The following is a 44,398-nucleotide window of genomic DNA, read 5'->3' as shown; positions in this document are numbered from 1 at the left end:
CACCCCGCCGCGGGGGGTGGGGCGGGGGGGGGCGGGGGGGCCCCCGGTGCCCGGCGGCGCCGGGTTTCCGGGGGCGCCGCCCCAGACCCCGCGCCTCAAACGCCGGCGAGGCTGGAGGTGGCCAGCGGGGCTGAATGGCGCGGCCAGGGCTACGGTTGGGGCTCGAAGTCCCAGTACGGGCGGGTGCGTTGTTTGGCGGACACCGTGTGGACGTGTTGCGGGCCCAGCGTGCGGGTCAGGGCCTTGATGCCGGCGTCCTCGTGCTGCGCGGCCTCCTCGTCCTCCCGGACCGACCTCAGATCCGCCGCCAGCGCGATCCGCGCGCTCAGCGTCATCGGATGGTCCGGCCCCAGCACCCGCTCGGCCCCCCGCAGCGTCTCCCGGCCCAGGGCGAGCGCGTCGTCCAGCCGCCCGGTGATGTTGCGGTGCCCGGTCGCGTTGAGCGCGCACCCCAGGGTCCACGGGTGCCGGTCCCCCAGCGCGCCCCGCATCCCGACCAGCGCCTGTTCCGCCAGGCTCAGGCCCTCCGCCCGCTCGCCCTGGGCCCTCAGCACCAGCCCCAGGTTGCCGACCGTACCGATGCTGTACGGGTGGGCCAGGCCCAGCTGCGACTGGTAGCCGCGGATCACGTGCTCGGAGATCCGGCGGGCCTCGCCGACGTCCCCGTACTCGCGCAGATAGGTGGCGTAGTCGGAGGCGACCATCAGCGTCCACGGGTAGTCGGCCCCGAGCACCCGGGTGGCCCGCTCCCACACGCCCCGCAGCCGTAGCCCCGCCCCCGGGATGTCCCCGGAACGGCGCAGGCACATCCCGAGGTTGTGCTCGGCGCGCAGCGTCTGCGGGTGGTCCGGCCCGAGCACCTGGGTGTTGAGCTTGACCCCCTGTTCCTGCCGGGTCTGCGCCTCCCGGTAGCGGCCCATCAGCCGCAGCCCCATCGCGCAGGCGATCCCCGAGGACAGGGTGGAGATGTGGTGGGCGCGCAGCACCCGCTCGCGCCGTCGCAGGGTGTCTAGGTCCAGGTCGTACGCGTCCTGGTAGCGGCCCAGCAGCCGGTAGGTGGCGGCCAGGTTGTTCTGGGCGTTCAGCGTCGTGGAGTCGTCCTCCCCCAGCAGTTCCCGGTACGTCTCCAGCCCGCGCTCGAACAGCTCCCGTGCGGGTTCGAACTGGGCGACGCACAGCAGTACGCCCCCGTACGCGGCGCTCGCGCGCAGCGTCTCCAGGTCCCGCTCGCCCCGTTCCTCCCGGAGCCGGTCTGCGACCGCCCTGGTCAGCGTCTCGGCACGGCGGAACAGCCCGAGGTTGCGCAGGGCTCCCCCGTACTGGTAGCCGAGCTCGCGGACGTTGGGGTGGTCGTCGCCGAGCAGGGACCGCCAGACGTGGTCGGTCTCCTCGCACAGCCGCAGGCAGGTGCGGTACTCCCCGGCGAGGGCCAGGTAGCGCAGGCATTGCAGCAGGAAGCCCTGGATGCGGGGGTTGGTGCTGGTGAGGACCCCGGCGGTCTCCAGGTGGGGGATCAGCTCGGCGTACTGCGGCCACAGCCGGGAGTCGGAGGGGCGTCCGGGGTCGGCGGCCGCGAGGACCTGGCGGACCGCGCGGGACAGCTGCGCGGACTCCTCCTCGGAGAGGTTCTCGCGGACGATGTTGTGGACCATGCTGTGCAGCTGGACGGTCTCCAGCCCGCCGCCGCCCTCCTCCACGGACAGGTCGGAGTACTCCAGGCGGACGACGGAGAACTGCACGAGCTTGTTGAGGGCCGCGTTCCACCTGATCCGGTCGTTGATGAGGCCGGCGAGGTGCTCGGGCACGTCGTCGGCGGGGAACTCGCGCAGCAGCCGCAGCGGGACCCGGCCGGGCGCGAAGAACACGAACAGCCGCAGCAGCGCGAGGGCGTCGGGGAAGTTCTCCCGCACGTTGTTGAGCAGTATGGCCAGCGCGGTGGGGAAGGGCAGCGGGTAGTCGTCGGAGAGGGTGACGGCCTCGTGGGAGTCCAGCCGCCGCCGGAGCAGGGACAGGTAGTCGCCGACGCTCAGCGGCGAGTCGGCGAGCCAGCCGGCGGTCTGGTCGAGGGCGAGCGGGTAGTCCTCCAGCGCCTCGGCGAGCTGGTCGGCCTCCCCGCCGGTCAGGCGCTGGGCCCGGCGGCGGATGAAGGTGACCGACTCGGGCCGTGCGTAGAGCGGGACTTCGACCAGGCTGGTGTGCCGGGAGGCCCATTCGCGGTTGCGGGAGGTGATGATCACATCGCCCGCGCCGGAGGGCAGCAGGTCGGCGAGGTCGTCCGGGTTGTCGCAGCCGTCGAAGACCAGCAGCCAGCGGTTGTACGGGGATCCGCGCCGCAGCGCCTCCAGGACGGCCCGGATCAGCTCGCCGTAGCTGCCCGCCCCGCGCGGCAGGCCGAGCGCGGGGGCCAGGTCGGCGAGGCGCTCGCGCAGGGTGGGCCGGTCCTCGGCGGGGACCCACCACACCACGTCGTACTCGGAGGAGAACCGGTACGCGTACTCGGTGGCGACCTGGGTCTTGCCCACCCCGGACAGGCCGAGGAGGGTGACGACCGAGGCGCCGGGCGGAGCCTCGGTGAGCGCGGCGCGCAGCCTCCCGATGACGTCGTTGCGGCCGGTGAACCGCGGGTTGCGGCGCGGGACCCGGCCCCAGATCTCGGGCGGGTCGTTGGGGAAGCGGGGCCCGCGCCGGCCGCTCTCGCTGCCGATCCGGTCGGTGGGCAGCTCCAGCCGGCGCAGCACGCGGTACTCGGCCTCGTACGCGTCCAGGCCCCACAGGTCGGTCTTCTCCAGCACGGCGACGGCGCTGGGCAGCGGCGCGTCGGTGAGGCAGACGGCGGCGAACCGGTCGGGGTGGCGGTCGGTGACGGCGCGCAGGGCGGTGTTCCACTCCTCGTCCGTGTGGGTGCCGACGGAGAAGTAGCGTTCGCTGAGGACGAGCAGGACCCGACCGCCGCCACGGGCGAGGTCCTCCAGGGCCTGGGCGACTCCGGGGCTGTTCTGCGGGTCCCAGCGCTGGAGGGTGGCGCGGTGGCCGTGTTCCTCCAGGCGGTGGGCGATCCACACGGCCCAGGGGCGGTTGAAGCCCGCGAAGCTGATGACGAACCGCTGCGGCCGCGCGGCTCCGTCGCGGTCCTGACGACTACCGGTACCGGTCATGCGGCCGTCTCCCTGGGCTCCGGGCGGTGGTGGACGGGGTGGAAAAGGTATCGCAGCGGCGGGGTCGTCAACCCTCTGCGGCCCCTCGACCTTCTACGAACGTGGCGAGTTCGGGGTGTGCCGCGCACCAGGCGCGGCGTTCCCGCTCCAGGGTCCGGCGGGCGGTGGTGTACTGGTCGCCGGGCGGTGGGAGTTCGTCCATGGCCCGTTCGGCGGCTGCCATGGCGTCGGTGAACTCCCGCCCGGCGGAGGTGAGTTCGGGCCGTGACCGGAGGGTGGGGAGGGCGGCGGCCACCTGCGCCCTGATCCGGGCGTGCTGGGCCCAGGCTCCCCGGGCCCCGTAGAGGGCGGCGCGCTGCCAGTAGCCGGCCAGGGCCAGGTGGGCGTACGCGCCCTGTAGCAGCCCCTCCAGGGGGCGGGGGTCGGTGCGCCAGGGGGCCCAGTACTTGGGGGTCCGGTCGGCGGTGTGCAGGGTGAGGATGTCCGCGAGGGCGGCCAGCTTCCCGTGCTGGACCTCGTGGACGAGGGTGGCGGCCAGCGCGGGCGGCGCCTGCGCCCGGGCCAGCAGGGAGCCGGCGGCGGCGGGCAGGGTGGCGCCGCTGGAGCGGGAGCCGCCGGCGAGCGGGACGACGGAGCGCAGCAGGCGCCCGATCTCCTCGGCGCGGGCGGTGTCGTAGCGCTCCAGCAGGGTGAGGGCGCCGGACCACTGGGTGTCCCAGCGCTTGTGCCCCTTGGGGGTCAGCCGCCGCGCGGGCCGCACGGGGGCGGGGCGGCCGGGGGCGGGGGCCCGGTACGGGTCGAGGTCGTCGAGGGCGGTGCGCCCGTCGGGGAGGCCGTGCAGGGGCAGGGCGTCGAGGGCGTCCCAGGACCGTTCGTCGAGGGCGAGCGGGCCGGGGCGGGGCGGGCGCAGCAGCCCGAGGGTGGGCAGGACGAGCCGGCCGTGCACGGGCCGCAGGGTGGCCTTGAAGCCGATCCCGGCGCGCAGCGCGGCGGCCACGGCGAGCGCCCCGAGGTGGCCGAGGTCGGGCGCGGGCCCGTACGGGGCGTGCAGGCGGCGCAGGGTCTCCTCGGCCCACACCCCGGTGGCCGGGTAGTGCAGTACGTCGCGCACCGCGTCGGGGTCGTGCCGTTCGGCCTCCTCCAGCAGGGCCCAGTGCTCGGCGGTCTCGCCGCCGCAGCGCTGCGCGCCGGGGGCGGCGTCGAGGACGGCACGCAGCAGGACGAGCCGCTTCGAGCGGCGTACGTCGCGGACGAGGCGGGTGCCTTCGGCCGACGGCTCGGTGGAGGCGAGGGCGCGGAGGGTGTGGTGGGTGACGCTGAACCCGGTGAGCGTGTCGGGGCGGGCGGGGTCGGGGCGCGCGGGGTCGGGGCGCTCGGGCGGCGCGGTGCGGTCGGGACGGTCGGGGTGCTCAGTGCGATCAGTGCGATCAGTACGGTCGGTGCGGTCGGTGCGGTCGGTGCGGTCGGTCATGAGGCGGCCTGCCGGGGCTGATGGGCGGCTTCGTGCAGTGCCTGGCCGATGTGCCTGATCAGGACCTGGAGGTCGGCGCAGTACACGGACGGCTGGCGGAATCCCTCTCCGGCGCGGTAGCGGTGCGGGTAGTGCCCGCCGCCGCAGACCTCGACGAGTTCGCAGGAGCGGCAGCCGGCGGCCAGCGCCTCCCGCCCGAGCTGCCGGGCGGCGAGTCCCGGGTGGTCGAGGAGGTCGTCGAAGGTGTGCCGGTCGAGGGTGAGGCCGGTGACGGCGGCGCCCTCGTAGGCGGATTTCAGCGAGTCGGCCTGCTCGATGCTGCCGTCGGTCTCGATCACGGCCGTGGTGGCGGGGGCGAGCCCGAGGGTCTCGGTGGCGGCGGGCAGGCCGAGCAGCAGGGCGATGATCTCCTCGAAGACGCGGACCCGGGTGCGCCGCGTCCCGTCGTGCCACCAGCGTTCGAAGACGGCCACGAGCCAGTCGGCGTACGGGGTGTCACTGCCCTCCGGATGGCCGGGCGGCGGGTCGCTCCAGTTCGCCAGCGGCAGCAGCAGCCCGAGCGAGGGCGGCCGGAACGCCAGCAGGCTCTCGTACGTCTCCACCGGGTCCTGCGCGAGGTCGATGACGCAGAGCACCCCGGCGTAGCTCGCGGGATGCCGCGCGAGCAGCCGCAGTCCGCGCGCGGCGGCCGCGAACCCGGGCTGCCCGGCGTGGTCCACGCGGCGGGCGTTATGCGCGGGGAGCCCGCCGTCGAGGCTGACGCCGACCCGGATCCCGGCGGCGGCGAGGGCGGCGAGGCGGCCCCGGGTGAGCAGGGTGCCGTTGGTCTGGACGGTGGCGGTGACCCTGGTCCGGGGGGACGAGGCGCGCAGGGCGTCCCGTACGGCCTCGACGGGCGCGGCGAGCCCGGCGGGGGCGGTGAGCAGGGGCTCGCCGCCGTGCAGGACGAGGTCTACGCGGGCCAGCTCGTGCGCGGCGGCGTGCTCGGCGATCCGCCGGGCGGCGCGGGCGACGGTGGCCGGGGTCATGGCGGGGGGCTGGTCGCGCCAGCCCTGGTCGGCCATGGCGTAGACGTAACAGTAGGTGCAGGCGAGGTTGCAGCGGCTGCGGGTCTTCAGCACGAACTGCCGGACGGGGTAAGGCCGGTGTCCGGCGGCCCGGAGGGCGGGCACGTCGAGGCGGGCGTACGGCCACGGCGCGTGGAGCCGATGGGCGGGCAGCGCGACACCGCTCGTGTTCGTCTGCCTCATCGCCTGTGCCTCCCTCCCCCGGCCAGGGCTGGGAGTCGGCCCCACCGGACGGCCCATCCCTGCCCGTCGGAGGGGCGCGGCTAACGGCGGAAAGCGGTCAACTCCGACCCGTCCGGGGTCAGTCGACTCCGGAATCGAAGGCGTTGAGAATCTCGGCGGGGTGCGTGACCCGCTCCACCATGCCCTCGATGACCTGGGCGAGCACGGGATGGTCGATCCCGCGCAACGCGGCCAGATCGAGCCCGGAAAGATCCGGCAACTTCCCAGCACACCCCACCCCACCGCCCGCCTTGTCCTGCTGCCGAGTCACCATGCCTCCTGTCGTCGCTTTCGCATTCCCATCCCCGCCAACTCCAGCCCCGCGAACTCCAGCCCCGCCGGGCAAATCCAGCCCCGCCGGCGTTTGAGGCGCGGGGTCTGGGGCGGAGCCCCAGGAAGCCCGGGCGCAGCCCGGGGCCGGGCAACTCCAGCCCCGCCGGCGTTTGAGGCGCGGAGGGGGCCGGGGGCGGAGCTCCTGGGGTGCCGGGCGGCATCAGAGGTCCGCCTCCAGCGACCGCACCCGGGCCAGCAGCGCAGCGCCCACCGCATCGCCGACCCGCGCCCGCAACTCCACCGCCGAGCGGTACGCGTCCAGCGCCGCCCGCGGCCGCGCCATCCGCTCCAGCACCTCCCCCCGCAGCTCCTGCACCACCGCCCCCAGCCGCACCGCCGCCTCCCCACACTCCCCGCACTCCCCGCTCCCACCCCCACCGCACCCCGCCTCGTCCGCCTCCATCGCCGCCCGCCACGCCCGCCGGTACGAGTCCGCCGCCCGGTCCAGCCGCTCCCCCGCCCCCGTGTGCCCGTGGATCTCCCGCTGGACGTCCCCGTGCTCCCGCCACCCCCGCGCCCGCTCCAGCGGCCTGCGGCTCTGCCGGACCGCGAGTTCCAGCAGGTGCTCCGCCTCCCGGAGGTCCACCAGGTCCCCCTCGTACGCGTGGCGCAGCCGCAGCCCCTCCGCCAGCCGCAGCAGCCGGGACGCCGCCCGGGGGTCCGACCTCGGCACCGCCGCCCGGCTCTCGCGCAGCACCCGTACGGCCGTTGACGCGAACCGCCGCCCGTCGGCCGCCCGGGCCCGCGCCCGTTCCAGGAGTACGTCGCCCCACTCGGGCAGCAGCTCCCCGTACGCGTCCCCGTCCCGGGGGATCAGCCGCCGCGCCCGCCCGTACGCCTCGGCCGAGTCCTCCAGGGCCGCCGGATCCGCGTCCCGCGCGTACCGGGCGCGGTGGACCCGGGCCAGGCACACCAGCGCGGCCACCCGCAGCTCCGGATCCCCGGCGGGCTCCTCCAGAGCAACGGCCAGCTGCCCGGCCGCCTCCTCCAGCCGCCCGGGCAGGTAACGCAGGGCCGTCGCCAGCTCCACCCGCACCCGCCGGCGGCCGTCCGGCCCGTCCGGACCGCCCAGTGCGTCCGCTCTGTCCGCCCAGTCCGACGCGTCCGCCCCCTCCGCCCCGTTCCCCTCCGGCAGCTCCGCCAGGGCCCGCGCCAGCCGGCCCGCGGCCAGCCCGGCCAGGTCGCCGCGGACCGCCGGATCGGCCGCCCGGGCCACGAGCGCCAGCAGCACCCGCCCGAGCGCCAGGTGCAGTTCGGGCTCCGGGCCGCCCTCCGGGGCGGAGCCCGCCAGGGCCTCCAGCGCGGCCCGCGCCTCCCGCAGTGCCGCCGGGTCGTCGCGGAGCCCGCTCAGCCGGATCAGGGTCTCCGCCCGGCGTACCGCGCTGTCCAGCCGCAGCCCCCGGTCCGCCTCCACATCGGCGCCCACCGCCGCGAACTCCCGTTCCGCGGCCGCCAGCAGACCGGCGTCCGGCTCCGCACCGCCCGCCAGCGCCCGCTCGTGCAGCACCCGGCCCAGCACCAGCCTCGCCGGCAGCCCGGCGGCGGCCCGCGCCGCGCGTTCCGCCTCGGCCAGCAGCTCCGGGTCCCGCCGCACCGCCCACAGCCGCAGCAGCGCGCCCGCCAGTTCCAACTCCGCCTCGCCCGGCGGATCGCCGGGCCCCGGCGGCGCGGTCACCGCCCGCCGCAGGACCGTGACGGCCTCGTACAGACCCCGCTGGTCCCCATCCGCCAGCCGGGTCCGGGCCGTCCGCACCGCCCACTCCCGCGCGGGCGCGGCGGGCCGGTGCGAGGCCTCCGGGTCCGCCGTCGGCGGCTCCGGCAGATAGCGCCGTACGACCTGCGCCGAGACCTGCGCGAAGGCCTGCGGAACCCGAGCCTCCGAAACAGCCTCCTCCCGAACCTCCACGTCGGCCGCCGAGGCGCTCACCCCCGGCCCGCTCACCCCCGGCCCGCCCGCCCCCGCTTCCGGCTCCGCCCCCACCGGCACCCCGGTCAGCTGTGTGACCGCGAGCGCGGGAAAGTTCCGTACGCCCCGCCCGAAGTGGGCCAGCACGTACTCCGAGGAGTGCTTCAGCACCAGCGCCGCCTCGTCCCGCCCCAGCGGCCCCAGCAGCACCTCCCGCACCCCGGGTACGAACTCGTACCAGCCGGGGTCCGCACTCCGCCTCAGCAGCCCGCTCAGCAGGACCTCCGCCAGATCGGAGGGCTCCGAGTCCGGCAGCATCGTGCGCTGCACCAGCCGCATCACCGGCAGCGTGAGCGGCGCCGCCGACAGGTACACCGCCAGCTGTACGGCCCGGGGCGCGGCCGAGGAACGGAAGCGCCGCACCAGCTCGCGCGGCGGCCGCAGGGCCTGCGGCGGCGGGAGCGGCGCCGCCGGATGATCGGCGAGCACCCGGCCCACCTCGGCCGGGACCGGCCCGGTGCCCAGCCCGGCGACGAGCCGGGCCCACGCCCCGAGTGCGATCGCGCTCGGCGGCAGCACGGGCACGGTCAGCCCGCCGGTCGGCCATCCCGGCCTCGGCGGCCGGTCCGACCTGAACCTCAGCTTCCCCCCGGCGCCCTCGACCCGGCAGAGGCCGCCCCGTTCGGTCGGCAGCCAGCTGCGGCCCCACAGCCGCTGCGGCAGCGGCTGTACGACCACGCACGGCGCGCACTCGGCCCACCGGTACAGCAGCCGCTGCGCCTCGCCCTCCCGCCACACCGGGCCGGCGCAGTCGGACACCACCATGGTCAGCGCCCGCCCGGTCGGGTCCCGCAGCTGCTCCCCGGACCGCGCCCCGAGCCCCGCGACCGGGCCGCGCCCGAGGACGGCCGTGCCGTCCGACCCTCGGTGCAGATAGGAGACCCGCACGTCCCGGAAGGCCCCCAACCGCTCGCACACGGCCCGCAGTTCCTCGAACATGTCCTGCCACACCGCCATCGAGGGCGACGCGTCCATCACGAGCCGTACGGTCGCCTCGCGCCGGATCTCCGGGCGGAACACCGGGATGACCAGCCCGAGAGCCCGGGCGGCGGCCTCGGCGGTGGCCTGTTCGTCGAGTACGGTCCGCGTCGGCGGGGCGCTCGGCCGGTGCCGCTGGAGGGCGCGCAGGGCCCGCTGGATGGCCAGGATCCGCGGCAGCGCGGCCGCCCCGGGCACCCGTACGGGCACTCCGCCCTCGACCGGGATGCCAGCTTCCGCCTGCGCGCCCTCGGCCCGGCGCGCCCGGGGCACGTAGAGGCTGACCGGATCCTCAGGCGCCGCTCCCTCCCCTACGGGTGCCGGCTCGCGCGGCGTCCGCTCCTCCTCCGGCGGGCCGTCCGGGGGCGGGTCGTCGGCGACCGCCTCGGGCGGCGCCCCGGAAGCCACCGCCCTGGCCCTCGCGGTGGCCGTGGCCGTGGCCGTCCGCCCGGCGAGCCACAGCGCGTCGGCGAGCTCCTCGGCCGACGGATCGAGCCCGGCGGCGCGCAGCAGGGCGATCAGCTCCCGCACGACGTCACCTCGGCCGGTCGAGGCGCTGGATGAGCAGGTCCGCGAGATCCTCCCGGCTGGGCGGGGCGGCGTAGTGGGTCAGGTAGATGGCGTTGAGCAGCTGATCGGCGGCGACCAGCTCGGACCGGGAGCGGCTGAGGAACTCCCGGATCAGGTCGGCCCCCAACCGGGCCGCCTCCTCGCCCAGATGGGCCCGCACCATGGTGGCCAGCCGCTTCTCCCCGGGCTGCCCGAGCTTGAGCTGGATGCACCTGCGCAGCAGCGCGGCCGGGAAGTCCCGCTCGCCGTTGCTGGTCAGGACGATGAAGGGGAAGGCCCGGCACCGCACCCGGCCGTCCCGGACGGTCACCTTGGCCCCGTCGTCCGTGAGCACCCGCACCTCGGGTTCGGTGTCCGCGACCCGCTCCAGCTCGGGCAGCGCGAACTCCCCTTCCTCCAGCACGTTCAGGAGGTCGTTGGGCAGGTCGATGTCGCTCTTGTCCAGCTCGTCGATGAGCAGCACGCGCGGCCGGGTGGTGGGCAGCAGCGCCGTCCCCAGCGGCCCGAGCCGGATGTACTTCCCGATCCCGGGCGCCCTCCCCGGGCCCCCGCCGACCGCCCCGCCGCTCGCGGCGATCTGCACGTCCTGCAACCGCGCGATGGCGTCGTACCGGTACAGGCCTTCCTGGAGCACGGTCCGCGAGACCACGGGCCAGCGCAGCACGCGCCCGAGCTTCAGCTCGTGCGCGACGGCGTGCGCCAGGGTGGACTTGCCGGTTCCCGGATAGCCGGTGACGAGCAGTGGGCGGCGCAGGTAGAGGGCGGCGTTGATCGCCTCCAGTTCCTCGGGCTCGGGCCGGTGCGCCTCGGCGGCCTGCCGGTGCGCCCCGAGCCGCCGCGCCACGCCCCCATCACCACCCGCCCCCCTGCCGGGCACCCCGCCGACGCCGGACGCTCCGCCCGGCCCCCCACCCGCACCCGTACCCGGCGCCCCGCCCATACCCGCGCCGGGCGCCCCGCCCGCACCCGCGCCGGGAACTCCGCCCGCACCCATGCCCGGCGCACCGCCGTCACCCGCGCCGGGACCACCGCCCGGCCCACCGCCCGTACCCGTACCCGGCGCTCCGCCCGCACCCGCGCCGGACGCTCCGCCGGCACCCGTGCCGGGACCACCGCCCGGCCCACCGCCCGTACCCGTGCCAGGGCCCGCGCCCGTCGCTCCGCCGGCCTCGCCGGCCCCTCCGGCCGTGCCCCCGCCAGCGCCCTCGGTCGCACCCTCGCCGGCCCCAGCGCCCTCGGTCGCGCCCCCGCCGGCCCCGGCCCCGGCGGCCGGCGCCTCTTCGGGCTCCGGCGGCTCGCCGTCGAAGTCCCGCCAGGGCGGCGGACCGGGCAGGGCGTCGATCCCGTCGTGGGGCTCGCCGACCCCCCGGTAGATGAGCCACTCGTCATTCATCGAGACTCCTCGCAGCGCACGCACGTCACAGGTCTCCCCGCAACGGCTCGTCCTCCGGCAGCGGCCGGCCCGGGTCGTCCCAGACCAGCCCCACCCCCACCGCCCAGTACGCATCCGGGTCCGCCCCGTACGCCCGCGCCCGCAGCGCCCGCAGCCGGAGCGGCAGCGCCGCGCCCCGCCCCGCCTCGGCCAGTTCCTCCCGCAACCCCCGGTGGAACGGCGCGCACGACACCGACGGGTCCTCCGGAGGCCTCCGGCACACGGCCACCCCGTATCCGGCCTCCCGCACCGCGTGCAGCGCGCCGAGCGTGGGCTCCCGCTCCGCCGCCCGGCACAGCACCGGCACGGTGGTGTCCGCCAGCCCGGCCAGCCACTGCGGCGACGGGCTCCGCGGCCGTCCCCGCGCGCAGTCGGCCCGCTGGTCGGCCGGCGACCCCGCCTGTACGCGCGCCCACCGCCCGGCTGCCGTCGCGGCCGCCGTCGCCATCGCGGTCGCGGTCGTCGACCCGGCCGCCGTCCCCGTCGCGGCCGCCGTCCCGGTCGCGGCCGCCGTCCCGGTCGCGGCCGCCGTCCCGGTCGCGGCCGCCGTCCCGGTCGCGGCCGCGGCCGCCGCCGCCGCCGCGGCAGCGCTCGGCCCCGCGTACCGGAACACCACCGGCCGCTGCGCCCCCAACGGGACCCCGCCCGCCACCACCCACGTGTCCACGGCGAGCCCGAACAGCTCCGGCGCCACCGCCACTTCCAGCAGCGCGGCCGCCTCGTGCGTGTCGCACCGCCGGAACCCCTCCGCCAGCGGCGCCCGCACCGCCTCCGGCAGCCGCGCCAGGCTGACCCGTACACCCGAATCCACCGGTGTCACCCGCGCGGGCCGCGCCGGCCGCGCCGGCCCCGCGAGGACGGAGACCCGCCAGTCGTAGACGTCCTCCCAGCCGTGCGCCCACGCCTCCAGCAGGACCGACGGCCCGGGCGACAGCCCGTCGGGCGCCCGGGCCGGTCCGTGCACCGACCGCCCGGCCGCGGCCCGGCGCCGCCGCGCCCGCTCGGCCAGCCCGCGCTCGTGCCGCTCGGCCAATTCCCGCCGCAGCGGCCGCCACAGCCGCTCCGCGGTGGCCCGTACCCAGTCCCAGAGTTCCTCGTCGGCGCCGGGGGACGGTGGCTCGCGGTAGTCCGCCACGCTCACGTCGGTGGCGTACCGCAGCATCGCGGCGGCCTCCCCGGACCCGCCCGGCGGATCGTGCAGCAGCCCCAGCCCGTCGCGCCAGCTCAGCGGCGCGGGCGCGGCCGGGTCCGGCTCCTCCCCGCGGGCCGCCTCGGCCAGCGCCCGGACCGCCTCGGAGGAACCCGGCGGGGGCAGTTCCGCGAGCAGCCCGCACAGGGTGGTGCGCTCGCCGGGCGTGAGGCGGCGGCCGCCGTACGGATCGGCGGCGTCGGCGGCGGCGGCGGCGGCGAGCTCGTCGTGGACGTCGGTCCAGGTGCGCCGGGTGTCCAGATCGCTGAGGTGGCGGTCGTAGTGGTGGAGGTCGTGGGCCTGCATGACCCGGCGGTAGAGCCCGATCTGCCCGGTGGCGGCCATCGGCAGCGTCCGTAACTGGGCCACCGACACGGCGAGTCCGCCACCGCCCGTGTGCCGGCGGGCCTTGACCACGCCGACGACCTCGCCGCGGGCCAGGTCCACCACCGGCCCGCCGGACATGCCGGGCTCGATCTCGTCGTCGTCGCCGAGCCGGATGGCGGCGCCGTTCGCGGCGGTGCCGCGCAGCCGGGTGGTGCGGCCGGTGATCTCGGGTGTGCCGAGGTCCTCGGTGCAGCCGAAGTACGCGGCCTCGTCGAGCCGGGGTCTGGCCCGGTCGGTCAGCCAGACGCAGGCGTGCGTGATGGGCGCGAGCACCCGGACGAGCGCCAGGTCGGGCAGGTCCCACAGGGCGCGCCGGCCGGGCCGCTGCCACTCCAGCCGCTCGGGCAGTACGCATTCCACGCGCCCGGCGACGGTCCCGGTGGCCCCTTCGGCTCCGGAGGAGAAGGTGATGCCGATCTCACGTCCCGCCAGACGCATCGCGGCACCCCCTTCGCCGACCACGTGCGCGCACGTCAGGACCCAGCCGGGGGCGATGAAGAACCCACTGCCCCACGTGGGTGCGGTGCCATGGGATCCATACCCGCCGGGCGGGGCGTGGACGCGTACCGTCGCCGCCTGAACGAGGGGCTCAAGGAGCTCGAAGGCGCGTGCGGAGCTGCCCGTGCGCCCGTCCGGCATCCGCTGGCCCCCGCCTCCCACGTGCCCCACTGAGGCATTCCAGGCTAGCTGCGGGAAAGGGGAGGGAGGGAGATCTCTTCCGGTACTCGGATTATCCTGGCGGGAAACACCCCTTCACCCTCATCACGGCACGGAGCCCGACTTGTACTTCACCGATCGCGGCATCGAGGAGCTGGAGAAGCGGCGCGGCGAGGAGGAGGTCACCTTCGAGTGGCTCGCCGAGCAGCTCCGGACCTTCGTCGACCTGAACCCGGACTTCGAGGTCCCGGTGGAACGCCTGGCCACCTGGCTGGCCCGCCTGGACGACGACGAAGCCGAGGACGAGTAGACGTCACACCACGCGAAGGGGCCCGACCGGCGAACGGTCGGGCCCCTTCGCGCACCGCGAGCGCGGCGGTGAGCCGTGGCTGCCGGGTCAGGCGGCCTTCGTCTCCTTGAAGATGCGGTCGTTCCCCTCGGAGGAGGCGCGGAGCAGCGCCGGGGGAAGCGGTCATGCCCTCCGGGGTCCGTGATCACACCGCGTTCCCGCTGGGTGGGAAAGGGCCCCCAGGCGGGGCGCGTACGCACCGCCTGGGGGCCGCAGGGAGCTCTTACCAGACCGTCGCGATCACGTTGCTCGGTTCGCCGCGCCAGACCACTCCTCCGGTCTCGGACGCGGTCATGCCGAACTGATCACGGCCAGGTCGGCCGAGGCTCTGCCAGGACTTGTAGGCGTTCTTCACCTCGGTCCACAGCTTGCGCGGGCCGTACTGCTCCGTGACGAACTGCTCCGCGCCTGCGGTGAACTCGACGGTCGCCCAGGACTTCCGATCGTTGGCCAAAAGCCAGTAGGTCGCCTCGTCCGGCGCCTCATCGCCGCCGCCGTGGAGCTGCCCCCAGACCTCGGGGACGTGCAGGCCGATCCAGAACTCGACGTCGCCCCGGTGGTGGATGTCGTACGGGCTGATGCGGGTGGTGCCCTCCTCCCCCTTCTCCTCGTGGTAGACGTCCGAGATGGCGGCGTGCCGGTTGCGCTGCTGGCGGGCCCACATGAAGTCGGGGTTCCCGCTGAACCGGCCGATGCCACGGCCGCCCGAGACGTCGAGGGTCACGTACGAGTACGAGTGGAACGCATTCCCGAACGGGGCGACGATCCGGCCTCCGTCCTTCACCTGACCGAGCAGGTCGCCCGGGACGGCCTCCAGGGAGCAGGTCGCGATCACCTTGTGGAAGGGTGCTCGGTCCGGGCTGCCCTTGAGGCCGTCGCCGTGGAGAACCGTCGGGCTGTACCCCGCGAGGCGCAGGTTCTGCCGGCCTTCGAGGTACAGGCCCTCGTCGAACTCGATGGTCGTCACCTGATCGTCGCCGAGCTGCTGGCACAGCCAGGCGGCCATGTAGCCCGTGGCCGTGCCGATCTCGAAGACCTTGTCCCCGGGCTGGATGTCCGCCAGGGCGAGGATCTCGAGCATGGCCGACGGCTTCGACGAGGACGACGTCGGCATCCCCGGGCCGTCGGGCGCCCCGTCGTCGTACTGCGTGACGAGGGGGGTGTCCGAGTAGACGGCGGCGGCCCAGCCGGCGGCGTCCGTGAAGCGGTCCAGGTCTTGCGTCTTGTCGGGGATGAACATACCTCGATCGACCGCCCGGACCGTTGCCGCCCATTCGGGCGGCAGGGTGCCGGCCTCCTCCAGGGCCTGGACGAGGTGTCGCTGGGTGTGCACGCGGCGTCCCTCTACTTCGTCTTGGGCGGCGTCTGCGGGTTCGAGGGCGGGTTGTTCCTCGGCGGCGGCGTGACGTTCGGCGGCTTGTCCCGGTGGCCGTCCGACGAGGCGGTGTCCGGCTTCCCGGAGTGCTTCATGCGCATTGGGGGTGGTTCCCTTCTCTCATGGTCGGATCGTGCATGGCCCGCCCTGGTCGGGCGGGAGTCTGAGGGCTGTCACCGACCGGCGGCCTCTGCCAGGAAGACGGCGCCGCCGACGGCCACAACGGCCAGGAGGTACAACGTCTGCTCGAGCCAGGGCTTCACGGCAGCTCCAGCCGGGCGAGCATGAGTGCGGTCACGTGCTCCTCGGTCAGGTACAGGTCGAGGAGGTCTTCGCGCTGCCAGCAGAGTTCGGGATCGTGGTTGACCTTCCAGCCGAAGCCGCAGAACTGGCAGTGAGCCATTGTGCTTCCGCAGTACCCAGGCCCCAGCGGGGTCAGCAGGCTGCAGCTGAGACACAGCATGTGCACGCTGGAGCACGCCCCGTCGGGGTGTGCGACAGATGCCGTTACCTCCAACTCCAGGAGGGATCGGGCGAATGCTTCCCGACCCATCCGTTCCTGGTCGTTCTCTCCGACGGTCATCGCTGCACGACCTCCGCGGCCGTCTTAGGCTCGAAGGGGACTCGGATCACCTCCGGAGCATTGGCTGTTGCGGTGTCGCGTACTCGGCGGCGCAGGAGCCGGTGCGGCACGCACTCGTACTGCTCACTCATCGGTCACCTCCAAGGCGGTGCCGAGGAAGCGCTCCCAGCCGACGAGCGCCCGGTCGAGCAGATCCGCGCTGGGCTCGACTACAGGCGCCACCCTCGCCGAGGGGTCGTCCGGCGTGTCGATGCTGAGCACGTGTCGGGCGGGGAGGGGGCCGACTTGGCGCCGTGTTGCGGGGGATGCCATCGGCTTCCCCGATCTCGTCTGAGTGGCCATGCCCTCGATGTTTCCGCCGTTGCGGCACCACCGGCACTGTGCGTGAGCACCGCGCCGCGTTGGTTGCTTCACACATTGTGTGAAGCCTGTGCCGATACCCTCGACCTCTCAGCGACTTGGGGCACACATGGACGCAAATACCTTGCTCGACGCGCTCCTGGACGAAGCCGGGATGAGCCGCGTCGGCTTAGCCGCACGCATCAATGCGGCCGCGCAGGCCCGAGACAAATCAGTCTCGTACGACCATTCATCGGTGATCCGCTGGCTCAAAGGGCAGCGCCCCCGGGGCATCGTGCCGGAACTGATCGGCGCGATCCTCGCCGAAAGGCTCGGCCGCCCAATTTCCCTGGAGGACATCGGCATGGGAAGCGGCTCGACACCCCCAGTGGCCACCCCGCTCGCCGGATTCATCGACCGATCGACCGCCCTGTGGCGAGGCGACCAGCAGCAGCGGCGAGACGTCCACCAGGCCGCCGTGCTCACAGGCCTGCCGGCGGTCGGCCCGGTCTGGGAGTGGGAGAACCCTCCGCATGACGCTGACGTCTCCAGGAGAGGCGTTGTCCGCGTGGGGCTGGACGACGTCGCCGTACTCCGAACGGCCCGGGCACACTACGAGCAGATGTACCGCAAGGCCGGGGGTGTCGCGACCCGGGCCCGAGTGGTCGCCTATTTGACCGACTAGACCGCCCCGCTCCTGCGGGGGTCGTACACGGACGCCACCGGCCGAGAGCTCCACCGCGCTACCGGCGGCATCGTGGCGGTCGCCGGGATCTGTGCCTACGACTCCGACGTGCAGGGGCTCGCACAGAGGTACTTTCACCAGGCGCTGCGGCTGGCCAAGGCATCTGGCGACAGGGCATTCGGCGGGTACGTGATAGCGCTGCTCGTCAACCAGGCGCTGTACATGGGCGAGCACCGACAGGCGGTAGCCTTCGCCGAGGCGGGCCTGAGGACTGCCGGCAATGCAATCTCCCACGCCCTGGCCTGCGATCTCTACGCCATGCAAGCCAAGGCGTACTCCCGCCTGGGCGACCAGCGGCAGGCACACCGGTGCATGGGACTGGCCGAGGCAGAGGCGGGGCTGATCCGCCGTGACGAAGAGCCGGCCGAGACCAGCTACGTCCAAGCCGGACTGCTGGAAGCCAACCTCGCGGACGCGCTCATGAGGCTCGGAGACATGGTGCCCGCGCAGGCTTACGCGGCAGAGGCTGTCGCCGTTCAGACGCACGAGCGCGGCCGAGTCCACCGACTGGCGACTCTCTCGGACTGCCAGGTGCGCGGCGGGAGCACCGAGCTCGCGGCGGCCACGGCGATGAGGATGCTCGACACCATGGAGGGCATGGAGTCCCGGCGGCTCCGGGATCGGCTCGTCAAGGTCCGCGAGTCGATGTCCAGCCTGGGCAGCAGGGCGACAGCCGATGTTGTCCACCGCATCGACGACACCCTACGTATCCCCTTCTGACCGCCCCATGCTGGGATAGGGACACCCCGACGAGAGGCAAGAGCGTGTCAGTGTGGCAGACCCACGGCGAGCGCACCGTGTACGAGAACCCTTGGCTGCGCGTGAACATGGCCGACGTCGAGCTGCCCGACGGCCGGCACCTGGACCACACGGTGATCAGGCTGCGCCCGGTCGCGGTGGCCGCTGTCGTCAATGAGCGCGACGAGGTCATGCTCCTGTGGCGTCATCGATTCATTACGGACGCCTGGGGATGGGAACTCCCGTCTGGCGGAATTGGTGAGGGCGAGGACGCCGCCGTGGCTGCCGCGCGCGAGCTGGAGGAGGAGACCGGCTGGCGCCCGGGACCGATGAAGCTTCTGATGGCGATCGACCCGATGCCGGGTATCTCCACATCGCACCATCGCGTCTACTGGTCCGACCAGGCGCAGTACGTCGGGCCCCCTGCGGACGATTTCGAGTCTGCACGGCGGGAGTGGGTGCCGCTCTCACGCGTACCTGACTTGGTGGCGCGCGGTGAGATCAGGAGCGCGAACGCAATTGCGGCACTGCTGATGCTGCACCACCTCCGGTGAGTCACGCCGATGGACCTGAAGTGGTACGCGCACGCCGACGCACGGGACGTCCGCTCCTTGCTCCTGGACATTCACGACGAGGTATACGCGTACGATCCCGACCCGTTCCACTCCCGCGAACGGTTCTCGTACTTCGTTGACCTGTGGTCAGGGCGCGAGGACTGGCTGTGCGTCTCGGGGTGGGAGAACGGCGGCCCGGTCGGGTACGCATACGGTTCGAAGTTCAAACCGGGCGGCTGGTGGAAGGGAACGGATCGACCCAAGGACGTGCGCGGCCGGATCTTCGCCCTGTCCGAGTTGATGGTGGTGCCCGAGTGGCGGGGCAGGGGCCGGGCGCAGCAGATCCATGATGCGCTGGTCCAATCGGTCGACGTCGACTTCGCAACGCTTCTCGTTGACTCCACGCACCCCAGGGTGCAAGCCCTGTACGAGAAGTGGGGCTACGAGAAACGGGACGAGGCCAAGCCCTCCGACGACTCCCCCGTGTACTCGGTGATGGTTCGCACGCTGCTGACCGGATGACCCCGGGAGGCGGAAGCCCCCCGGCGACCCGGGCCACAACGCGCGGCCGTGCCCCCTCCCGCCCGTAGGCGAGAGGGGGCACGGCCGCGCGGAGCGGTCGAGCCGTTCTCATTCGCGCTCTGACCAGCAGCGCAGGGAGATCCTCGGGCGCCCAAGATCAGGCGGCCTTCGTCTCCTTGAAGATGCGGTCGATCTCGTCGATGAGGTCGAGGGCCTTCTGGCCGGTCGCCGGGTCGTTCGACGCCTTCGCGGCCGAGAGGGCCTTCAGGGTGTCGTTGACCAGGGTGTGCAGCTGCGGGTACTTCTCGAAGTGCGGGGGCTTGAAGTAGTCGCTCCACAGCACCGAGACGTGGTGCTTGGCGAGCTCGGCCCGCTGCTCCTTGATGGTGATGGCGCGCGCGCGGAAGTCGGCGTCGTCGTTGGCCTGGTACTTCTCCTGGACGGCCTTGACGGACGCGGCCTCGATGCGGGCCTGGGCAGGGTCGTACACGCCACACGGCAGGTCGCAGTGGGCGGAGACCTTCGCCTTGGGGGCGAAGAGGCGGGAAAGCATGGAGTAATTCCTCCTCGTGATCGTCTTCTCAAGGGGGAGATTACTCGCTCGGATACCGGAATTCGCGGGCGCCCCCGTGGGCTTAGGACAAAAGTCCAGGGCGCCGGGAGGCCGGGTGAGCGAATGTACGGGCGCGTGCGGCAGCATGCGGGAGGGACGAGGAGGTCAGGGATGGTGGAGAACAGGCGCTCGCGGGCGCGCTTGGAAGTAGTCGAGGTGACGGGGCCTTCGATGGTGCCGACGCTGCTGCACGGGGACCGGCTGGTGGTCCGCCACGGGGCGGTGGTCCGCCCGGGTGACGTGGTGGTGCTGCGCCATCCGTTCCAGCAGGACCTGCTCGTGGTCAAGCGGGCGGTGGAGCGGCGGCCGGGCGGCTGGTGGGTGCTCGGGGACAACCCGTACAACGAGACCGGCGACAGCACCGACTACGGGACGGTCCCCGAGGAGCTGGTGCTGGCGACGGCCGTCCTGCGGTTCCGGCCACGCGGGGCGGATCAGCGTTCGCTGAGGGACCGGCTGTCCTGGGCCGTGTCGGCGCTGCGCCCGCTCTGGGCGGACGTCTCGGCCTCCAGCCGCTTGCGGGCGCGGTAGGCGGCCACGTTGGCCCGGGTGGCGCAGCGGTCGGAGCAGTAGCGCCGGGAGCGGTTGGTGGAGGTGTCGAGGTAGGCGTTGCGGCAGGGCGCCGCCTGGCACAGGCCGAGCCGGTCGGGGCCGTGTTCGGTCAGGTGGAAGGCCAGGCCGAAGGACGCGATGGCGGCGTAACCGGCGGAGGCGTTCGAGGGGTGGTCGGCGAGGTGGATGTGCCAGTGGGGGGCGCCGTCCTCGCCGAGGGTCTCGTGGCCGGAGACCTGGGGGCTGACCGGGAACTCCATGAGCAGGGAGTTCAGCAGATCGACCGCGAGGACGTGGTCGCCGCCGTCGGCGGCCTCGAAGACGGTGCGCAGCCGGCCGCGGACGTTGCGGAAGCGGGTGACGTCCGTGTCGGTGACGCGGCGGGCCATCTGCACGCTGGCGCCGAAGAGGGCGCGGACGGCGTCCACCGAGGTGAGCGCGTCCTTGTTGCGGGCCGGCTCCTCGGTGTTGACCAGGCGCACGGCATAGTCCGAGTAATGGGCCAGTTCCACTTGTAGTCCTTACGGCTGCGGATTAGGGTCTCTGGTAACGGCTGAGACGTCTTCGAGGGTATTACGTATGGAGGGGTTCGGGATGGTGGATACCGTGACTGACTGGCAGGCCTGGCAGCAGAGCTGGGACCGGCAGCAGGAGTGGTACATGCCCGACCGCGAGGAGCGGTTCCGGGTGATGCTGAACATGGTCGAGGCGCTGGTGGGCCCCGCCCCCCGGGTGCTGGATCTCGCGTGCGGTACGGGAAGTATCACGGACCGCCTCTTCACGCGGTTCCCGCGGGCCACCAGCACGGGCGTCGATCTCGACCCCGCCCTGCTGGCCATCGCCCGCGGCCACTTCGAGGGCGACGAGCGGGTCAGCTTCGTCACCGCCGACCTCAAGGACCCCGACTGGACCTCGGCGCTCCCGTACGACACGTACGACGCGGTGCTGACGGCCACCGCCCTGCACTGGCTGCACAGCCCGCGGCTCGCGGTGCTCTACGGGCAGCTGACCCCCCTGCTCCGCGAGGGCGGCGTCTTCCTGAACGCCGACCACATGCCCGACCCGGCGACCCCGCTGATCAACGCCGCCGAGCACGCCCACCGGCACGCGGCCATGGACCGGGCCCGCGAGGCGGGCGCGCTCGACTGGGCCGAGTGGTGGGCCCTCGCGGCCGCCGACCCGGTGCTCGCCGAGCCGACGAAGCGCCGCTTCGAGATCTACGGGGAGCACGCCGACGGCGACACCCCGGACGCCGCCTGGCACACCCGGACCCTGCGCGAGGCGGGCTTCCGGGAGGCCCGTACGGTCTGGAGCTCGCCGTCCGACGCCCTGGTCCTAGGTCTGAAGTAGGAACTCCGCGAGGACGCGGGAGGGGCGGTACGGGAATCCGTACCGCCCCTCCGCGCGTCGCTCGCCCAGAGCACTGTCGCTCGCCCAGAGCACTAGAGCACTAGAGCACCTTGGACAGGAACGCCTTCGTCCGGTCGTGCTGCGGGTTGCCCAGGACATCGCGCGGGTGCCCGGACTCGACGACCACACCGCCGTCCATGAAGACGAGGTTGTCGCCGACCTCGCGGGCGAAGCCCATCTCGTGCGTGACCACGATCATGGTCATGCCCGACTCGGCCAGGTCCCGCATGACGTCGAGGACGTCACCGACCAGCTCCGGGTCCAGGGCCGAGGTGGGCTCGTCGAAGAGCATCAGCTTCGGCTCCATGGCCAGCGCGCGGGCGATCGCCACGCGCTGCTGCTGGCCGCCGGAGAGCTGCGAGGGGTAGTTCCCGCCCTTGTCGCCCAGACCCACGCGGTCGAGCAGCCGGATCGCGCGCTCACGCGCCACCGCCCGGCTCTCGCCCTTGACCATGACCGGGGCTTCCATGACGTTCTCGATGGCCGTCATGTGCGGGAACAGGTTGAAGCGCTGGAAGACCATGCCGATCTCGCGGCGCTGGGCCGCGACCTCGCTGTCCTTCAGCTCGTAGAGCTTGTCGCCCTTCTGGCGGTAGCCCACCAGCTGGCCGTCCACCGAGAGCCGCCCGGAGTTGACGCGCTCCAGGTGGTTGATGCACCGCAGGAACGTCGACTTGCCGGAGCCGGACGGGCCGACCAGGCAGAAGACCTCGCGCGGGGCGACTTCGAGGTCGATGCCCCGGAGGATGTGGGCGGCGCCGTACGACTTGTGGACGCCCTCGGCCTTGACCATCGGCTGAGTGGTCATCGCGCGACCTCCGTACGGCGGAACATGTTCAGATTGGCACGCAGACGCTGGAACGGCGTCGGCGGCAGGTTCCGCGTGGAACCACGGGCGTAGCGGCGCTCCAGGTAGTACTGGCCGACGCTGAACACACTGGTCAGCGCCAGGTACCAGAAGGAGGCCACGAACAGCATCTCCATGATGGCACCGGCGGTGTTGCCGATGTTCGACGAAGCACGCAGGAGTTCCGTGTACTGCACCGCCGAAACCAGGGACGAGGTCTTCAGCATGTTGATGAACTCGTTGCCCGTGGGCGGGATGATCACGCGCATCGCCTGCGGCAGCACGATGCGGCGCATGGTCTTCGTCTGGGGCATGCCGAGCGCGTGAGCGGCCTCGGTCTGGCCCTCGTCGACCGACTGGATGCCGGCGCGCACGATCTCCGCCATGTACGCGCCCTCGTTCAGGCCGAGGCCCAGCAGGGCGACCATGAACGGGGTCATGACGTCGACGGTCTCGTTCTTGTAGATCGGCCCCAGGTTGATGTACTGGAAGATCAGCGACAGGTTGAACCACACCAGCAGCTGCACGTACACCGGGGTACCGCGGAAGAACCAGATGTAGAGCCAGGAGACGGCACTCGTCACCGGGTTCTTGGAGAGGCGCATCACCGCGAACACGATGCCGAGCACGAGGCCCAGCGCCATGGACGAGACGCTGATGATCACGGTGTTGCCGAGGCCGCTGAGGACCGCCGGGTCGAACAGCTTGTCGCCGACCGTCGCCCAGATGACGTTGCCCTGGGAGAAGGCGTAGACGAGCCAGCCCAGCAGCGCGACGACGATCACACCGCTGACCCAGCGGCCGTAGTGCCGCACCGGGATTGCCTTGATGGCCTCGTACGGGGTGCCCGAGGCGCCGGGTCCGGCCGGCGGATTGTCGGCCGGACCCTTATCGATCTTGTCAGTCACAATGACTGCCCTTCAGTGGAGCGTGGAGCGCGGGACTTACTGACCTGCGTTGACCGTCGCGGACTTGACGGCACTGTCCTGCACGTTCCACTTCTCCAGCACCTTGGCGTAGGAGCCGTCCTTGATGGCGGCGTCCAGAGCCTGCTTGAGGGCGTCGCGGAGCTGGGTGCTCTCCTTGCTCACGCCGATGCCGAAGAGGCCGACGTCGCTCTGCTGGCCGGCGATCTCGAAGTCGTTGCCGCCGCCGGAGGTCTTCACGGCGTGCGCGGCGACCGGGTAGTCGTTCAGGTCGGCCACGGCGCCGCCGGCCTTGACGCGGGTCTGCGCCTCGGCGTCGGTGTCGAAGGCCTGGATGGTGAGCTTCTTGTCGCCGCACTTCTCGGCCTGGGCCTTGAAGGCGTCCTCGTAGGTCGTGCCGCGCTGGACGGCCACGGTCTTGCCGCAGAGGTCGTCCATGGACTTGATGCCCTCGGGGTTGCCCTTCTTGACGAGGAGCGAGAGACCGGAGGAGAAGTAGTCGACGAAGTCGATCCCCTTGCCGATCTTCTCGCCCTTGTCGTCCAGGCCCTCCTGGCGCTTCTTGTTGTCGGTGATCGACGACATGATCGCGTCCTGGCGGCCGGTGTAGATCGAGGTGATCAGGCCGTCGAAGGAGCCCGAGGTGAACTCGAACTTCACGCCGAGCTGCTTGGAGAGCGCCTCGGCGATGTCGGGGTCGACACCGACGATCTTGCCGCCCTCGACGAATTCCATCGGGGCGTACGCGGCGTCCGTGCCCACCTTGATGACACCGGCGTCCTGGATCTTCTTCGGCAGGGCCGAGAAGAGCGGGGCGTCGCTCTTCTTCGCCTCAGCGGGGGCGGAGGGGGTGGACTTGCCGCCCTCCGTCTGGTCACCACAGCCGGTGAGGATCAGGGCGCCGGCGACCGCGAGCGCTCCGACCGCGGCGATCCGGGACCGGGCGGCGGTCGTACGACGGGTGGTGCTTGCGGTCATGAGCTGGTTCCTCCGGCTGGTGGAAAGCATCCGAAAACGGTCGTGGCACGCACCATCGAGTGTCGCGACCTTGGGCGGTTACGGCATCTTGCCATTCGGACTGACGCATTCAGGCAGCTCGTCAGGTCAAAATCGGATAACGGACACCTTGGGCGACCCATCAGCCCTGCGGGCGAGGGCCCTCCGGGCCGGACTATGCGCCGTCACCAGGCGGTTCCGCAGCAGTTTTTACTGTGCGTCTCGACTGCTGGACAGCAAGGTTTGGACTTTTCGCCAAAACCGGGGCAACGCGCTTATGGTCGAGCAGGAATCGACTCGTCTGGGCGAGCGTTCTTCCGGTAAAACGGATCCTTACACCCCTCATCAGGGGCTCAGGGCGCGCGTGCGGCGCGCCCGCGCGTACGAACCTCCCCTCCGCGGAGACGGGCCAACCGTCCATGCGGAGTACGGACGCGGTGCCCGCCCACCCCTTAACCAGGAGTGGTCAACCCTCAACGATTCAAAAACTTAAGGGGCCAGAAAGTGGCAGCGGAGATCGTCAATCCTCGCAGCGACAGCGCGACGGACAACAACCCCGACGCTGTGTTCGCGCTGCACCGGGGCGGCAAGATGGCAGTGCAGGCCACCGTGCCGGTCAACGACACGGACGACCTGTCCCTCGCGTACACGCCGGGTGTGGCGAAGGTCTGCAGCGCCATCGCCGAGAACCCGGAGCTCGTCCACGAGTACACCTGGAAGTCCAACGTGGTCGCCGTCGTCACCGACGGTACGGCCGTGCTCGGACTCGGTGACATCGGGCCCGAGGCCTCCCTCCCGGTGATGGAGGGCAAGGCCATCCTGTTCAAGCAGTTCGGCGGTGTGGACGCGGTTCCGATCGCGCTCGCGACGAAGGACACGGACGAGATCATCGAGACCGTCATCCGGCTCGCCCCGTCGTTCGGCGGCGTGAACCTGGAGGACATCTCCGCGCCGCGCTGCTTCGAGATCGAGCGCCGGCTCCAGGAAGCCCTGGACATCCCGATCTTCCACGACGACCAGCACGGCACGGCCGTCGTGTGCCTGGCCGCCCTGCGCAACGCCGCGAAGCTGACCGGTCGCACCCTCGGCGACCTGCGCGCCGTGATCTCGGGCTCGGGCGCGGCGGGTATCGCCATCGCCAAGATCCTCGTGGACGCGGGCATCGGCGACGTCTGCGTCACCGACCGCAAGGGCGTCGTCTCCGCCGACCGCTCCGACCTGACGGACGTCAAGGCGGAGATCGCGGGTCTGACGAACAAGACCGGCCAGACCGGTTCCCTGGAGAGCGCCCTCGCGGGCGCGGACGTCTTCATCGGCGTCTCCGGCGGTACGGTCCCCGAGGCCGCGGTGGCGACGATGGCGAAGGACTGCTTCGTCTTCGCCATGGCCAACCCGAACCCGGAGGTCCACCCGGACGTCGCGCACAAGTACGCGGCGGTCGTGGCCACGGGCCGCTCGGACTTCCCGAACCAGATCAACAACGTGCTCGCCTTCCCGGGCATCTTCGCGGGGGCCCTGAAGGTCCGCGCGTCCCGGATCACCGAGGGCATGAAGATCGCCGCCGCCGACGCCATCGCCGGCGTCGTGGGTGACGAGCTCGCCGCCGACTACGTGATCCCGTCGCCGTTCGACGAGCGCGTCGCCGCGGCCGTCACGGCCGCGGTCGCCGCGACGGCGAAGGCCGACGGCGTGGCCCGCCTGGCCTGATCGCCACACGGCTCCACGTGAAGGGGCCCGGCCGGAGAGACTCCTGGAGAGACTCCGGCCGGGCCCTTTCGCGTAGCCGCGCGAGCGGTGGGAACGCACCCTCCCGGCCCCCGAACCGGGAGGGGTCGTTCGTCGTGGGGCCACGGGGCGGCGGAATGACAGGCTCATGACCAACGGCGCCGCGCGGCGGCTTGAATATTACCCCGCCCCGGGGCTTGTTCGTGCCGTTCCGCTTCCACCTCTCGATGGCACAAGACTGCACGTGGGACCCATAGTTGACGGGGCATCTCACGCTTCCGCTGAGCGACTCCACCCACCTCCCGGGACGCAGGATCCGACCCGCCCGGTTCCCACGGATTCCGACGAGCCGATCCGGCTCGCCCGGGCGGGCCTGGTGGCGGGGACTACCGGGCGGTAGCGTCTGGCGGCATGTTCGCTGCCTATGCCGCCCGAATCGACCGTGACCAGCCGCTGAGCGGCCTTGAGCTGGGCGAGCGCCCGGCCCCCGAGGCCCGTCCCGGCTGGGTGACCGTGAACGTCAAGGCCGCCTCGCTCAACCACCACGATCTGTGGTCGCTGCGCGGGGTGGGCCTCGGCGAGGACAAACTCCCCATGATCCTCGGCTGCGACGCCGCCGGGATCGACCAGGACGGCAACGAGGTCGTCCTGCACTCCGTGATCGGCCAGACCGGCCACGGGGTCGGCCCGGACGAGCCGCGCTCGATCCTGACCGAGCGCTACCAGGGGACCTTCGCCGAGCAGGTGACCGTCCCGGCCTGGAACGTGCTGCGCAAGCCGGCCGAGCTCTCCTTCGAGGAGGCCGCCTGCCTGCCGACGGCGTGGCTGACGGCGTACCGGATGCTGTTCACGAACGCGGGCGTCCGCCCCGGGGACTCCGTACTGGTGCAGGGCGCGGGCGGCGGGGTCGCGACCGCCGCGATCGCCCTCGGCAAGGCGGCGGGGCTGCGGGTCTTCGCCACCAGCCGGGACGAGGCCAAGCGCAAGCGGGCGGTGGAGCTGGGCGCGGTGGAGGCGTACGAGCCGGGCGCGCGGCTGCCGCGGCGGGTGGACGCGGTGATCGAGACGGTGGGCGCGGCCACCTGGTCTCACTCGGTCAAGTCGCTCCGCCCGGGCGGGACGCTGGTCATCTCCGGCGCCACGAGCGGGGACCGGCCCGCGCACGCCGAGCTGACGCGGATCTTCTTCCTGGAGCTGAAGGTGGTCGGCTCGACCATGGGCTCGAAGGACGAGTTGGAGGACCTGCTGTCCTTCTGCGCGGCGACGGGCGTCCGGCCGGTCATCGACGAGGTGCTGCCGCTGGACCGGGCCCGGGAGGGCTTCGAGAAGCTCGCGTCGGGGGACCTCTTCGGCAAGGTGGTCCTGACGGTCTGACGGCCCGACGGCCCGTCATGCTTGTCAACTGGGGTTGACGCCCTCCCGTGCGTCAACCTACATTGACACGTATGACAGAAGCCACCGACCTCGCCGAGCGAGCCGGTGACCGTGACCCGCGCGTGGGCCTGCGTGCCGTGGCCGCCCTCCGGAGGCTGCTGGAGCAGCTGGAGGCCGTACAGGTACGCAGTGCCCGCGCGCAGGGCTGGTCCTGGCAGGAGATCGCGGCCGAGCTGGGCGTCAGCCGGCAGGCCGTGCACAAGAAGTACGGGAGGGTTTGATGTTCGAGCGCTTCACGACCGAGGCCCGCGACACCGTGACGGGGGCCGTGGCCGAGGCCCGGCGGGCCGGAGCCGCCACGGTCACCGAGGAACACCTGCTGCTCGCGATCCTCGCCCAGGGCGCTCTGGACCCCCTGGCCGTGGACCGCGCGGCGGTCGCCGCCGACCTCGCGGAATCCCGCCGCCGGGGCGGGATGTCGAGGGCCGACGAGGAGGCCCTGGCCGGCCTGGGGATCGACCTCACGGAGATCGTCTCCCGGGTGGAGGAGAGCCACGGCGAAGGCGCCCTCTCCTCGGCGGCCCCCCGGCGCCGGACCCTGGGGGCCTCGCTCCGCTCGGCCCTCGGCCGCCCGGAGTCGCAGACCCGCCACGTCCCCTTCACCCAGGGCGCGAAGAAGGTCCTGGAACAGTCCCTGCGCATCGCCCTGGGCCGCAAGGACCGCCACATCGGCACCCCGCACCTGCTGCTCGCCCTGCTCTCCCGCCCGGGCCCGGTCTCCGAGGTCCTGGCGGACCATGGCGTCACCTATGCCGGCGTGGAGTCGCGCCTGGCGGCGTAGGGGTGTTCAGCCGCCGGCGCGGAGGGTCCCCGTGACCCGGTCGGCGGCGGCGGCCAGGTGGGCGCGGGCCTCGGCCAGCTGAGCCGGGGTGATGCCGTGGTCGCGGGCCGCGTCGCGGATGTCGTCGCGGAACCGGTCCAGCAGCCGGTCCAGGTCACGGGCCGGGTCCGCGGTCGGGGTCAGGTCCTCGGCCCAGTCGGAGTCGGGAACCCCGGACGCGGGGGCCGCCGTACCAGGGGCCGCCGTACCGGGGGTGGCCGTACCGGGGGCGGCCGTACCGGCGGCGGCGCCGCCGAGCCAGGCTCCGGCCAGACTGCCCAGGACGCCGCCCGACTTCGTGAACTGCTCCTGGAACTGGGACGCGATGCGCTGGACCTCCTCGCGGGCCCGCTCCTGCGCCTCCTTGGCCTGGCGGCGGGCCTGCTGGGCCTCCTCGCGGGCCCGGCGGCTCTCGTCCTTCGCTCGCCGCGCCTGCTCCTTCCACTCCTGCTTGGCCTTGCGCAGCTCCTCCTTGGCCGCCGTCCAGGCCACGTCCTCGACGGGGGTCGCCGTCGCGGAGGCGGCGGCCCGCATCTCGCGCCGCAGGTCGCCCGCCGCGCCCCGGACGTCGGCGCGGATCTCGGCGGCCAGCTCGGAGACCGATTCGCGGATCTCCAACTCCAGGTCGGCGAGTTCGCCGCCGCGGTCGGCCAGTTCGGCGCGCCCCGCCTCGGTGATGGAGTACACCTTGCGCCCGCCCTCGGTGGCGTGCGTGACCAGACCCTCGGCCTCCAGCTTGGCGAGCCGGGGGTACACGGTGCCCGCGGAGGGCGCGTACAGCCCCTGGAAGCGCTCCTCCAGCAGGCGGATCACCTCGTATCCGTGACGCGGGGCCTCGTCCAGCAGCTTGAGCAGGTAGAGGCGGAGGCGTCCGTGGGCGAAGACGGGCGGCATGTCAGAGCACCTTCTTGTCGAGCGCGAGGGGGACGGCGGGGGTGGAGGTGTCGGCGGCCGGGCGGCGCAGCAGCGCGATCGCGCCGGAGACGGTGGTCGCCCGGAGGGTGCCGGTGCCGGCGCCGAGGGTTCCGGTGATCCGCTTCGCGCCCAGCTGGCCGGAGACGCGCAGGTCCTCGAAGGCGTTGGAGACGCCGCCGGTGGCGGTGTTGGCCTCCACCCGGGCGTCGGCCGGGTGCGGCAGGCGGATCGCGACCTGGCCGGAGACGGAGTTGAGGAAGATGTCCACCGGGCGCGGCTCGGCCGGGTCGAGGGCCAGGTCGATGAGCATGTCGCCGCTGACCGAGTCGGCCCGTACGCTGCCGCCCGCGCCGTCGACTACCGTCAGGCCGCCGGAGACGGAGTGGAAGCCGAGCTCGCCCGTGACGGACTGGGCCTCGACGCTGCCGGACACCGTGTGCGCCTTGACCCTGCCGGACAGGCCGACCAGCGTCGCGTCCCCGGAGACCCCGTTGACCTCGGTGCCGCCGCTGATGCCGGAGACGAAGGCGGTGGCGCTGACCGCGGCCACCTGTACGCGGGTGGCGGCGGGGACGGTGAGGGTGACGGTGGCGCTGCGCTCCCAGGCCTTGCGGCCGGAGTCGGAGCTGGACCAGGCCTTCCAGGGCTTGGCCTCGAACCACTTCTTGAAGCCCTGGGAGCCGTTCCAGGGCAGGTCCTCGTAGGAGATGGTGAGGGTGCCGCCCTCCCGCACGACATGCAGCGGCGGGCCGTCGATCTCCGCCACCTCCAGGCGGGCCGGGCCGTCCTCGGCCGCGACGACGTTGACGGTGCCGCCGACCAGGCGGACGTGGAGCTCGGTCACCGGCTCGTCGAAGGTGAGCTTCCGGGGTTCGGCGATCGACCACGTCGTCTGCTCTGCCATGGTGCTGATCCTCCTTGGACGTACGCGGACTCAGGCTCGACGCTCGCAACATATCGCGTCTACTGAAGAACACGATATATCGCGGACCGGGGAAGTCAAGCGCGACACCTTATCCATCGTTTTGCGGTGATTTGCGAGGGCGCGCCGATCTCGAATCGGGCGGGCGGGACGCCGTGCGGCGGGCGGAGCCGGACGTGGCGGCGGAGGGCCCTCTCGGCCCGTGGGCGCGCGGGCCGAAGGCCCGCCTGCCGGGTGCGGCCCGGATCGCCGCGGGCGCACCTCTCATGGCGTGGGCCTGCGTGGTGGCCGGTGCGGGGCTGGTGGCCCGCGGCGTGCTCGCCCTGGCGTACGGGCGCGCCCGCGCCCGGCGGAGAGCGGGGACGGGCCGGCGTTGCTTCGGCTCGGCCTACGCGGCGAGCAGCGGGCTGGCGTGGTGGTGGAGCCACGCGCGGTACGGCGGGGTGCGCAGGGCCGCCTCGCGGTAGGCCGCGCGGAGGTCCTCGTACACCTCCGCGTGCGCGCCCGGCCGGGTCGCCAGGAGCAGGCGTACGGCGAGCGGGTCCCCGGAGAGCGGCCGGATCGCCATGTCGTCGCGCGGCCCGGAGGTCGGCTGGCAGGGCGCGACCGCCTCGCCGGAGACGATCAGCGAGGTCGCGGTGTGGTAGTCGGCGTGCAGGAGCGGCGGGTCCAGCCCGGCCCCGGCGAAGACCCGCCGCAGGCCGTCCCACTCGCCGTCCACCGAGGGGTCCACCGTCCAGCGGTCGTCGGCCAGGTCCCGTAACTCCACCACCGGCCGCCGCGCCGCCGGGTGGTCCCGGGACATGGAGACGAACTGCGGCTCCCGCTCCATCAGTACGCGCAGTTCCAGCCCGGCCGGCACCCGCAGCGGGCTGCCCTCCACCTCGTGCACGAAGGCGACGTCCAGCTGCCCCGCGTCCACCATCCGCAGCAGGGCGTTGGCCGACACGTCCACGACGAGCGTGGTCTCGGTGCCCGGAAGCCGCCGGTGCAGCCTGCGCAGCCACCCCGGCAGGGCCCGGCTGGCCGTCGAGCCGATCCGCAGCCGCGGACCCCGGGCCACCGCCCGCGCCTCGGCCACCAGAGCGGCCATGTCGGCCAGCAGCGGCCGGGCCCGGCCGAGTACCGTGCGCCCGAACGGCGTCGGCCGGCAGCCGGTCCGCTCGCGCAGGAACAGCTCGCCGTCCAGGGCCCGTTCGATCCGGCGCAGCTGGGTCGTCAAGGAGGGCTGGCTCACGCCGAGTTGCCGCGCCGCCTTGTGCAGGCTGCCGGCGTCGGCGATGGCGCACAGGGCGCGCAGATGCCGGACCTCAAGCTCCATGTCCCGAGGGTAGGCCGGGGCCGGTGGACCGCACCAGTCACTGACGACCCACCGAATCCCGCCATTCTCATGGTGGTTGGCCTACCGAAACCCGCGATAACCCGGCGCTATCGGTGGCTGACATCATCCCCCGGCCCCTTCCGCTCCCGCAGACTCCGGTACCGGAACGACCCACCCACCCCCCACACCGGATGAGTAGGAGCCCCCCCACATGCGCCACTCCCGAAACTCCCGCAACTCCCGCAACTCCCGAAAGGCCGTGCTGGCCGCCACCGTCGGTCTCGGCCTGGCCGCCGCGCTCGTCGGTGTCGCCCCCATGGCGAGCGCCGCGCCGGCGCCCGTCGGCAACGCCGCGAGCTACGCCACGTACGAGCGCTCGCAGGAGAACGCGTCCGCCAACCGCGCGTTCTTCGAGGCGGTGCAGCGCTCGGTGGCCGAGCAGCGGGCCGCGAACCCCGGCATCCTGGCCGTGACCGTCACGTACAACACCCGCAACGCGCCCAGCTTCCGTACCCAGATAGCCCGCTCCACGCAGATCTGGAACAGCTCGGTGACCAACGTCAAGCTCCAGGAGGTGTCCTCCGGCGGGAACTTCTCCTACCGCGAGGGCAATGACTCGCGCGGCTCGTACGCGAGCACGGACGGCCACGGCCGCGGCTACATCTTCCTCGACTACCGGCAGAACCAGCAGTACAACTCCACCCGGGTGACGGCGCACGAGACCGGCCACGTGCTGGGTCTGCCGGACCACTACTCGGGCCCGTGCAGCGAGCTGATGTCGGGTGGCGGCCCGGGCACCTCGTGCCAGAACGCCACCCCGAACAGCACCGAGCGGGCACGCGTGAACCAGCTCTGGCTCAACGGTCTCGTCGCGTCCGGTCTGGGCACGAAGAGCTAAGACTTGATCCGCAATTCACCAGAGGGTGAGCCGTGGACTGCGGCCGGGGCGGTGACCGGGCTGTCCGGCGTGGTCACGCACGGGGCGTGGCTCATCCGGGGTCGCTCGGTTCCGCTGTCCGGCGGTTCGGGGAGCAGAGGTCTCACGGCGTTGCCGTGGGACTGCCACGCGACCCGACCGCCGGGGCGGTTTCGGGTTCGGTGTGGTTGACTCCCGCAGCGCTTCTTCCAGCACTTGCGCATAGGTGATCTGTGCGTGCCGGGAGAGCGTGGTGTCCAGGTACGCGGTCTTGGGGTCGTCCACGTCGGTGAAGCGGACGAACACGGCGAGGGCTGCGGATACGAGGTCCCGCTTGCCGACCAGGCCGCAGGCGATGCATTTGTGCTCACGGTCGCGCAGGGTCTTGGAGACGCGCTCACCGCATACGCAGTGCTGTGACAGGGCCGTTGACCAGGTGGAGGCCCGTACGAGCCTGCCGCCTGCGGCTTCGCACTCCACTGTGAGGGCGGAGATCAGCATGCCGGGTGTGGTCTGGGAGAGGCGCTTGCCCCAGAGCCGGTACCAGGTGCGGATGTCGCAGTCCTCCACGACGAGCACAGGGCCGTGGGCGGCGATGATCTCCCGCGCCACCTGGCGGGCGCGGTGGCGGCGGTGTTCAGCGATGCCGGCGGCGTGTTCGGCCTGGCGGGCTCGCTGCTCACGGTAGTTGGCGGAGAGCCGGTCGCGGCGGTATGCCTGCTTCGGCACCCCATCGGACCGGGCGTCGCGGGCACCACCGGGCACCGTCACCGCCTTGGGCTTGAGCCCGTTCTCGGCACGGCGCTGGGCGCTCTTGGCCTGCCTCTTCGACAGCCCGTACTGCGCTGCGTTCGTCGCCCGCCGGGAGCGATCCAAGGCCCGCGCGCGGCCCCGCCGCTTCTTCGCCTGCTTCTCCAACAACCGCTGCTCGGCGTCGGTGAGCGTGATCTCGGTGGAGACGGGCTTGCCGCCGGTGAGGTCGGCGGGGAAGGAGACGACGGAGAGGTTGGAGACGTTGCCGTCCACCCCGCCGATCCGGTCCAGGGCTGCCGCCTTGTCGCGCATCTCCCGGACGGCCGGGGAGCTGTATCCGGGGCCGAGCATCATCAGGTGCGCCTCGTACGCCCAGCCTCCCGGCGCGGACGCCTTCCGGCGCCGTACAAGGTCCACCTTGTGCCAGGCCAGCGGGTTGGACAGGAAGTGCCGCGCCCGCGCCCACTGGCCGGGCCGCTGCGGGATGCGGACGGGGAGAACGAGGTCACCGCGCTTGCCGTCGGGGCCTCCGGCGAACACCACGGCGAGCGGGCCCGTGTGGTCCCACCACGTGGCCTTGCGCATGCCGGGCTTGCCCGCAGTGGTGAGCTTGCCCGTGGGCACCCGGCCGGCCGGCGCGGTCGGCTTCGGCATCCGGTGCGGCTGCGTCAACGCCTGCTGACCGCCGTCGGTGTAGGCCATGGCATGGCCGGTCAGGGTGCCGACCAGGCGGAAGGTCTCCCACTTGTTCTCGGTCGTGTGGGAGCGGGCGCGGCCCGGAATCCGGATGAAGTCGTGCCAGCGGCCGGTCTTCGGCCGTCCGAACCGGGTGCCGGTGGCGTCGGGGAACAGGTGCCGGTGCACGCCGTTCCACACCTCGTCAGCCATGTGCATGGCCAGGGCCTTGGAGGCGTGATGCTTCAAGTGCCCAGAGCCTTCAAGGTGCTTGTACGCGCACCGCTCCAACCCTTCGCGGGACAGGCCGAGGCGCTGCCGCACTGCCTTTCCGCTGTCGCGGTCGCGCTCACACTTCGCGGCCCAGTAGGCATCGACCTTGGCGCGGGCATCGCGCTGCACGGCGCGCTTGATCGACCACATCGCGCCGTACAGCTTCTCCAGCCGGGCGAGGTCGGCGGGATCGGTGACGGCCAACGGCAGCACCATGATCGACACGATCCCGTCGTCGGGCTTGGTCCACTTCGGGGCCTTGTTCTTCCCCCGGAACCTCCGCGTCTGGTCAGCCCGCACACTCGTCACCCCCCGTCACGATGAACTCACTTAAGGTACATCATTTCGTGAGGTCAGCTTCCGCAGACTCGATAGGTCAGCCCTCAGAACAGCGGCCTTCGGCCCCGCTCCCTGCTGCGCTGGACCGGACTCCCCGTCAAAGCGTTCCTCACCCTGGTCGCCGCCCGCGGCGCCGCCCTTCCGTCCCCGCTGCGGCGCGGGCGGCCGTGGGCGCTTCTGCTGGACAACCGGGCACTCCTACCCGCCATCGCGTGGCGTACCAACCTCGCCCACCACCAACTCGCCGGCCTGTTCGGCGTCGGCCTGGTCACCGTCCACCGCGTCCACGACCGCACGTACAGTGCAGTTGCGAGGGTGTCTATCTCGATCGTCACACACTGAGAGTGGACACCCTCGCGTCCATGCAGCTACACCTTGGAATCAATCATCTAGGGAAGGCTCAGGCCCTCGGGGTGTTCGTACTTCGGGCACTCCGGGTTGTGGCAGGGGCCCGGAACCCATTCCGGTACGAAGATCCCGAGGGACTTGCGCCGTCTGACCAACGTCTCGACGGGGCTCCCGCACGCCGGGCACGTGTGCTGCTCGTGCCCGGCCTGCGGGGCGACCGTCCCGTGCTCGTGATGCTGATGTTCACCGGCCATACCTCCACGGTAGGCCGGTTCCGCACGTTTCGGAGTCAGAGGCTCGGCGGGATCAGCGCTTGACGGTGTACGAGGTGATGACCTGGCCTCCGCCGAGGGCGGTGCAGCCGGTCAGCTCCAGGGGGCGCACGCCGAAGCCAGCCGTGGACATCGGCATGCCGGTGCCCACCACGACCGGGTAGGTCTTGACGATGTACTCGTCGATCTCGTCGACCAGCTGGGCCGCGAGGTCCGCGCCGCCGCACAGCCAGATGTCGAGCCCGTCCCGCGCCTTGAGCTCGCGCACCGTGGCCGCCACGTCGCCGCTGATCAGCCGCACCTGCGGGTCGGGCGAGACGGTGAGGGAGCGCGAGACGACGTACTGCTCGCGCATGTGGCCGTAGGGGCTGGTCATGCCCACCTTGAGGCCCGGCTCGTAGGTTTTGCGGCCCATGAGGACCGTGTCGAAGCGCTTCGGGGGCGCGTCCTCGATCCCGAGCTGGGCACGCCCCGCGGCGGAGATCGTCTCCGGGTACTCGGCCGTCAGGTGACCGATGAACTCGGGGTCGAGGAAGGTGTAGATGAAATCGCTGTCGCCGTCCGGGCCCCCGATGAAGCCGTCGACGGTCGTGGCGATGAAGTACGTGAGCTTGCGCAAGCGCGTCTCTTTCATTCGACAGTGCCACCACTCCGGGGCACGTCGGTTAAAGTACTTCAGCCGTAGTGGTTTGCCAAGTACTTTGCCGCCCCGTACTTTGCCGACCCCTTTCGCTCAGCCCCGCGGCTTGCGCCACATCGGCCACATGAGCGGGCCCTCCGGCAGCCGCACCGCGGTGCCGGTGAACTCCCAGCCGAGCCGCTCGTACAGGCCCTTGCTGCGCTCGCTGCTCGCCTCCAGGTACGCCGGCACCCCGTCGCGGTCGCACCGCTCCAGCACCGGCCGCATGAGCTCCGTCCCCAGCCCCTCCCCCTGGCGGCCCGGCGCGACCGCGATCATCAGCAGGTACTCGTGCTCCTCCGCGGTCGGGTGCACCGCGCCCGTGAGCCGCCCGACCAGCTCGCACCGCTCGTTGTCGGGGTCGGCCACCTCCCGCATCCGCGCGGGGATCTCGTCCTCGCCCTCCGGCTCGCCCGCCGGGATCCGCAGCCACAGCGCGGCGGCCGAGCCGTCCACCGCGTAGTCGATCCGGCCCTCGGCCAGCGCCACGTCCACGAAGACGCCGAGGAACTTTCCGTGCACCGCCGCCCGGTGCTCGGGGTCCGGGAAGACCCAGTTGCTCACCGGGTCGGTACGGAACGCCTCGTCCAGCAGCCGCGCCACCGCGTCCCGGTCCGACTGGTCCGCCTGCCGTATCTCCAGCACCATCGGTCACACCCTTCGCTCACGTCTCAACGGCCTTGAGCGATCCTAGAGTTGGCCCAGATACGCGGAAAGCCCTGTTCCGGCACCGCATGGTGCCGGAACAGGGCTTGCGTACCGCTACCGCGGTCGGGTCACCTGGTCCGCCGCGTGACGAACTCCGCCAGCGCCAGCAGCCCGCCCGCCGCCCCGAGGTCCGGAACGGCCCGGGACAGCTGCTGCACCGCCCGGCCCATCCGGTCGGCGGCGTGGGCCTGGGCCCAGTCGCGGCCGCCGGCCCGCTCCACCGCGTCGGCCGCCTTGTGCACGTCGTCCCCGGTCATGGGACCCGCGTACAGGGCGGCCAGCTCCCGCCCCGCCGCGGTGCCCGAGGTGAGGGCGGCCACGACCGGGAGGGACTTCTTGCGGGCGAGCAGGTCGGCGCCGGCGGGCTTGCCGGTGTGCCCGGGATCCCCCCAGATGCCGATCAGGTCGTCGATCAGCTGGAAGGCCAGCCCGGCCTCCCGCCCGAAGGCGTCCATCGCGTCGACCTCGTCGGGCCCGGCGCCGGCGTACAGCGCGCCGAGTGCGCAGGCGCAGCCCAGCAGGGCCCCGGTCTTGGCGGTGGCCATCGTCAGGCACTCGTCCAGCGAGACGTCCGGACGCTGCTCGAAGGCGCAGTCCGCCTGCTGGCCGGCGCACAGCTCGATGACGCACGCCGCGAGCCGGGTGGAGGCCGCCGCCGAGGCCGGATGCGGATCCTCCGCGAGCAGTCGCAGCGCGAGGGCGAGCATGGCGTCGCCGGTGATGATCGCGTCCGGTATCCCGAACACGGTCCAGGCCGTGGCCCGGCCGCGGCGCCGGGCGTCCTTGTCGATGACGTCGTCGTGCAGCAGCGTGAAGTTGTGCGCCAGCTCCACGGCCACCGCCGCCCTGATCGCGGCCGCCGCTCCCGCTTCGGGCCCGTCACCCGCCTTGGCCGCGCCTCCCGCTCCGGCCGCGCCCGTCGCCCCGGCCGCCTCGCCCTGGCCCTCGGGGCCCCGCAGGGCCTGGGCCGCGGCGAGCACCAGGGCGGGCCGGATGGCCTTGCCCGCGTTGCCCGCCGCCGGGGTGCCGTCCTCGCGTTCCCAGCCGAAGTGGTACATCGCCACGCGCCGCATCGAGCCGGGCAGGCTCTCGACCGTCCGGCGCAGTTCCGGGTTGACCGTTTCTCTTGTCCGTTCCAGCAGGGCCGCGGCTTCATGGCCCTCGCCGGTCGTGATGGTCTCAGTGGTCGCCATGGCGTGTCCCGAGTGTCCCCTGTGTCCGGTGTCGCGTTCCGGCCGGCCGGCTCAGCGCCAGCGGCCGATCTCGACGTTCTCCAGTACGCCGAGCGCGTCCGGCACGAGCACCGCGGCGGAGAAATAGGCGGTGACCAGGTACGAGATGATCGCCTGCTCGCTGATGCCCATGAAGCGGACCGACATGCTCGGCTCGATCTCGTCCGGGATCCCGGGCTGGTGCAGGCCGATCACACCGGACTCGTCCTCGCCGGTACGCATGCAGAGGATGGACGTCGTACGGGCGTCGCTGATCGGGATCTTGTTGCTCGGGAAGATCGGTACGCCGCGCCAGGACGGCACCCGGTGACCGCTGACTTCGATCGACTCCGGGTAGAGGCCCCGCCTGTTGCACTCGCGGCCGAAGGCGGCGATGGCCTTGGGGTGGGCGAGGAACAGCTTGGAGCCGCGCCGCATGCTGAGCAGCTGGTCCATGTCGTCGGGGGTGGGCGCGCCGTCGTGGGGCTGGATGCGCTGGTCGTATTCGGCGTTGTGGAGCAGGCCGAACTCGGGGTTGTTGAGCATCTCGTGCTCCTGGCGCTCCCGCAGCGCCTCGACCGTGAGCCGCAACTGTTGCTCGGTCTGGTTCATCGGCTGGTTGTAGAGGTCGGCGACGCGCGTGTGCACCCGCAGGACCGTTTGTGCAATGGAGAGTTCGTACTCGCGCGGCTTGGCCTCGTAGTCCACGAAGGTACCGGGGAGGACGGCCTCGCCCTGGTGGCCGGCGGAGAGGTCGATCGCGGCCTCGCCGTACTTGTTGGTCCGCTGGGCGGGCATGGCCCGTACGGAGTCCACGTGGGCGCGCAGCGTGTCGACGCGGTCGGCGAGGAGCTGGAAGTCCTGCCGGGACAGGACGAGGGCGGTGCCGGAGGTGACGGCGCGGGCGGTGTACTCCCAGATCGCCTCGTCGTCGACGAGGGCGTCCTCGCCGAAGTAGGCGCCGTCGGCGACGGTCTGGAGGACCGCGTCCTCGCCGTAGGGGCCGGGGCCGACGTGCTCGATGCGGCCGTGGGCGAGCAGGAACACCTTGTCGGAGGCGCTGCCGAAGGAGGTCAGCTCCTGTCCGGCCTCGAAGTCGATCTGCTGGCAGCGCGCGGCGAGTTCGGTGAGGACGTCCAGGTCCTCGTACGAGCGCAGCAGCGGAAGCTCGCCGAGTTCGGCCGGGATGACCTGGACCTGCGTCCCGGTCTTGATGAACTCCACGCGCCCGTCGCCGACCGAGTAGCTCAGCCGCCGGTTCACTCGGTACGTGCCGCCCTGTACCGACACCCACGGGAGCATCTTCAGGAGCCACCGCGAGGTGATTTCCTGCATCTGCGGCGCGGACTTCGTCGTGGTTGCCAAGTTCCGCGCGGCCGAGGTCGCGAGACTGCGCTGCGGCAGAGACTGGGCCTCGGTTTCGGAACCTGCCTGGACCGACATGTATTTCCCTTTCGATCACTGCATGGATCTGCGGAATACAGCCTGGCACTACGCAACGCGATGGGACCATTACACAAAAGGGTGGGACTACTCCGTGCGCACCTGGGCACCCTCTGAGGCCAACCCTTCACTTACGCACGCTCGAACCCCACTGGTTTCAGCCACCATGGCCGCCCGATTCCCCCTTGGGCGCTCTAACTTGCACATCACATGCAAGTTTTCATACGGTGACGCCATGCGGCTGACTCGATTCACCGACCTTGCGCTCCGCGTCCTGATGCGCCTGGCCGTCGCCGACTCCGACGAGGAGCTCCCGACCACTCGCGACGTGGCGGCGACCATGGAGGTTCCGTACACGCACACCGCCAAGGTGGTCGCCAGGCTCCAGCACCTCGGACTGATCGAAGCGCGGCGGGGCCGCGGCGGCGGGCTCGCCCTCACCGCCGCCGGGCGCGCCGCGTCGGTGGGCGGGGTGGTGCGCGAACTGGAGGGCGCCGGCGACGTCGTGGACTGCGACGGCACCGTCCCGTGCCCGCTGCGCGGGGCGTGCGTCCTGCGCGGCGCGCTGCGCCGGGCCCAGGAGGCCTTCTTCGCCGCGCTTGACCCGCTGACGGTGAACGACCTGGTGGCGGCCCCGACCGGGCCGCTGCTGCTGGGCATCGCGGGCGGCGGAGCCGGCGGCGGCGGAGGTACGGGCCGGACGTCGGCCGGGGCTTCGGCGCGGGCCGAAGGGCCCGCGCGCTGAGGGCCGTATGGCCGATTCCGACCGACCGTCGGCCTGCCTGGGCCGACCCCGAAGAGGGACGTCGAACGCATTTCCGCATTGCGCCACGCCCCCCTCGCCCCCTAAAACATGAATCTCACATGCCAATTACGACGAGGAGCCCCGATGCTGTCGGAGAAGTCGACCGAGACCGTACGCGCCACCCTGCCCGCCGTCGGGGCGGCGATCGGCGACATCACGGAACTCTTCTACGCGAAACTGTTCGTGGCCCACCCGGAGCTGCTGCGCGACCTCTTCAACCGGGGCAACCAGAACGCCGGGCTCCAGAAGCAGGCCCTCGCCGGCTCCGTCGCCGCCTTCGCGACCCACCTCGTGGCGCACCCCGAAACCCGCCCCGACACGATGCTGAACCGCATAGCCCACAAGCACGCCTCCCTCGGCGTCACCCGGGAGCAGTACGCGGTCGTCCGCCGGCACCTCTTCGAGGCCATCGCGGAGATCCTCGGAGCGGCCGTCACCCCCCAGGTCGCCGAGGCCTGGGACGAGGTCTACTGGCTGATGGCCAACGCCCTCATCGCGATCGAGGAGCGCCTCCACGCCGAGCGGCGCGTCCTCGCCGGGGACGTCTGGCGCACCTGGACGGTCGCCGCGCGCGTCGAGGAGACCGCGGACTGCACCACCTTCCACCTCGCCCCGGCGGACGGCGCCCCGGCGCCCGGTTTCAAGCCGGGCCAGTACGTCTCGGTCCAGGTCGAACTCCCGGACGGCGCCCGCCAGATCCGCCAGTACAGCCTCTCCCGCTCCCCCGGCTCCGCAGTGCGCGCGATCACTGTCAAGCGGGTGCACGGCCCGGCTGCCGCGGGACCCGACGGGGAGGTCTCGAACCACCTCCACGCCCGTGTCCTGGCCGGCGACACCCTGCGCGTCTCGGCCCCGTACGGCGACCTGGTCCTGCGGGACTCCGCAGCCCCGGTCCTGCTCGCCTCCGCCGGCATCGGCTGCACCCCGATGCTGTCGATGCTGGAGCACCTGGCCGACACCGGGCACACCGCGCCGGTGACCGTCCTGCACGCCGACCGCTCCCCGGCCGATCACGCCCTTCGCGGCGACCACCGGGCACTGACCCACAAACTGGCCGACGCCTCAGCCCGGTTCTGGTACGAAGAGGGCGCCGAGCCGGGCGAGGCCACGGGCCGCCTCGACCTGTCGGCCGTCCCGGTCGAGCCCGGCACCACGGCGTACCTGTGCGGCCCGCTCCCCTTCATGCGGGCGGTGCGCGAGCAACTGATCGCCAAGGGCGTACCCGCCGCCGACATCCACTACGAGGTGTTCGGGCCGGACCTGTGGCTGGCCTCCGCGTGACTCCCGTGGCGGGCGGGCCGGGCGGGCCCGGAGGGGCGAGTGTCCGGATCGGCTCGCTCGCCGTGCGAATGCACTAGCCGCGGAAGGATTGACTCCACTACACCGGTGTGTAACGAGGCGACCACGGAAGGTGGTCGCCACGCACCGCAAAGGAGGCGGCCATGGCCGCACCCATGTCCGCGGACCGCTTCATCGACGCACTGCGGCACGAGGGCCTGACCGTCGTGGAGGTCGGCGCCTGGCGCACCCACAACCGCAACCACAAGGGCCCCTGGGGCCCGGTGCACGGGGTGATGATCCACCACACCGTCACGCACGGCACCGCGTACACCGTCCAGCTCTGCCGCGAAGGCGACGAGGCCCTGCCCGGCCCGCTCTGCCACGGCGTGATCACCAAGGACGGCCGCGTCCACCTGGTCGGCTACGGCCGCGCCAACCACGCGGGGGCGGGCGACTCGGACGTCCTGGCGGCGGTGATCGCCGAGAAGCGGCTCCCGCCGGACGACCGCGCCGACACCGACGGCAACCGGCACTTCTACGGCTTCGAGTGCGAGAACCTCGGCGACGGCAAGGACCCCTGGCCGGCGGTCCAACTCGACGCGATGACCCGCGCGGCGGCCGCGGTCTGCCGGGCCCACGGCTGGAACGCCCGCTCGGTCCTCGGCCACCTCGAATGGCAACCGGGCAAGCCCGACCCCAGGGGCTTCACCATGGAATGGTTCCGCGACCGCGTCGCGGACCGCCTGAAGTAGACGACCGGCCCACGTCCCCGGAGAGCCGGGCCTTCGTGCCACGTCACAGGCCCGACCAGCACACAATGGGTGGGTGAACCGCCCAGCCAACCTTGACGTGCTCCTGCGGCCCCGGCCGCCCTCCCCGGTGCGGGAGGTTCGTGACGAGCGGTTCGGCCGTCATGGCGTACGGCTGCTGCTGAAGCGGGACGACCTGGTGCATCCCGAATTGCCCGGGAACAAGTGGCGCAAGCTCGCGCCGAATCTGCGGGCGGCGGTGGAGGGTGGCTTTCCGGCCCTGGTGACCTTCGGAGGGGCGTACTCGAACCACCTGCGGGCCACGGCGGCGGCCGGGCGGATGCTGGGCCTTCCGACGGTCGGCGTGGTCCGCGGGGACGAGCTGGCCGGGCGGCCCCTGAACGAGTCCCTCGCGCGATGCGCGGCCGACGGGATGCGGCTGCACTTCGTGCCCCGGTCGGCGTACCGCCGTAAGGCCGAGCCGCAGGCGCTGGCCAGGCTGCTCACCGAGGCCGGGGCATCCGACGCGTACGTCGTCCCCGAGGGCGGCAGCAACGCCCTCGCCCTGCACGGCTGCGCCGAGCTCGGCCGGGAGCTGCGCGGCCGGGCCGACGTGGTCGCGGTCGCCTGCGGGACCGGCGGGACCTTGGCCGGCCTGGCCGCCGGGCTCGCCCCCGGGCAGCGCGCACTGGGCGTACCGGTCCTCAAAGGCGGGTTCCTGGCGGCGGAGATACGTTCCCTCCAGCTCGCCGCGTTCGGCGGCCCGGCGGGGGACTGGAGCCTGGCGGAGGGGTTCGACCACGGCGGCTACGCCCGCGTCCCGGCGCCCCTGGAGGCCTTCGCCGCCGACTTCGCCGCCCGGCACGGCCTACCGGTCGAGCGAATCTACGTCGCCAAGCTCCTCTGGGCCCTGACCGAGCTCACGAAATCCGGCGCCTTCCCCCGCGGCACCACCCTGACCGCAGTCATCACCGGCCGCCAGTAGCGCCGCGCGGCCACCGCCACCGAGCCTCGCCCCCCGAATCTGTAAGCACTTCCGTGGGGATCACGGTTCCAAGGTGTCCTGGTACCACCCTCGAACCGGCGGCCAAGGGCTCACTCGAGGCACGGACGGCCTCTCCTCGCAGGTCACGCTTGTGCATCAGCCCACTACTGGCCCAGCGGTCGAACGGGCATCGGAGCGGTCCCGGGTCGGTCCCGTTCCCCCCGGCCAGGGGATCAGGCGGAGTCCTCGCGGTAGGCTGCCGCCTCCTCCAGGTCCAGGCGGCGCAGCAGCGCCCGCAGCATCTCGTCGTCGATCCTGCGCCGGTCGCGCAGCGAGACGAACACCTCCCGTTCGGCCTCGATCATCTCCCCCGCGAGCCGCCGGTAGACGTCGTCCGCCGACTCCCCGGTCACGGGGTTCACCTCCCCCAGCCGCTCCCACACCGCGTTGCGCCTGCGCTCCAGCACCATCCGCAGCCGGTCGGCCAGCGGTGGCGGCAGCGCGTTCTCGGGCTCCGCCAGCAGCTCCTCCAGCCGCTCGTCCGCCGCCCGCGAGGCCTCGCTCTGCGCCTGCGCCTCCGCGAGGGTCTCCGCCTGCGCGTCCCGCCGCGGCAGCCGCAGCACCCGGATCAGCGGCGGCAGCGTCAGCCCCTGCACCACCAGCGTCCCGATCACCGTCGTGAACGTCAGGAACAGGATCAGGTTCCGGTGCGGCACCGTCATCGGCACGGAGAAGGCGATCGCCAGCGAGACCACACCCCGCATCCCGGCCCAGCCCACGATCACCGGCGCCTTCCAGTTCGTCTCCGGCTCGCGCCTGCGGACCCGTTCCGACAGCACCCGGGGCAGGAACGTCGCCGGGAACACCCACACGAACCGCGCCACCACCACGGCCAGGAACACCACCAGCGCGTACCAGACCGCGTCCGGCCCCTCGTACTCCCCCAGCCCCTTCAGCACCACCGGCAGCTGGAGGCCGATCAACGCGAAGACCACCGATTCCAGGATGAAGGCGACCATCTTCCAGACCGCCGTCTCCTGGAGCCGCGTCGCGAAGTCCACCTGCCAGTTCCGGTGCCCGAGGTACAGCGCCACCACGACCACCGCGAGCACGCCGGACGCGTGCACCCGCTCGGCCGCCGCGTACGCCACGAACGGGATCAGCAGTGACAGCGTGTTCTGGAGCAGCGGCTCCCGCAGCCGCGTGCGCAGGTGGTGGATCGGCACCATCAGCAGCAGGCCGACGCCGACGCCTCCCACCGACGCCAGCAGGAACTCGGCGATCCCGCCCGCCCAGCCGGCGCTCACCCCGACCGCCGCCGCCAGGGCGACCTTGTACGCGGTGATCGCGGTGGCGTCGTTCACCAGGGACTCGCCCTGGAGGATCGTCGTGATCCGGTTCGGCAGCCCGAGCTTGCGGGCGATCGCCGTCGCGGCCACGGCGTCCGGCGGTGCGATCACCGCGCCCAGCACCAGCGCCACCGGCAGCGACAGCCCCGGCACGACCAGGTACGCCACGTACCCGACGGCCAGCGTCGCGAAGAGCACGTAGCCCACGGACAGCAGGGCCACGGGCCGGATGTTCGCCCGCAGATCCAGGTACGAACTGTCCACGCCGGCCGTGTACAGCAGCGGCGGGAGCAGCAGCGGCAGCACGATGTGCGGGTCCAGGGCGTACGAGGGCACGCCGGGGACGTACGCGGCGAGCAGCCCGGCGGCGACGAGCAGCAGGGGGGCGGGCACCGGCGTCCAGCGGGCCAGCCCCGCCACGGCGGCACTGACGGCGACCAGCGCCACCAGCGGCAATACCTCCATCGAAGATCACCCTCGCTCGGTTCATCCGACGTCG

At 72.6% G+C, this 44,398-nt stretch carries 41 protein-coding genes and 2 pseudogenes; 16 read left to right on the top strand and 27 right to left on the bottom strand.

All coding sequences use genetic code 11. The annotated features are described in order from the left end of the window. Positions 1-149: 149 nt before the first annotated feature. The 8 genes and pseudogenes from fxsT to MTF65_RS30235 all read right to left on the bottom strand — a co-directional run. A complete protein-coding gene (gene fxsT, locus MTF65_RS12360; RefSeq protein ID WP_243628594.1) occupies positions 150-3,155 on the bottom strand; it encodes an FxSxx-COOH system tetratricopeptide repeat protein in 3,006 nt (1,001 codons plus the stop codon). Between the two features lie 67 nt (positions 3,156-3,222). After that, positions 3,223-4,626: an HEXXH motif domain-containing protein gene (locus MTF65_RS12355; RefSeq protein WP_243628593.1), complete on the bottom strand. Its 1,404-nt coding sequence runs from the start codon at positions 4,624-4,626 to the stop codon at positions 3,223-3,225. After that, positions 4,623-5,876: an FxsB family cyclophane-forming radical SAM/SPASM peptide maturase gene (locus tag MTF65_RS12350; RefSeq protein WP_243628592.1), complete on the bottom strand. Its 1,254-nt coding sequence runs from the start codon at positions 5,874-5,876 to the stop codon at positions 4,623-4,625. Before MTF65_RS12350 ends, MTF65_RS12355 begins: the two co-directional genes overlap by 4 nt. A 118-nt stretch (positions 5,877-5,994) precedes the next feature. Beyond that, the gene (gene fxsA, locus MTF65_RS12345; RefSeq protein WP_243628591.1) at positions 5,995-6,189 is read right to left on the bottom strand and encodes an FxSxx-COOH cyclophane-containing RiPP peptide; all 195 of its coding nucleotides are present in this window, start codon (positions 6,187-6,189) and stop codon (positions 5,995-5,997) included. Between the two features lie 219 nt (positions 6,190-6,408). Further along, the gene (locus MTF65_RS12340; RefSeq protein WP_243628590.1) at positions 6,409-9,723 is read right to left on the bottom strand and encodes an SAV_2336 N-terminal domain-related protein; all 3,315 of its coding nucleotides are present in this window, start codon (positions 9,721-9,723) and stop codon (positions 6,409-6,411) included. A gap of 4 nt (positions 9,724-9,727) precedes the next feature. Further along, complete coding sequence (locus MTF65_RS12335) at positions 9,728-10,702, bottom strand: AAA family ATPase (protein WP_374207218.1); 975 nt, start codon at positions 10,700-10,702, stop codon at positions 9,728-9,730. 478 nt (positions 10,703-11,180) lie between these two features. Beyond that, complete coding sequence (locus MTF65_RS30240) at positions 11,181-12,689, bottom strand: hypothetical protein (protein WP_374207217.1); 1,509 nt, start codon at positions 12,687-12,689, stop codon at positions 11,181-11,183. A 120-nt stretch (positions 12,690-12,809) separates the two neighbouring features. Then, positions 12,810-13,268 (bottom strand): annotated as a pseudogene (locus MTF65_RS30235) (trypsin-like peptidase domain-containing protein); the annotation flags it as partial. Positions 13,269-13,298: 30 nt separating this feature from the next. On the opposite strand from MTF65_RS30235, the gene MTF65_RS12320 reads away from it, so the two are divergent. Then, entirely contained in the window at positions 13,299-13,442 is a 144-nt protein-coding gene (locus MTF65_RS12320) for a hypothetical protein (protein ID WP_243628697.1), read from the top strand. Positions 13,443-13,551: 109 nt separating this feature from the next. Then, positions 13,552-13,737 carry a DUF6104 family protein gene (locus MTF65_RS12315; RefSeq protein ID WP_243628589.1) on the top strand — a complete coding sequence of 62 codons (186 nt, stop codon included), beginning with the start codon at positions 13,552-13,554 and terminating at the stop codon, positions 13,735-13,737. Positions 13,738-13,999: 262 nt separating this feature from the next. Here the strand turns inward: MTF65_RS12315 and MTF65_RS12310 are convergent, their stop codons facing one another. The 4 genes from MTF65_RS12310 to MTF65_RS12300 all read right to left on the bottom strand — a co-directional run bounded on the left by MTF65_RS12310 (position 14,000) and on the right by MTF65_RS12300 (position 15,995). After that, complete coding sequence (locus MTF65_RS12310; protein WP_243628588.1) at positions 14,000-15,109, bottom strand: rRNA adenine N-6-methyltransferase family protein; 1,110 nt, start codon at positions 15,107-15,109, stop codon at positions 14,000-14,002. Positions 15,110-15,120: 11 nt separating this feature from the next. Further along, on the bottom strand, positions 15,121-15,252 hold the full coding sequence (locus MTF65_RS30230; RefSeq protein ID WP_279398818.1) for a hypothetical protein: 132 nt from the start codon (positions 15,250-15,252) through the stop codon (positions 15,121-15,123). A gap of 158 nt (positions 15,253-15,410) precedes the next feature. After that, positions 15,411-15,554: a hypothetical protein gene (locus MTF65_RS12305; RefSeq protein WP_243628587.1), complete on the bottom strand. Its 144-nt coding sequence runs from the start codon at positions 15,552-15,554 to the stop codon at positions 15,411-15,413. A gap of 303 nt (positions 15,555-15,857) precedes the next feature. Continuing rightward, positions 15,858-15,995: a hypothetical protein gene (locus MTF65_RS12300; RefSeq protein ID WP_243628586.1), complete on the bottom strand. Its 138-nt coding sequence runs from the start codon at positions 15,993-15,995 to the stop codon at positions 15,858-15,860. A gap of 208 nt (positions 15,996-16,203) precedes the next feature. On the opposite strand from MTF65_RS12300, the pseudogene MTF65_RS12295 reads away from it, so the two are divergent. From MTF65_RS12295 to MTF65_RS12285, 3 genes and pseudogenes are all read left to right on the top strand, one after another. After that, positions 16,204-17,538, top strand: a pseudogene (locus MTF65_RS12295) (transcriptional regulator). A 44-nt stretch (positions 17,539-17,582) separates the two neighbouring features. Beyond that, entirely contained in the window at positions 17,583-18,110 is a 528-nt protein-coding gene (locus MTF65_RS12290; protein WP_243628585.1) for an NUDIX hydrolase, read from the top strand. A 9-nt stretch (positions 18,111-18,119) separates the two neighbouring features. After that, a complete protein-coding gene (locus tag MTF65_RS12285; RefSeq protein WP_243628584.1) occupies positions 18,120-18,632 on the top strand; it encodes a GNAT family N-acetyltransferase in 513 nt (170 codons plus the stop codon). A gap of 157 nt (positions 18,633-18,789) precedes the next feature. Here the strand turns inward: MTF65_RS12285 and sodN are convergent, their stop codons facing one another. Continuing rightward, positions 18,790-19,185: a superoxide dismutase, Ni gene (sodN, locus tag MTF65_RS12280; RefSeq protein ID WP_243628583.1), complete on the bottom strand. Its 396-nt coding sequence runs from the start codon at positions 19,183-19,185 to the stop codon at positions 18,790-18,792. 171 nt (positions 19,186-19,356) lie between these two features. On the opposite strand from sodN, the gene sodX reads away from it, so the two are divergent. Next, positions 19,357-19,776: a nickel-type superoxide dismutase maturation protease gene (gene sodX / locus MTF65_RS12275; RefSeq protein WP_243628582.1), complete on the top strand. Its 420-nt coding sequence runs from the start codon at positions 19,357-19,359 to the stop codon at positions 19,774-19,776. On the opposite strand, the gene MTF65_RS12270 is transcribed toward sodX, so the two are convergent. Further along, positions 19,680-20,309 carry a CGNR zinc finger domain-containing protein gene (locus MTF65_RS12270; RefSeq protein WP_243628581.1) on the bottom strand — a complete coding sequence of 210 codons (630 nt, stop codon included), beginning with the start codon at positions 20,307-20,309 and terminating at the stop codon, positions 19,680-19,682. The genes sodX and MTF65_RS12270 overlap by 97 nt on opposite strands. A 67-nt stretch (positions 20,310-20,376) precedes the next feature. Between MTF65_RS12270 and MTF65_RS12265 the strand changes: the two genes are divergently transcribed. Further along, positions 20,377-21,147 carry a trans-aconitate 2-methyltransferase gene (locus MTF65_RS12265; protein ID WP_243628580.1) on the top strand — a complete coding sequence of 257 codons (771 nt, stop codon included), beginning with the start codon at positions 20,377-20,379 and terminating at the stop codon, positions 21,145-21,147. 100 nt (positions 21,148-21,247) lie between these two features. On the opposite strand, the gene MTF65_RS12260 is transcribed toward MTF65_RS12265, so the two are convergent. The 3 genes from MTF65_RS12260 to MTF65_RS12250 are packed head-to-tail and all read right to left on the bottom strand — an operon-like array spanning position 21,248 to position 23,958. Beyond that, entirely contained in the window at positions 21,248-22,015 is a 768-nt protein-coding gene (locus MTF65_RS12260; protein ID WP_279398817.1) for an amino acid ABC transporter ATP-binding protein, read from the bottom strand. Next, positions 22,012-22,962 (bottom strand): amino acid ABC transporter permease, encoded by a 951-nt coding sequence (locus tag MTF65_RS12255; RefSeq protein WP_243628579.1) that lies wholly within the window; start codon positions 22,960-22,962, stop codon positions 22,012-22,014. The genes MTF65_RS12260 and MTF65_RS12255 overlap by 4 nt, the downstream gene beginning before the upstream one ends. Positions 22,963-22,998: 36 nt before the next feature. After that, positions 22,999-23,958: an ABC transporter substrate-binding protein gene (locus tag MTF65_RS12250; protein WP_243628578.1), complete on the bottom strand. Its 960-nt coding sequence runs from the start codon at positions 23,956-23,958 to the stop codon at positions 22,999-23,001. A gap of 522 nt (positions 23,959-24,480) precedes the next feature. Here MTF65_RS12250 and MTF65_RS12245 point away from each other — a divergent pair. The 4 genes from MTF65_RS12245 (at position 24,481) to MTF65_RS12230 (ending at position 27,916) form a co-directional block, all read left to right on the top strand. Beyond that, positions 24,481-25,683 carry an NADP-dependent malic enzyme gene (locus tag MTF65_RS12245; RefSeq protein ID WP_243628577.1) on the top strand — a complete coding sequence of 401 codons (1,203 nt, stop codon included), beginning with the start codon at positions 24,481-24,483 and terminating at the stop codon, positions 25,681-25,683. A 429-nt stretch (positions 25,684-26,112) separates the two neighbouring features. Next, a complete protein-coding gene (locus tag MTF65_RS12240; protein WP_243628576.1) occupies positions 26,113-27,075 on the top strand; it encodes a zinc-binding dehydrogenase in 963 nt (320 codons plus the stop codon). Positions 27,076-27,146: 71 nt separating this feature from the next. Continuing rightward, positions 27,147-27,356 carry a helix-turn-helix domain-containing protein gene (locus MTF65_RS12235; RefSeq protein ID WP_243628575.1) on the top strand — a complete coding sequence of 70 codons (210 nt, stop codon included), beginning with the start codon at positions 27,147-27,149 and terminating at the stop codon, positions 27,354-27,356. Continuing rightward, complete coding sequence (locus MTF65_RS12230; protein ID WP_243628574.1) at positions 27,356-27,916, top strand: Clp protease N-terminal domain-containing protein; 561 nt, start codon at positions 27,356-27,358, stop codon at positions 27,914-27,916. Before MTF65_RS12235 ends, MTF65_RS12230 begins: the two co-directional genes overlap by 1 nt. Before the next feature lie 6 nt (positions 27,917-27,922). On the opposite strand, the gene MTF65_RS12225 is transcribed toward MTF65_RS12230, so the two are convergent. From MTF65_RS12225 to MTF65_RS12215, 3 genes are all read right to left on the bottom strand, one after another. After that, positions 27,923-28,849 (bottom strand): PadR family transcriptional regulator, encoded by a 927-nt coding sequence (locus tag MTF65_RS12225; RefSeq protein WP_243628573.1) that lies wholly within the window; start codon positions 28,847-28,849, stop codon positions 27,923-27,925. A 1-nt stretch (position 28,850) separates the two neighbouring features. Further along, positions 28,851-29,774, bottom strand: coding sequence for a DUF4097 family beta strand repeat-containing protein (locus MTF65_RS12220; protein ID WP_243628572.1), 924 nt, complete (start codon positions 29,772-29,774; stop codon positions 28,851-28,853). 406 nt (positions 29,775-30,180) lie between these two features. Continuing rightward, positions 30,181-31,113 carry a LysR family transcriptional regulator gene (locus MTF65_RS12215; RefSeq protein ID WP_243628571.1) on the bottom strand — a complete coding sequence of 311 codons (933 nt, stop codon included), beginning with the start codon at positions 31,111-31,113 and terminating at the stop codon, positions 30,181-30,183. Between the two features lie 211 nt (positions 31,114-31,324). On the opposite strand from MTF65_RS12215, the gene snpA reads away from it, so the two are divergent. Continuing rightward, on the top strand, positions 31,325-32,011 hold the full coding sequence (gene snpA, locus MTF65_RS12210; protein WP_243628570.1) for a snapalysin: 687 nt from the start codon (positions 31,325-31,327) through the stop codon (positions 32,009-32,011). Positions 32,012-32,026: 15 nt separating this feature from the next. Here snpA and MTF65_RS12205 read toward each other — a convergent pair whose 3' ends face one another. The 6 genes from MTF65_RS12205 to MTF65_RS12175 all read right to left on the bottom strand — a co-directional run bounded on the left by MTF65_RS12205 (position 32,027) and on the right by MTF65_RS12175 (position 38,730). Continuing rightward, positions 32,027-34,030 carry a transposase gene (locus MTF65_RS12205; RefSeq protein WP_243628569.1) on the bottom strand — a complete coding sequence of 668 codons (2,004 nt, stop codon included), beginning with the start codon at positions 34,028-34,030 and terminating at the stop codon, positions 32,027-32,029. A gap of 428 nt (positions 34,031-34,458) precedes the next feature. Further along, the gene (locus MTF65_RS12195) at positions 34,459-34,671 is read right to left on the bottom strand and encodes a hypothetical protein (RefSeq protein ID WP_243628568.1); all 213 of its coding nucleotides are present in this window, start codon (positions 34,669-34,671) and stop codon (positions 34,459-34,461) included. A 52-nt stretch (positions 34,672-34,723) separates the two neighbouring features. Next, positions 34,724-35,308 carry a dihydrofolate reductase family protein gene (locus MTF65_RS12190; RefSeq protein ID WP_243628567.1) on the bottom strand — a complete coding sequence of 195 codons (585 nt, stop codon included), beginning with the start codon at positions 35,306-35,308 and terminating at the stop codon, positions 34,724-34,726. 114 nt (positions 35,309-35,422) lie between these two features. After that, the gene (locus MTF65_RS12185) at positions 35,423-36,016 is read right to left on the bottom strand and encodes a GNAT family N-acetyltransferase (protein WP_243628566.1); all 594 of its coding nucleotides are present in this window, start codon (positions 36,014-36,016) and stop codon (positions 35,423-35,425) included. A 128-nt stretch (positions 36,017-36,144) separates the two neighbouring features. Then, positions 36,145-37,269, bottom strand: a complete 1,125-nt coding sequence (locus tag MTF65_RS12180) for a family 2 encapsulin nanocompartment cargo protein polyprenyl transferase (protein WP_243628565.1) — start codon at positions 37,267-37,269, stop codon at positions 36,145-36,147. A gap of 51 nt (positions 37,270-37,320) precedes the next feature. Next, a complete protein-coding gene (locus MTF65_RS12175) occupies positions 37,321-38,730 on the bottom strand; it encodes a family 2B encapsulin nanocompartment shell protein (protein ID WP_243628564.1) in 1,410 nt (469 codons plus the stop codon). Positions 38,731-38,965: 235 nt separating this feature from the next. Here MTF65_RS12175 and MTF65_RS12170 point away from each other — a divergent pair, with 235 nt between their 5' ends. From MTF65_RS12170 to MTF65_RS12155, 4 genes are all read left to right on the top strand, one after another. Continuing rightward, positions 38,966-39,475 (top strand): Rrf2 family transcriptional regulator, encoded by a 510-nt coding sequence (locus MTF65_RS12170; protein ID WP_243628563.1) that lies wholly within the window; start codon positions 38,966-38,968, stop codon positions 39,473-39,475. A gap of 144 nt (positions 39,476-39,619) precedes the next feature. Then, positions 39,620-40,816 (top strand): globin domain-containing protein, encoded by a 1,197-nt coding sequence (locus MTF65_RS12165; RefSeq protein WP_243628562.1) that lies wholly within the window; start codon positions 39,620-39,622, stop codon positions 40,814-40,816. Positions 40,817-40,977: 161 nt separating this feature from the next. Continuing rightward, positions 40,978-41,568, top strand: a complete 591-nt coding sequence (locus MTF65_RS12160) for an N-acetylmuramoyl-L-alanine amidase (protein ID WP_243628561.1) — start codon at positions 40,978-40,980, stop codon at positions 41,566-41,568. A gap of 73 nt (positions 41,569-41,641) precedes the next feature. Beyond that, entirely contained in the window at positions 41,642-42,550 is a 909-nt protein-coding gene (locus MTF65_RS12155) for a 1-aminocyclopropane-1-carboxylate deaminase/D-cysteine desulfhydrase (RefSeq protein WP_243628560.1), read from the top strand. A 233-nt stretch (positions 42,551-42,783) separates the two neighbouring features. Here the strand turns inward: MTF65_RS12155 and MTF65_RS12150 are convergent, their stop codons facing one another. Then, complete coding sequence (locus MTF65_RS12150) at positions 42,784-44,364, bottom strand: Na+/H+ antiporter (RefSeq protein ID WP_243628559.1); 1,581 nt, start codon at positions 44,362-44,364, stop codon at positions 42,784-42,786. Positions 44,365-44,398 lie beyond the last annotated feature (34 nt).

This window comes from Streptomyces sp. APSN-46.1 (assembly GCF_022815725.1).
GTDB lineage: Bacteria > Actinomycetota > Actinomycetes > Streptomycetales > Streptomycetaceae > Streptomyces.
Note: the sequence above shows the minus strand (reverse complement) of the source record. Positions and strands in the feature narration are given on the sequence as shown.

Excerpts from the sequence above, each read along its gene's own strand:
- MTF65_RS30240 (WP_374207217.1), bottom strand. The coding sequence starts at position 12,689 with ATGCAGGCCCACGACCTCCACCACTACGACCGCCACCTCAGCGATCTG.
- fxsA (WP_243628591.1), bottom strand. The coding sequence starts at position 6,189 with ATGGTGACTCGGCAGCAGGACAAGGCGGGCGGTGGGGTGGGGTGTGCT.
- MTF65_RS12225 (WP_243628573.1), bottom strand. The coding sequence starts at position 28,849 with ATGCCGCCCGTCTTCGCCCACGGACGCCTCCGCCTCTACCTGCTCAAG.
- MTF65_RS12215 (WP_243628571.1), bottom strand. The coding sequence starts at position 31,113 with ATGGAGCTTGAGGTCCGGCATCTGCGCGCCCTGTGCGCCATCGCCGAC.
- sodX (WP_243628582.1), top strand. The coding sequence starts at position 19,357 with ATGGTGGAGAACAGGCGCTCGCGGGCGCGCTTGGAAGTAGTCGAGGTG.
- MTF65_RS12305 (WP_243628587.1), bottom strand. The coding sequence starts at position 15,554 with ATGGCTCACTGCCAGTTCTGCGGCTTCGGCTGGAAGGTCAACCACGAT.
- MTF65_RS12235 (WP_243628575.1), top strand. The coding sequence starts at position 27,147 with ATGACAGAAGCCACCGACCTCGCCGAGCGAGCCGGTGACCGTGACCCG.
- fxsT (WP_243628594.1), bottom strand. The coding sequence starts at position 3,155 with ATGACCGGTACCGGTAGTCGTCAGGACCGCGACGGAGCCGCGCGGCCG.
- MTF65_RS12195 (WP_243628568.1), bottom strand. The coding sequence starts at position 34,671 with ATGGCCGGTGAACATCAGCATCACGAGCACGGGACGGTCGCCCCGCAG.
- MTF65_RS12350 (WP_243628592.1), bottom strand. The coding sequence starts at position 5,876 with ATGAGGCAGACGAACACGAGCGGTGTCGCGCTGCCCGCCCATCGGCTC.
- MTF65_RS12260 (WP_279398817.1), bottom strand. The coding sequence starts at position 22,015 with ATGACCACTCAGCCGATGGTCAAGGCCGAGGGCGTCCACAAGTCGTAC.
- MTF65_RS12320 (WP_243628697.1), top strand. The coding sequence starts at position 13,299 with ATGGGATCCATACCCGCCGGGCGGGGCGTGGACGCGTACCGTCGCCGC.
- MTF65_RS12170 (WP_243628563.1), top strand. The coding sequence starts at position 38,966 with ATGCGGCTGACTCGATTCACCGACCTTGCGCTCCGCGTCCTGATGCGC.
- MTF65_RS12265 (WP_243628580.1), top strand. The coding sequence starts at position 20,377 with ATGGAGGGGTTCGGGATGGTGGATACCGTGACTGACTGGCAGGCCTGG.
- MTF65_RS12355 (WP_243628593.1), bottom strand. The coding sequence starts at position 4,626 with ATGACCGACCGCACCGACCGCACCGACCGCACCGACCGTACTGATCGC.
- MTF65_RS12150 (WP_243628559.1), bottom strand. The coding sequence starts at position 44,364 with ATGGAGGTATTGCCGCTGGTGGCGCTGGTCGCCGTCAGTGCCGCCGTG.
- snpA (WP_243628570.1), top strand. The coding sequence starts at position 31,325 with ATGCGCCACTCCCGAAACTCCCGCAACTCCCGCAACTCCCGAAAGGCC.
- MTF65_RS12175 (WP_243628564.1), bottom strand. The coding sequence starts at position 38,730 with ATGTCGGTCCAGGCAGGTTCCGAAACCGAGGCCCAGTCTCTGCCGCAG.
- MTF65_RS12160 (WP_243628561.1), top strand. The coding sequence starts at position 40,978 with ATGGCCGCACCCATGTCCGCGGACCGCTTCATCGACGCACTGCGGCAC.
- MTF65_RS12180 (WP_243628565.1), bottom strand. The coding sequence starts at position 37,269 with ATGGCGACCACTGAGACCATCACGACCGGCGAGGGCCATGAAGCCGCG.
- MTF65_RS12335 (WP_374207218.1), bottom strand. The coding sequence starts at position 10,702 with ATGGGCGGGGCGCCGGGTACGGGTGCGGGTGGGGGGCCGGGCGGAGCG.
- MTF65_RS12250 (WP_243628578.1), bottom strand. The coding sequence starts at position 23,958 with ATGACCGCAAGCACCACCCGTCGTACGACCGCCGCCCGGTCCCGGATC.
- MTF65_RS12165 (WP_243628562.1), top strand. The coding sequence starts at position 39,620 with ATGCTGTCGGAGAAGTCGACCGAGACCGTACGCGCCACCCTGCCCGCC.
- MTF65_RS12230 (WP_243628574.1), top strand. The coding sequence starts at position 27,356 with ATGTTCGAGCGCTTCACGACCGAGGCCCGCGACACCGTGACGGGGGCC.
- MTF65_RS12220 (WP_243628572.1), bottom strand. The coding sequence starts at position 29,774 with ATGGCAGAGCAGACGACGTGGTCGATCGCCGAACCCCGGAAGCTCACC.
- MTF65_RS12240 (WP_243628576.1), top strand. The coding sequence starts at position 26,113 with ATGTTCGCTGCCTATGCCGCCCGAATCGACCGTGACCAGCCGCTGAGC.
- MTF65_RS12185 (WP_243628566.1), bottom strand. The coding sequence starts at position 36,016 with ATGGTGCTGGAGATACGGCAGGCGGACCAGTCGGACCGGGACGCGGTG.
- MTF65_RS12285 (WP_243628584.1), top strand. The coding sequence starts at position 18,120 with ATGGACCTGAAGTGGTACGCGCACGCCGACGCACGGGACGTCCGCTCC.
- MTF65_RS30230 (WP_279398818.1), bottom strand. The coding sequence starts at position 15,252 with ATGCGCATGAAGCACTCCGGGAAGCCGGACACCGCCTCGTCGGACGGC.
- sodN (WP_243628583.1), bottom strand. The coding sequence starts at position 19,185 with ATGCTTTCCCGCCTCTTCGCCCCCAAGGCGAAGGTCTCCGCCCACTGC.